General features: G+C 61.3%; 50 protein-coding genes, 1 pseudogene and 1 riboswitch (1 of these 52 running past the window's edge). Of the genes and pseudogenes, 38 read left to right on the forward strand and 13 right to left on the reverse strand.

The window, feature by feature from the left end; genetic code table 11:
* Positions 1–163: 163 nt before the first annotated feature.
* On the reverse strand, positions 164–1,927 hold the full coding sequence (locus tag ATY29_RS25190) for a glucan ABC transporter ATP-binding protein/ permease (protein WP_025417342.1): 1,764 nt from the start codon (positions 1,925–1,927) through the stop codon (positions 164–166).
* 325 nt (positions 1,928–2,252) lie between these two features.
* On the opposite strand from ATY29_RS25190, the gene ATY29_RS25195 reads away from it, so the two are divergent.
* The 3 genes from ATY29_RS25195 to ATY29_RS25205 all read left to right on the forward strand — a co-directional run bounded on the left by ATY29_RS25195 (position 2,253) and on the right by ATY29_RS25205 (position 7,520).
* Positions 2,253–3,008, forward strand: a complete 756-nt coding sequence (locus ATY29_RS25195; protein ID WP_025417341.1) for a LuxR family transcriptional regulator — start codon at positions 2,253–2,255, stop codon at positions 3,006–3,008.
* 288 nt (positions 3,009–3,296) lie between these two features.
* Positions 3,297–6,761: a pyruvate carboxylase gene (gene pyc, locus ATY29_RS25200; protein ID WP_097533218.1), complete on the forward strand. Its 3,465-nt coding sequence runs from the start codon at positions 3,297–3,299 to the stop codon at positions 6,759–6,761.
* Between the two features lie 186 nt (positions 6,762–6,947).
* Positions 6,948–7,520, forward strand: coding sequence for an NADPH-dependent FMN reductase (locus tag ATY29_RS25205; RefSeq protein ID WP_097533219.1), 573 nt, complete (start codon positions 6,948–6,950; stop codon positions 7,518–7,520).
* A 56-nt stretch (positions 7,521–7,576) separates the two neighbouring features.
* Here ATY29_RS25205 and ATY29_RS25210 read toward each other — a convergent pair whose 3' ends face one another.
* The 4 genes and pseudogenes from ATY29_RS25210 to ATY29_RS25225 all read right to left on the reverse strand — a co-directional run bounded on the left by ATY29_RS25210 (position 7,577) and on the right by ATY29_RS25225 (position 10,899).
* Positions 7,577–8,338, reverse strand: coding sequence for an amino acid ABC transporter ATP-binding protein (locus ATY29_RS25210; protein WP_025417339.1), 762 nt, complete (start codon positions 8,336–8,338; stop codon positions 7,577–7,579).
* The gene (locus ATY29_RS25215) at positions 8,335–9,015 is read right to left on the reverse strand and encodes an amino acid ABC transporter permease (protein WP_003567587.1); all 681 of its coding nucleotides are present in this window, start codon (positions 9,013–9,015) and stop codon (positions 8,335–8,337) included. The genes ATY29_RS25210 and ATY29_RS25215 overlap by 4 nt, the downstream gene beginning before the upstream one ends.
* An 87-nt stretch (positions 9,016–9,102) precedes the next feature.
* Positions 9,103–9,876 (reverse strand): amino acid ABC transporter substrate-binding protein, encoded by a 774-nt coding sequence (locus tag ATY29_RS25220; protein ID WP_003567585.1) that lies wholly within the window; start codon positions 9,874–9,876, stop codon positions 9,103–9,105.
* Positions 9,877–10,030: 154 nt separating this feature from the next.
* A pseudogene (locus tag ATY29_RS25225) lies at positions 10,031–10,899 on the reverse strand (DMT family transporter).
* A 213-nt stretch (positions 10,900–11,112) separates the two neighbouring features.
* On the opposite strand from ATY29_RS25225, the gene ATY29_RS25230 reads away from it, so the two are divergent.
* The 4 genes from ATY29_RS25230 to hisC all read left to right on the forward strand — a co-directional run bounded on the left by ATY29_RS25230 (position 11,113) and on the right by hisC (position 15,675).
* Positions 11,113–11,889 carry a DeoR/GlpR family DNA-binding transcription regulator gene (locus ATY29_RS25230; protein WP_037091824.1) on the forward strand — a complete coding sequence of 259 codons (777 nt, stop codon included), beginning with the start codon at positions 11,113–11,115 and terminating at the stop codon, positions 11,887–11,889.
* 63 nt (positions 11,890–11,952) lie between these two features.
* Positions 11,953–13,146 carry an MFS transporter gene (locus ATY29_RS25235; RefSeq protein WP_003567579.1) on the forward strand — a complete coding sequence of 398 codons (1,194 nt, stop codon included), beginning with the start codon at positions 11,953–11,955 and terminating at the stop codon, positions 13,144–13,146.
* 200 nt (positions 13,147–13,346) lie between these two features.
* Positions 13,347–14,597, forward strand: a complete 1,251-nt coding sequence (ispG, locus tag ATY29_RS25240) for a flavodoxin-dependent (E)-4-hydroxy-3-methylbut-2-enyl-diphosphate synthase (RefSeq protein WP_097533220.1) — start codon at positions 13,347–13,349, stop codon at positions 14,595–14,597.
* A gap of 16 nt (positions 14,598–14,613) precedes the next feature.
* Entirely contained in the window at positions 14,614–15,675 is a 1,062-nt protein-coding gene (gene hisC, locus ATY29_RS25245; RefSeq protein ID WP_097533221.1) for a histidinol-phosphate transaminase, read from the forward strand.
* A 9-nt stretch (positions 15,676–15,684) separates the two neighbouring features.
* Here the strand turns inward: hisC and ATY29_RS25250 are convergent, their stop codons facing one another.
* Positions 15,685–16,599, reverse strand: coding sequence for a polyprenyl synthetase family protein (locus ATY29_RS25250; protein WP_097533222.1), 915 nt, complete (start codon positions 16,597–16,599; stop codon positions 15,685–15,687).
* A gap of 134 nt (positions 16,600–16,733) precedes the next feature.
* Between ATY29_RS25250 and mtgA the strand changes: the two genes are divergently transcribed.
* The 5 genes from mtgA to ATY29_RS25275 all read left to right on the forward strand — a co-directional run bounded on the left by mtgA (position 16,734) and on the right by ATY29_RS25275 (position 19,844).
* Entirely contained in the window at positions 16,734–17,471 is a 738-nt protein-coding gene (gene mtgA / locus ATY29_RS25255; protein WP_025417331.1) for a monofunctional biosynthetic peptidoglycan transglycosylase, read from the forward strand.
* A gap of 95 nt (positions 17,472–17,566) precedes the next feature.
* Positions 17,567–18,289, forward strand: a complete 723-nt coding sequence (locus ATY29_RS25260; RefSeq protein WP_025417330.1) for a DUF1868 domain-containing protein — start codon at positions 17,567–17,569, stop codon at positions 18,287–18,289.
* 13 nt (positions 18,290–18,302) lie between these two features.
* Complete coding sequence (locus tag ATY29_RS25265; RefSeq protein WP_025417329.1) at positions 18,303–18,950, forward strand: glutathione S-transferase family protein; 648 nt, start codon at positions 18,303–18,305, stop codon at positions 18,948–18,950.
* Between the two features lie 156 nt (positions 18,951–19,106).
* The gene (rpmF, locus tag ATY29_RS25270) at positions 19,107–19,292 is read left to right on the forward strand and encodes a 50S ribosomal protein L32 (protein WP_003543812.1); all 186 of its coding nucleotides are present in this window, start codon (positions 19,107–19,109) and stop codon (positions 19,290–19,292) included.
* A 144-nt stretch (positions 19,293–19,436) separates the two neighbouring features.
* Positions 19,437–19,844 carry a hypothetical protein gene (locus ATY29_RS25275; RefSeq protein ID WP_003567565.1) on the forward strand — a complete coding sequence of 136 codons (408 nt, stop codon included), beginning with the start codon at positions 19,437–19,439 and terminating at the stop codon, positions 19,842–19,844.
* Here the strand turns inward: ATY29_RS25275 and phaR are convergent.
* Positions 19,839–20,411 (reverse strand): polyhydroxyalkanoate synthesis repressor PhaR, encoded by a 573-nt coding sequence (phaR, locus tag ATY29_RS25280; RefSeq protein WP_003567563.1) that lies wholly within the window; start codon positions 20,409–20,411, stop codon positions 19,839–19,841. The two genes, ATY29_RS25275 and phaR, sit on opposite strands and share 6 nt — an antisense overlap.
* Before the next feature lie 239 nt (positions 20,412–20,650).
* Between phaR and ATY29_RS25285 the strand changes: the two genes are divergently transcribed.
* Positions 20,651–21,832, forward strand: a complete 1,182-nt coding sequence (locus tag ATY29_RS25285; RefSeq protein ID WP_003567561.1) for an acetyl-CoA C-acetyltransferase — start codon at positions 20,651–20,653, stop codon at positions 21,830–21,832.
* A 65-nt stretch (positions 21,833–21,897) separates the two neighbouring features.
* Positions 21,898–22,623, forward strand: coding sequence for a beta-ketoacyl-ACP reductase (locus tag ATY29_RS25290; protein ID WP_003567558.1), 726 nt, complete (start codon positions 21,898–21,900; stop codon positions 22,621–22,623).
* A 147-nt stretch (positions 22,624–22,770) separates the two neighbouring features.
* Here the strand turns inward: ATY29_RS25290 and ATY29_RS25295 are convergent, their stop codons facing one another.
* Positions 22,771–23,031, reverse strand: a complete 261-nt coding sequence (locus tag ATY29_RS25295; RefSeq protein WP_003543792.1) for a YMGG-like glycine zipper-containing protein — start codon at positions 23,029–23,031, stop codon at positions 22,771–22,773.
* A 27-nt stretch (positions 23,032–23,058) separates the two neighbouring features.
* Positions 23,059–23,214 (reverse strand): DUF3309 family protein, encoded by a 156-nt coding sequence (locus ATY29_RS25300; RefSeq protein WP_003543790.1) that lies wholly within the window; start codon positions 23,212–23,214, stop codon positions 23,059–23,061.
* Positions 23,215–24,009: 795 nt separating this feature from the next.
* On the opposite strand from ATY29_RS25300, the gene ATY29_RS25305 reads away from it, so the two are divergent.
* The 5 genes from ATY29_RS25305 to ATY29_RS25325 all read left to right on the forward strand — a co-directional run bounded on the left by ATY29_RS25305 (position 24,010) and on the right by ATY29_RS25325 (position 30,394).
* The gene (locus ATY29_RS25305; protein ID WP_097533385.1) at positions 24,010–27,246 is read left to right on the forward strand and encodes a helicase-related protein; all 3,237 of its coding nucleotides are present in this window, start codon (positions 24,010–24,012) and stop codon (positions 27,244–27,246) included.
* A gap of 2 nt (positions 27,247–27,248) precedes the next feature.
* Positions 27,249–27,653 carry an Hsp15 family ribosome-associated heat shock protein gene (gene hslR, locus ATY29_RS25310; RefSeq protein WP_003567554.1) on the forward strand — a complete coding sequence of 135 codons (405 nt, stop codon included), beginning with the start codon at positions 27,249–27,251 and terminating at the stop codon, positions 27,651–27,653.
* Between the two features lie 193 nt (positions 27,654–27,846).
* Entirely contained in the window at positions 27,847–28,185 is a 339-nt protein-coding gene (gene fdxA / locus ATY29_RS25315) for a ferredoxin FdxA (protein ID WP_003567552.1), read from the forward strand.
* Positions 28,186–28,579: 394 nt separating this feature from the next.
* Positions 28,580–29,152 carry a CarD family transcriptional regulator gene (locus ATY29_RS25320; RefSeq protein WP_003543775.1) on the forward strand — a complete coding sequence of 191 codons (573 nt, stop codon included), beginning with the start codon at positions 28,580–28,582 and terminating at the stop codon, positions 29,150–29,152.
* 378 nt (positions 29,153–29,530) lie between these two features.
* Positions 29,531–30,394, forward strand: a complete 864-nt coding sequence (locus tag ATY29_RS25325) for an RNA polymerase factor sigma-32 (RefSeq protein WP_003567549.1) — start codon at positions 29,531–29,533, stop codon at positions 30,392–30,394.
* Positions 30,395–30,445: 51 nt separating this feature from the next.
* Here the strand turns inward: ATY29_RS25325 and ATY29_RS25330 are convergent, their stop codons facing one another.
* Both ATY29_RS25330 and ATY29_RS25335 read right to left on the reverse strand, forming a co-directional pair.
* Complete coding sequence (locus tag ATY29_RS25330) at positions 30,446–31,990, reverse strand: M48 family metalloprotease (protein ID WP_003567547.1); 1,545 nt, start codon at positions 31,988–31,990, stop codon at positions 30,446–30,448.
* Positions 31,991–32,373: 383 nt separating this feature from the next.
* Complete coding sequence (locus ATY29_RS25335) at positions 32,374–33,912, reverse strand: MDR family MFS transporter (RefSeq protein WP_097533223.1); 1,539 nt, start codon at positions 33,910–33,912, stop codon at positions 32,374–32,376.
* A gap of 115 nt (positions 33,913–34,027) precedes the next feature.
* Between ATY29_RS25335 and ATY29_RS25340 the strand changes: the two genes are divergently transcribed.
* From ATY29_RS25340 to ATY29_RS25355, 4 genes are all read left to right on the forward strand, one after another.
* The gene (locus ATY29_RS25340; protein ID WP_003567543.1) at positions 34,028–34,555 is read left to right on the forward strand and encodes a MarR family winged helix-turn-helix transcriptional regulator; all 528 of its coding nucleotides are present in this window, start codon (positions 34,028–34,030) and stop codon (positions 34,553–34,555) included.
* A 120-nt stretch (positions 34,556–34,675) separates the two neighbouring features.
* On the forward strand, positions 34,676–35,332 hold the full coding sequence (locus tag ATY29_RS25345) for a thiamine diphosphokinase (RefSeq protein ID WP_193550373.1): 657 nt from the start codon (positions 34,676–34,678) through the stop codon (positions 35,330–35,332).
* Positions 35,333–35,335: 3 nt separating this feature from the next.
* Positions 35,336–37,156 carry an ABC-F family ATP-binding cassette domain-containing protein gene (locus tag ATY29_RS25350; RefSeq protein WP_003567539.1) on the forward strand — a complete coding sequence of 607 codons (1,821 nt, stop codon included), beginning with the start codon at positions 35,336–35,338 and terminating at the stop codon, positions 37,154–37,156.
* A gap of 170 nt (positions 37,157–37,326) precedes the next feature.
* The gene (locus ATY29_RS25355) at positions 37,327–37,956 is read left to right on the forward strand and encodes a DUF5666 domain-containing protein (protein ID WP_003567537.1); all 630 of its coding nucleotides are present in this window, start codon (positions 37,327–37,329) and stop codon (positions 37,954–37,956) included.
* A 5-nt stretch (positions 37,957–37,961) separates the two neighbouring features.
* Here the strand turns inward: ATY29_RS25355 and ATY29_RS25360 are convergent, their stop codons facing one another.
* On the reverse strand, positions 37,962–39,824 hold the full coding sequence (locus tag ATY29_RS25360; protein WP_097533225.1) for an ABC transporter ATP-binding protein/permease: 1,863 nt from the start codon (positions 39,822–39,824) through the stop codon (positions 37,962–37,964).
* 155 nt (positions 39,825–39,979) lie between these two features.
* A riboswitch (SAM riboswitch) is annotated at positions 39,980–40,057 on the forward strand.
* A 50-nt stretch (positions 40,058–40,107) separates the two neighbouring features.
* On the opposite strand from ATY29_RS25360, the gene metA reads away from it, so the two are divergent.
* The 6 genes from metA (at position 40,108) to ATY29_RS25390 (ending at position 46,007) form a co-directional block, all read left to right on the forward strand.
* The gene (metA, locus tag ATY29_RS25365; protein WP_097533226.1) at positions 40,108–41,031 is read left to right on the forward strand and encodes a homoserine O-acetyltransferase MetA; all 924 of its coding nucleotides are present in this window, start codon (positions 40,108–40,110) and stop codon (positions 41,029–41,031) included.
* A gap of 126 nt (positions 41,032–41,157) precedes the next feature.
* A complete protein-coding gene (locus ATY29_RS25370; RefSeq protein ID WP_097533227.1) occupies positions 41,158–42,180 on the forward strand; it encodes an aldose epimerase family protein in 1,023 nt (340 codons plus the stop codon).
* A 129-nt stretch (positions 42,181–42,309) separates the two neighbouring features.
* On the forward strand, positions 42,310–43,083 hold the full coding sequence (locus ATY29_RS25375; RefSeq protein WP_003567530.1) for a GntR family transcriptional regulator: 774 nt from the start codon (positions 42,310–42,312) through the stop codon (positions 43,081–43,083).
* Positions 43,080–44,111: an SIS domain-containing protein gene (locus ATY29_RS25380; RefSeq protein ID WP_097533228.1), complete on the forward strand. Its 1,032-nt coding sequence runs from the start codon at positions 43,080–43,082 to the stop codon at positions 44,109–44,111. Before ATY29_RS25375 ends, ATY29_RS25380 begins: the two co-directional genes overlap by 4 nt.
* Positions 44,111–45,262: an N-acetylglucosamine-6-phosphate deacetylase gene (gene nagA / locus ATY29_RS25385; protein WP_097533229.1), complete on the forward strand. Its 1,152-nt coding sequence runs from the start codon at positions 44,111–44,113 to the stop codon at positions 45,260–45,262. Before ATY29_RS25380 ends, nagA begins: the two co-directional genes overlap by 1 nt.
* A 16-nt stretch (positions 45,263–45,278) precedes the next feature.
* Positions 45,279–46,007 (forward strand): SIS domain-containing protein, encoded by a 729-nt coding sequence (locus ATY29_RS25390; RefSeq protein WP_097533230.1) that lies wholly within the window; start codon positions 45,279–45,281, stop codon positions 46,005–46,007.
* A 61-nt stretch (positions 46,008–46,068) separates the two neighbouring features.
* On the opposite strand, the gene efp is transcribed toward ATY29_RS25390, so the two are convergent.
* The gene (efp, locus tag ATY29_RS25395) at positions 46,069–46,638 is read right to left on the reverse strand and encodes an elongation factor P (protein ID WP_003567522.1); all 570 of its coding nucleotides are present in this window, start codon (positions 46,636–46,638) and stop codon (positions 46,069–46,071) included.
* Between the two features lie 144 nt (positions 46,639–46,782).
* Between efp and epmA the strand changes: the two genes are divergently transcribed.
* The 9 genes from epmA to ATY29_RS25445 form a co-directional block, all read left to right on the forward strand.
* Positions 46,783–47,844, forward strand: a complete 1,062-nt coding sequence (gene epmA / locus ATY29_RS25400; protein WP_003567520.1) for an EF-P lysine aminoacylase EpmA — start codon at positions 46,783–46,785, stop codon at positions 47,842–47,844.
* Positions 47,841–48,893, forward strand: a complete 1,053-nt coding sequence (locus ATY29_RS25405; RefSeq protein WP_003567519.1) for a lysine-2,3-aminomutase-like protein — start codon at positions 47,841–47,843, stop codon at positions 48,891–48,893. The genes epmA and ATY29_RS25405 overlap by 4 nt, the downstream gene beginning before the upstream one ends.
* Positions 48,894–49,155: 262 nt before the next feature.
* Positions 49,156–49,407: an acyl carrier protein gene (locus ATY29_RS25410; RefSeq protein ID WP_097533231.1), complete on the forward strand. Its 252-nt coding sequence runs from the start codon at positions 49,156–49,158 to the stop codon at positions 49,405–49,407.
* On the forward strand, positions 49,407–50,588 hold the full coding sequence (locus ATY29_RS25415; protein WP_003567515.1) for an acyl-CoA dehydrogenase family protein: 1,182 nt from the start codon (positions 49,407–49,409) through the stop codon (positions 50,586–50,588). The genes ATY29_RS25410 and ATY29_RS25415 overlap by 1 nt, the downstream gene beginning before the upstream one ends.
* A gap of 4 nt (positions 50,589–50,592) precedes the next feature.
* Positions 50,593–51,501, forward strand: coding sequence for an amino acid--[acyl-carrier-protein] ligase (locus tag ATY29_RS25420; protein ID WP_003567513.1), 909 nt, complete (start codon positions 50,593–50,595; stop codon positions 51,499–51,501).
* Positions 51,492–52,472: a DUF1839 family protein gene (locus ATY29_RS25425; RefSeq protein WP_025417326.1), complete on the forward strand. Its 981-nt coding sequence runs from the start codon at positions 51,492–51,494 to the stop codon at positions 52,470–52,472. Before ATY29_RS25420 ends, ATY29_RS25425 begins: the two co-directional genes overlap by 10 nt.
* 16 nt (positions 52,473–52,488) lie before the next feature.
* Positions 52,489–54,969, forward strand: a complete 2,481-nt coding sequence (locus ATY29_RS25430) for a glycoside hydrolase family 2 protein (protein WP_097533232.1) — start codon at positions 52,489–52,491, stop codon at positions 54,967–54,969.
* A gap of 42 nt (positions 54,970–55,011) precedes the next feature.
* Entirely contained in the window at positions 55,012–56,190 is a 1,179-nt protein-coding gene (locus ATY29_RS25435; protein WP_097533233.1) for a glycosyltransferase family 4 protein, read from the forward strand.
* A 191-nt stretch (positions 56,191–56,381) separates the two neighbouring features.
* Positions 56,382–57,671 carry the 5' portion of an oligosaccharide flippase family protein gene (locus ATY29_RS25445; RefSeq protein ID WP_097533387.1) on the forward strand. It continues 2,022 nt past the right edge of the window, so 1,290 of the gene's 3,312 nt are visible here — the first part of the coding sequence; its start codon is at positions 56,382–56,384; the stop codon falls past the right edge of the window.

A 57,671-nucleotide genomic window follows, 5' to 3' on the forward strand; every position in this document is an offset into this window, starting at 1 on the left:
GCGGGCTCAGCTCCATCACCGCAAGCGCTAGCTAGGCTGCCGGCGGATGGCGTCAAGTTACAAGGGGGTTATCACACGGCACGCCCCTGCTTCCATATTCCAGACAAGCAAAAAGGCCGGAAGGGATCTACCCGTCCGGCCTTTATTTGGAAATCCGAACCGATCAGGCGGCTTCGGTGGTATGGGCCCTGCGGACCTCTTCGTCCGTCAGGATGCCGCTGGCGCGCAGCAGGGCGGCGAAGCGGCCGTTGCTGTGGCTGAGATCGTCGAAGCTGCCCTGTTCGACGACGCGGCCGTCATCCAGGAAGAGCACCATATCGGCTTCGCGGACCGTCGACAGGCGGTGGGCGATGATGAAGGTGGTGCGATTCTCCCGCAGATTGTCGATCGCGGCCTTGACGCGGTTTTCGGTCTCGACGTCGAGCGCCGAGGTCGCCTCGTCGAGCACCAGGATCGGCGCGTCCTTGAGGATGGCGCGGGCAATCGCGATACGCTGGCGCTCGCCGCCGGAGAGCTTGTTGCCGCGCTCGCCGACATGGGTATCGTAGCGATCCTCACGGGTCTCGATAAAGTCTGCGGCGGCGGCGGCCTCGGCCGCACGGCGCATTTCCTCTTCGCTGGCGCCCTCGCGGCCAAGGCGGATGTTTTCGCTGATCGAGCGGTTCAGCAGGCCCGCATCCTGGAAAACGGTGGCGATGTGGCGACGCAGCGACTTGCGGGTCACCTTGGTAATATCGGTGCCGTCGACGAGGATCTGGCCGCCCTGGGGGTCGTAGACACGCTGCAGCAGGTTGACGAGCGTCGTCTTGCCGGCGCCGGTCGGGCCGACGATCGCAACCGTCTGGCCTGCCTTCACCGAGAAGGAGACATTGTGCAGGCCCTGCGAGCTGTTGCCGAAGCCGAAGGAGACGTCGCGGAACTCGATCGCACCCTTGACGTCCTTGATCTCGCCATTGCCGGCCGGTTCTTCGCGTTCGCGCACCGAATCTTCGAGCGCATAGAATTCCTCGAGCTTGGAACGGGCTTCGAAAATCTGCGTGGCGAACTGGCGCATCAGGTCGAGGCGGCCAATCAGCAGGTTGGCAAAGCCGATGAAGGCGATGACGTCGCCGACGCGCAGCTGGCCGGCCTGGACGAGCATGGTGCCGATGATCAGGACCACCATCATGGCAATGGTCGACGCCATACGGTTCAGCGCGCTGGCGATCGCCCACCAGTCGAGCACCGGATACTGGGCTTCGAGCAGGCGGTCGGCGAATGATTTCAGCGCCCGGGTTTCAGCCTCGATGCGGTTGTAGCTGTGCAGGACCGAAACGTTGCTGATCGAGTCGCTGACATGCGAGAAGACGGTGTGATAATGGTTTTCGACCGAAGCCTGGCCGTCTTTGGTGCGGCTCATGACGACGCGGCCGATCAGCCAGTAAGCGACGGCGAGCACCATGAGGACAGCGGAAAGGCGCATGTCCATCGACATTGCGGTCGGGATCAGAAGAGCAAGCGCGATGACCGTCGACAGGTGGTTACGCATGAATTCCAGCCAGAGGCCGAACAGCGTTTCGCAGGCGCGCAGCAATGTATGCAGCGCGTTGGAGGTGCCGCGCTGGTGGTGCCAGCCAAGCGGCATGGAAATGATCCGGCCAAAGGCTTCCGTCAGCAGCGTCGCCCGCCGGCCATGGGCCAGCCGGTCAGCCTCGCGGGCGACTAGGACAAAGGCAATCGTGTTGAAAACGGCGAACGTCGCCCACATGAAAAGGATAGGTTTGACCTCGCCCTTGCCGGAAATCGCATCGATAATGCGACCGAACAGGATCGGCTCCGCGATGGTGATCGTCGCCAGAACGATGTTTGCCACCACGACCAGGGATACGCGCAGCTTGTAGGCGCTGAGATAGCGCAGAGCTCTTGCATAGACCTTGAATAGTGTCACGTCGAACCTCTTGTGCATCTGCGAAAACGGGATGATGCGATGCTACAAAAGGCTACCTGAACCGGCGATTAACGGCGTATGCAGGGGTTCAATTTCAATCGACGATTAACCCAATCGTACTATCGCAGGATGCGACGGATTGGCCATGGCAACCGAATTGCTGCGCGGTTATATCCCGCAACAATTTGCGCTTGCATTTTAATAAAAATTTAGCGCAGCATTGAAATTAGAGACTGCATTTTTTGAAGAAGACCGTTTCGCGACCTATCTGACAAGCCGCCGACGGCCTCGATGCGGGCATCACGTCCGGGCAAGGGGCATTTTTGTGAATATTAATGTGCTGATTCAGTTGCTTATCATTCTGGAAGAAACACCACATGCTCGGGCCGTGGTCAGCGAGTTGGAGCAGGTAATCGAGAATTGCGGCTTCGAATATTACGACCTGCTTCGTCATCTGCCGCGAAATCCGGCGCAGCGGAATCCGGAGCCCCGGGCGGCGGCGCTAGCCGGCCGCTGGCCGGAACAATGGCCGCAAATCTATACTGCGAAAAAATATGCTCTGATCGATCCGATGGTGCGTTACCTCGCTCATGCGCAGCGGCCTTTCCGCTGGCGGGAAAGTCTCGCAGCCTTCGGCAAGGATGCGCAGCAGCGCCGCATGGAGCAGATGATGGTCGACGCCTTCGGTCATGGGCTGGAAGACGGCTATATCTTTCCCATCCACGGACGGAACGGCATTCTTGGCAGCCTCAGTCTCGCCGGCAAACCTGTCGAGCTGTCGCCGGTGGAGATTGCCCTGTTTGAGGCGGTGGCGCGCAAGAGCTTCTGGCGATTGCTCGAGCTGAAAGACGAGGCGCAGGCGCTGGAAACCGTGCTGCCGGCCGACACACCGCTGACGCGGCGCGAAATGGAGATCCTGCATTATCTCGCCGAAGGCATGACTTCGATGGAAATCAGCAAGATGCTGAAGATCTCGAACCACACCGTCGACTGGTATATGAACGGCTTGCAGAACAAACTGAAGGCGAAAAACCGGCAGCAGGCGGTGGCGCTTGCCTTCCGTCACCGCCTAATTAGCTAAAGCATGCGAATATACCCGATTTTCATGCCGTTTCTTTGATTTCGAAAGGGATTTAGATTTAACACGCTTTGGCGCGTCGCATCGAATTTCAACGATGCGACGCGCTTAAGCCTCTGTTTTTGCATGTCGTTCTGTCGGGACCACGGCACACTGCGGGGCGACATGCAGGAGAATGGCGAGAAATTGCATTTCGCAGTCGCAAGAGAAATTGAACTTCCTGTGACAAGAAGTTAAGAATTTCCTTCGCGGGTGCAGCATGCCCGCGTCTGAACGTCTGAGGAGACCGTTTTGCCCATTTCCAAGATTCTCGTTGCCAATCGCTCCGAAATTGCCATTCGCGTGTTCCGCGCGGCCAACGAGCTTGGAATAAAAACCGTGGCGATCTGGGCCGAAGAGGACAAGCTGGCGCTGCACCGCTTCAAGGCGGACGAAAGCTATCAGGTCGGCCGCGGCCCGCATCTTGCGCGCGATCTCGGGCCGATCGAAAGCTATCTGTCGATCGAGGAGGTGATCCGCGTCGCCAAGCTTTCGGGCGCCGACGCCATTCACCCGGGTTATGGCCTGCTGTCGGAAAGCCCCGAATTCGTCGATGCCTGCAACGAGGCCGGCATCATCTTCATCGGCCCGAAGGGCGACACGATGCGCCAGCTCGGCAACAAGGTCGCGGCCCGCAATCTGGCGATCTCGGTCGGCGTGCCAGTCGTGCCGGCGACCGAGCCGCTGCCTGACGATATGGCCGTGGTGGCGAAGATGGCGAATGATATCGGTTACCCCGTCATGCTGAAGGCCTCCTGGGGCGGCGGCGGCCGCGGCATGCGCGCCATCCGTGATCCGAAGGATCTCGCCCGCGAGGTGACCGAGGCCAAGCGCGAGGCGATGGCCGCCTTCGGCAAGGACGAGGTCTATCTGGAAAAGCTCGTCGAGCGCGCCCGCCACGTCGAAAGCCAGGTTCTCGGCGATACGCATGGAAATGTCGTGCATCTGTTCGAGCGTGACTGCTCGATCCAGCGCCGCAACCAGAAGGTCGTCGAGCGCGCGCCAGCCCCCTATCTCTCGGAAGCGCAGCGCCAGGAACTCGCCGCCTATTCGCTAAAGATCGCGGCGGCGACCAACTATATCGGCGCCGGCACCGTCGAATATCTGATGGATGCCGATACCGGCAAATTCTACTTCATCGAGGTCAATCCGCGCATCCAGGTCGAGCATACGGTGACCGAAGTCGTCACCGGCATCGACATCGTCAAGGCGCAGATCCATATCCTCGACGGCTTTGCGATCGGTACGCCGGAATCCGGCGTCCCCGCTCAGGCCGACATCCGCCTCAACGGCCATGCGCTGCAGTGCCGTATCACCACCGAAGATCCGGAGCACAACTTCATTCCGGATTACGGCCGCATCACCGCCTATCGCTCGGCTTCCGGTTTCGGCATCCGGCTTGACGGCGGCACCTCCTATTCGGGCGCGATCATCACCCGCTACTACGATCCGCTGCTCGTCAAGGTCACGGCGTGGGCGCCGAACCCCTCCGAAGCCATCAGCCGCATGGACCGGGCGCTGCGCGAATTCCGCATCCGTGGTGTCGCCACCAACCTGACCTTCCTCGAAGCGATCATCGGCCATCCGAAATTCCGTGATAACAGCTACACCACGCGCTTCATCGACACGACGCCGGAACTGTTCCAGCAGGTCAAGCGCCAGGACCGCGCGACGAAGCTGCTCACCTATCTCGCCGACGTCACCGTCAATGGCCATCCCGAGGCCAAGGACCGGCCGCGGCCATTGGAAAACGCCGCGCAGCCGGTAGTGCCCTATGCCAACGGCAATGGCGTCAAGGACGGCACCAAGCAGCTTCTCGACACGCTCGGCCCGAAGAAATTCGGCGAATGGATGCGCAACGAGAAGCGCGTGCTTCTGACCGACACGACGATGCGCGACGGCCATCAGTCGCTGCTCGCCACCCGCATGCGCACCTATGACATTGCCCGCATCGCTGGCACCTATGCGCATGCGCTGCCGAACCTCTTGTCGCTGGAATGCTGGGGCGGCGCCACCTTCGACGTGTCGATGCGCTTCCTGACGGAAGATCCATGGGAACGTCTGGCGCTGATCCGCGAGGGCGCGCCAAACCTGCTGCTGCAGATGCTGCTGCGCGGCGCCAACGGTGTCGGCTACACCAACTATCCCGACAATGTGGTCAAATATTTCGTCCGCCAGGCGGCCCGCGGCGGCATCGATCTCTTCCGCGTCTTCGACTGCCTGAACTGGGTCGAGAACATGCGGGTGTCGATGGATGCGATTGCCGAGGAAAACAAGCTCTGCGAGGCGGCGATCTGCTATACAGGCGATATTCTGAACTCGGCCCGCCCGAAATACGATCTGAAATATTATACCGACCTTGCCGTCGAGCTGGAAAAAGCCGGCGCCCATATCATTGCGCTCAAGGATATGGCCGGCCTGCTCAAGCCTGCGGCGGCGAAGGTGCTGTTCAAGGCGTTGCGCGAAGCGACCAGCCTGCCGATCCATTTCCACACGCATGACACGTCGGGGATCGCGGCGGCGACCGTGCTTGCCGCGGTCGACGCGGGCGTAGATGCCGTCGATGCGGCGATGGATGCGCTGTCCGGTAATACTTCGCAGCCCTGTCTCGGCTCGATCGTCGAGGCGCTGCGCGGTACCGAGCGCGATCCTGGCCTCGATCCGGAATGGATCCGCCGCGTCTCCTTCTATTGGGAAGCGGTGCGCAACCAGTATGCCGCCTTCGAAAGCGATCTGAAGGGTCCGGCATCGGAAGTCTATCTGCATGAAATGCCGGGCGGTCAGTTCACCAATCTCAAGGAACAGGCCCGCTCACTGGGTCTGGAGACCCGCTGGCATCGGGTGGCGCAGGCCTATGCCGACGCCAACCAGATGTTCGGCGATATCGTCAAGGTAACGCCGTCCTCCAAGGTGGTCGGCGACATGGCGCTGATGATGGTCTCCCAGGACCTGACGGTTGCCGATGTCGTCAGCCCCGACCGCGAAGTCTCCTTCCCGGAATCGGTGGTGTCGATGCTGAAGGGCGATCTCGGTCAGCCGCCATCGGGATGGCCGGAAGCGCTGCAGAAGAAGGCGCTGAAGGGCGACAAGCCCTATACCGTGCGTCCCGGTTCGCTGCTGAAGGAAGCCGATCTCGATGCCGAGCGTAAGGTCATCGAGACCAAGCTGGAACGTGAGATCAGCGATTTCGAATTCGCCTCCTATCTGATGTACCCGAAGGTCTTCACCGACTTCGCGCTGGCCTCCGATACCTACGGCCCGGTTTCGGTGCTGCCGACGCCTGCCTATTTCTACGGGCTTGGGGATGGCGAGGAGCTGTTTGCCGATATCGAACGCGGCAAGACGCTGGTTATCGTCAACCAGGCGATGAGTGCGACCGACAGCCAGGGCATGGTCACCATCTTCTTCGAGCTCAACGGCCAGCCGCGCCGCATCAAGGTGCCGGACCGCGCCCATGGGGCAACGGGCGCCGCCGTCCGCCGCAAAGCCGAACCCGGCAACGCCGTCCATGTCGGTGCGCCGATGCCGGGCGTCATCTCCCGCGTCTTCGTCTCTCCAGGCCAGGCCGTCAGTGCCGGCGACGTGCTCGTTTCGATCGAGGCGATGAAGATGGAAACGGCGCTGCACGCGGAAAAGGACGGCACCATCGCCGAAGTGTTGGTCAAGGCGGGCGATCAGATCGACGCCAAGGACCTGCTCGTCGTCTATGGCGGTTGAGCAATCGGCGGCTGTTCTGCTGCCGCCGATCTGCCAGCCAATCACCCGATTGTGTATGATCGGGCTGCCAAAAAGCTGATTTTTTCGGAGCTTTTGCCGCCTCCTCGCCTTGCCCAGCGAGGAGGCTTTCTCATAGACTTGTGATCCCACCACCCGCCCCCCAAGACCAATCAGGATATCATCTCCATGACCAAGCTGAAGATTGCCGTCATTGTCGGCAGCACGCGTATTGGCCGTTTTGCCGAACATCCGGCCAAGTGGATCGCCGAACTGGTCGGCCAGCGCCCCGATCTGGACGTCGAGATTCTCGATCTTCTCGACTATCCCATGCATTTCTTCGGCGAAGCGCGCGCCACGACGGCGGAAAGCGACTCCGCTGAGCGCTGGAAAAAGAAGCTGCGCGAATTCGACGGCTTCATATTCACTGTCGCCGAGTACAACCATGCGCCGACGGCTGTTTTGAAGAACGCCATCGATCTCGGCGAATTCATCCAGAAGCCGGTCGGTTTCGTCGGTTACGGCGGCGTCGGCGGCGCCCGTGCAGTCGAGCAGCTGCGCCTGATCTTCGTGGAAATGAATGCTGCTTCCGTCAAGACCGGCGTCCACATCGCATTCAGCGAATATCTTGCCGTTCTCAAGGAGGGCAAGAGCCTTGGCGACTACGCCCATCTCAACGAGGCTGCGAAGAACCTGCTCGATCAGATCACCTGGTGGGGCAATGCGCTGAAGGCTGCGCGCTCCGTCGTCACCTCGGCCTGAGGAAGGGCGCTTAGACGCAAAAGGGTCTCACGTGAATCACGATTCACGTGAGACATTCAGATGTCGTAGGTATGGGCGGCGTTGATCGTCGAGATGAAGCGCTTGGTGCGTTCGCGCTCCGGCGCAGTGAAGATCGCCCTGGCGCTGCCCGTTTCCACCACGCTTCCGGCTTCCAGGAAGACGACGTCATTGGCGATCTTCGACGCAAGCCTGAGATCGTGGGTCGCCATCACCATCGTCGTCCCTTCACGGGCAAGCTGGCCGAGCACATCGACCACTTCGGCCGAAAGTTCCGGATCGAGCGCCGAAGTCGGCTCGTCGCAGAGCAACACGCGCGGCGACGGCGCCAAGGCGCGAGCGATCGCCACACGCTGCTGCTGACCGCCTGAGAGCGTCGACGGCCAAGCGTCGGCCTTATGGGTCATGCCGACCTTGGTCAAGAGCTCCATGGCGCGTGCACGCGCCTTTTCCCGCGGCCATCTCAGCACCGTCACCAGGCCTTCCATGACATTCTCGATCGCGGTTTGATGCGGGAAAAGCTGAAAATTCTGGAAGACCATGCCGGTCTGGCGGCGGATCTTCTGGATCGCCTGCCAGCTCGTTCGTTGACCCGGTGCAAAGGACAGCGTTTCCTCTCCGAGGCGGATTGCCCCGGCGGTGGGGATTTCGAGCAGGTTGATGCAGCGTAGCAGCGTGCTCTTGCCGCCGCCGGACGGTCCGACCAGCGCGGTGACGCTGCCTTCGGGAATCCGGATGCTGATATCCTTGAGGATGACGGCGTCGCCGAAGCGCTTTTCGATGTTGGAAAGCTCGATCATGCATTGGCCTCCAGCATGCCGCCGTAGCGCGCGAAGCGGCGCTCCAGCCGCACTTGCAGCTGCGAGAGAACGGAGCTCAGCACAAGATAGAGCAGCGCCGCCTCGATATAGAGGATCAGCGGTTCATAGGTGGTGGCGACGATGCGCTGCGCTGCCTGAAAGAGCTCCGGCACGGTGATGGCGGCAGCAAGCGAAGTATCCTTGACCAGCGAGATGAAGGTGTTTGACAGCGGCGGTACGGCGACGCGGGCGGCCTGCGGCAGGATGGTGCGGCTCATCGCCTGGCGCCAGCTCATGCCGATCGAATAGGCGGCCTCCCACTGGCCCTTCGGCACCGAGGAGATGACGGCGCGGATGATCTCGGAGCTGTAGGCGCCGATATTCAGGGTAAAGCCGATGAGGGCGGCGGGAAAGGCATCGAGCAGGATGCCGATGCTTGGCAGGCCGTAGAAAATCACGAAGAGCTGGACGAGCAGCGGTGTGCCGCGGATCACCCAGACATAAAAGCGGGCAATAGCCGCGACCGGCGCGGGGCCGAACAGTCGGGCAATCGCGGTAATCAGCCCGAGGAGCAATCCGAATACGAAGGAAAGCAGCGTGAGGGGGATGGTGAAGATCAGTCCCGCCCAGAGGAGTGAGGGGAGCGATTCCGCCATCAGTTGGAGCCAGTGCGGCAAGGGGTATTCCCTCTCGGTTGGATCGTCGTATCTCGGAATACCCCTCCCCAACCCCTGGGTTGGGGAGGGGACTTCTTTGACAGGAACTTACTTCGAAACGTCCTGGCCGAAATACTTGTCGGCGATCTTCTTGTAAGTACCGTCGGCCTTGATGTCGGCAAGCGCCTTATTGATTTCGGCAAGAAGCTCCGGCTCGTTCTTGCGGATGATGATGCCGGAATAATCGGCATTTTCCTGCTCGGCGGCGATCTTCACCGGCGCGTCCGGCTTGTGCTTCTTGAAATCGAGGAAGGAGAGACTGTCGTTGATCGTCGCGTCGGCGCGCTTGGTCAGCACCAGCTGGATCGACTGGTCGAAACCGTCGGTGCCGACGAGCTCGGCGCCGGCTTCGGTTGCGATCTTGCCGAAGTTGCTGGTCAGCGACTGGGCGGATTTCTTGCCCTTGAGGTCGGCGAAAGTCTTGATGCTGTCGTCGCCGTCGCGGACGATCAGTACGGCCTTGGAAGCGATATAGGGCTCGGAGAAATCGTATTTCTGCTTGCGGGCTTCGGTGATGCCAACCTGGTTGATGACGGTGTCGTAGCGCTTGGCGTCGAGGCCGGCGATCAGGCCATCCCACTTGCCCTCGACGAACTCGGCCTTGACGCCGAGTTTGGCGGCGATCGCTTCGCCGATCTCGACGTCGAATCCGACGAGCTTGCCGCTTTCGTCATGATAGGTGAAGGGCGCGTAGGTGCCTTCGGTGCCGATCTTGAAGACGCCGGCCGATTTGATGGTGGCGAGGTTTTCGCCGGCATGGGCCGGCAGGAGGGCTGCAGCCTGAATGAGGGCGGCGGCGGCGACGGTTTTCAACCAGTTCATAGTTTTATCCATCCTTGGGAGGTTGTGATCGGATGAGAGATAGTTCGCAGAAACCTAGGGCGCCGGAAGCGTAAAAAACTGCGAATAAAAGCGGCAACTGCAAATATTTTTCTCAAGCGGCCGGTTGAACCGGTAATGCCTTGGAAAATACGCATCACACGGCGATAGGGCGACGCAACCTTTCGCTGACGATGATGATCAGCCCGGCGCCGAGGATCATGCATGCGCCGGCGATGACGTTTAGCGTCGGGATATCGGCCCAGATCAGATAGCCGAGGAGGAAGGCCCAGACGAGCGAGGTATATTCGAATGGCGCAAGCACGGAGACGGGTGCACGGCGCATGCCTTCGAAGAGGGCGAACTGCGCCGAGCCGGCAACGACGCCGGTGGCGATGAGAAGTGCCAGCTGCGTCATGTCAGGGGTGCGCCAGGTATAGAGGACGGAACACCTGTCATAATAAGGAAGAAGACGTTGGAAACGGCGAGCTGGACGGTGGTCTTCTCATGCAGCGAGGTCTTGCGCAGCAGCACCATGGCGGAGGCCCAGAGGACGGCTGCCTGCAGCGCCAGATAGACCGGCCAGGAAATGGCAAGACCGATTGGGTTGCAAGCAATGAGCACCCCGACGAACCCGACGCCGACGGCGAGCCAGCGCGCAGGCGTGACCTCCTCCTTGAGGATGAGCCATGCAAGCAGGGTGCCGACGACGGGGGCGGCGTAATAAAGCGTGGTCACCTCGGCCAGCTGCAGGTGGCTTGCGGCGGAATAATAGGAAAGCCATGCTGAGAGAAGAAGGATGCTGCGGGCGATCATCGGCTTGATGATCGGCGATGCCATCGTCTGGCGGACGAGCTTGCCGCGGCCAAAGGCGAGACAACCGAGCAGGATCGTCAGACTGCGGAAAAACAGGATCTGCCAGACCGGGATGCTTGAAGTCAGGATCTTGATCATCGCGTCATGGAAGGTGAACGCCATATAGGCGGCGCTCGTGAGCAGAATGCCCAGGCTGACGGAGTTTTTCACGGGAGATGCACCAGATGGCGGGTTGCCGGCGGGGAATCGAGAATATCCGATCGATATTCTCAGGCCACGAACCGGTCAATAGGCCATATTTCGATCTGGTGGCGGAGCTTTGTTTCATAACGTCAGAAAACGTGTGAACATGCATATTGCCTGCACGATCATCAGCGTTTATGCACGTTTTCCAATTATCTGAGGTGTCGAACCGGTAAGAACATGCAGGATTTTTTGTTGCGGGAGCGCCAGGGTGTGATTTCGGAAAGGCTGCGGTTGAACGGCCGCGTGCTGGCGGCGGAACTCGCGCTCGAATTCGGCGTCTCCGAGGATACAGTGCGGCGCGACCTGCGTGAAATGGCAAAAGCGGGCCTTTGCGAGCGAGTTTATGGCGGCGCTTTGCCGGTTTCGCCGGCGCATGAAAGCTTGGCGCAGCGCATCGGTTTTGCCGCTGATCGCAAGCAGGCCTTAGCGCAGGCTGCGGCGAAGCAGATCGCTGCCGGTTCGTGCGTGTTTTTCGATGCCGGCAGCACCAACCTGGCAATTGCAAATGCATTGCCGGCCGAACTCGAACTGACGGCTGCAACGAATGCGCCGGCGATCGCCGTAGCGCTGATCGACAAGCCCGCCGTCAACGTCATCCTGATCGGTGGAATGGTGGATCGGCAGACCGGCGGCGCGCTCGGTGCCAAGGCATTGCGGGATATGGAGCAGATTTCGCCCGATCTCTGCATCCTCGGCGCTTGCGGCATCGATCTCGAGGCCGGCATTACGGTGTTCGGCTTCGAGGATGCGGAGTTCAAACGGTTTGCGGCATCGAGAAGCAAGAAGGTACTCGCGGCGGTAACCTCGGAGAAATTCAGCACCGCTGCTCCCCACAGCATCCTCCCGGTTGCGCATTGCGAGTGCCTCGTCGTCGAGCACAATGCCGATCCCGCAATTCTTGCGGGTTACCGCGAGCGTGGGTGCAGGACCGTCATCGCTGAAAAAACGAACTGAGCCGCCACTTTAGAGTTAAGAAAAAACGGGCGCTCCCAAGCCCGAGAACGAGGAAAGACCGAAATGGATAGCCATGTGAATGCGCCGCCGGCAGCTCGAAGCGGCTTCGTTACCAGAAGCCGGGCGGCGGTTTCGCTGCTCTTTCTCATGAACGGTTTCGTCGTCGGCTGCTGGGCTCCGAAGATCCCGGATTTTGCTGAACGTCTGGCGCTCTCCAAGTTCGAGCTTGGGCTGATGATCCTCGTCTTCGGCGTCGGCTCGCTGGTGATGATGCCGATCGCGGGCGCCCAGATCGCCAAACACGGCTCGCGTATCGTCGTTCAGGTGTTGGCTGTCTGTGTGTTGCCCCTGCTCCTGGCCTTGACGCTGGCGCCGAACGTGATCACCGGGGCAATCTCGCTCTTCCTGTTCGGCGGTTTCATCGGCGCCATGGATGTGGCGATGAATGCCAATGCGGTGTCGGTCGAAAAATCCATGCGCCGCTCCATCATGTCGTCCTGCCACGCTTTCTGGAGCCTCGGCGGGTTGATCGGCTCGGGTCTCGGCGGCATCGTGATTTCCAAGCTCGGCATTCTCGGCCATGCCGAGCTGGCGACGGTGCTGGCGGCGATCTTCCTTGCTCTGGCATGGCCGATGATCCTGGCCGATCCGCCGCATCCCGACACCAAGAAAGAAAAGACCAGGCTGCCGATGGTGCCGCTGCCGTGGCTGCTCGGATTGATGGCCTTGTTTTCCATGGTGCCGGAAGGCGCGGTGCTCGACTGGGGCGCGCTCTATCTTCGCCAGGAAATGGATGCGTCCGTGGCGCTGTCCGGTCTCGGTTTTGCAGCCTTTTCGGCGACGATGGCAATCATGCGTTTTGCCGGCGATCTGGTGCGCGATCGTCTGGGTGGCGTCAAGACGCTGCGGATCTGCACGCTTTTTGCCATTGTCGGCATGCTGCTTGCAGGCTTGGCCCCCAATGCCGAGCTCGCCATTCTGGGCTTTGCTTTTTGCGGTATCGGCATTTCCAACATGGTGCCGATCGCTTTCTCGGCGGCGGGCAATATTCCCGGACTTAAGCCCGGCATCGGCATCTCGGTGGTCACCACCATGGGCTATTCCGGCATGCTGGTTGCGCCGTCCCTGATCGGCTTCGTCGCCGAGCATGTCGGCTTCGCGGCGGTCTTCATGGCGCTGCCGGTGCTGCTGTTGGTCGTTCTGCTGTTCTCCAAACTGGCCCATTATGCCGACGGAGTTTCCGGGGGCGGCCACTGAGGCGCCTCCCGACAAAAGTGATATCAGGAGCGGTTGACAAGGAAGCAGTCATGATCCACCTGAAAGACACTGTTTCTAAAGCGCGTCGCAATCTTTCAGATTGGGTCCTCGCGCTTTAGGTCTTTGTTTGACGCATGTCGTTATCGCAAAACCGCTCACACACTTTTGCGCGACATGCTTTAGGGGTGCAAGAACTCTTCATGTCTTCAGCCGCCGATTTTGATCCGAAACCGCGCCGCGCTTCCGTTGCCGTCGATGTCGGCGGCGTCATCGTCGGCGGCGGGGCGCCGGTCGTCGTGCAATCGATGACGAATACCGATACGGCCGATATCGATTCGACCGTCGCCCAGGTCGCGGCCCTCCACCGGGCGGGCTCGGAGCTAGTGCGCATCACCGTCGACCGCGATGAGAGTGCGGCCGCCGTGCCGAAGATCCGCGAGCGGCTGCTACGGCTCGGAATGGACGTGCCGCTAATCGGCGACTTTCATTATATCGGACACAAGCTGCTTGCCGATCATCCCGATTGTGCCGCAGCGCTGGCGAAATATCGCATCAACCCCGGCAATGTCGGCTTCAAGGACAAGAAGGACAAGCAGTTCGCCGAGATCATCGAGATGGCGATCCGCTATGACAAGCCGGTGCGCATCGGCGTCAACTGGGGTTCGCTCGATCAGGATCTGCTGACGGCGCTGATGGACCAGAATGCCGCGGCCGGCTCGCCGCTTTCCGCCCGGCAGGTGACGCGCGAGGCGATCGTGCAGTCGGCTCTGCTTTCGGCAGCCCTTGCTGAAGAGATCGGCCTGCCGCGCAACCGCATCATCCTGTCGGCCAAAGTCAGCCAAGTGCAGGACCTGATCGCCGTCAATTCGATGCTCGCCGAGCGCTCCAATCATGCCTTGCACCTCGGTCTGACAGAGGCCGGCATGGGCACTAAGGGCATCGTCGCCTCGTCGGCGGCGATGGGCTTCGTGCTTCAGCACGGCATCGGCGATACGATCCGCGTGTCGCTGACACCGGAGCCGAACGGCGACCGCACGCGCGAAGTCCAGGTGGCGCAGGAAATCCTGCAGGTCATGGGCTTCCGCCAGTTCATCCCTGTCGTTGCCGCCTGTCCCGGCTGTGGGCGCACGACGTCGACAGTCTTCCAGGAACTGGCCCAGAACATCCAGAACGACATCCGCAAGAATATGCCGATCTGGCGCGAGAAATATCCCGGCGTCGAGGCGCTGAACGTCGCCGTGATGGGCTGCATCGTCAACGGACCAGGCGAAAGCAAACATGCCGATATCGGCATTTCGCTTCCCGGCACCGGCGAGACACCGGCAGCCCCTGTGTTCATCGACGGCAAGAAGGCGCTGACGCTGCGCGGCCCCAATATCGCCGCCGACTTCGAGGTGCTTGTCGTCGATTATATCGAGAAGCGTTTCAGCCAGCGGACGGCGGCGGAATGAAGGTCAGCGAATTCGAATGAGCCGGTACTGGTCTGATATCGTCAGCAGGCTCCAGCCCTATGTCGCCGGGGAGCAACCGCGTATTCCCGGCCTGGTCAAGCTCAACACCAACGAGAACCCCTACGGGCCTTCGCCGAAGGCGCTGGAGGCGATCAGGCAAGCAGCGGACGATCGTCTGCGGCTCTATCCCGACCCGGCGGCGACGGAATTGCGCGAGACGATCGCGGCTCGTCACGGTCTGACGGCGGGCGAAGTTTTTGTCGGCAACGGCTCGGACGAGGTCCTTGCCCATACTTTTCAGGCACTGTTGAAACACGAGCGGCCGCTTCTCTATCCCGATGTCACCTATAGCTTCTATCCGACTTATAGCCTGCTATACGACATCGAGGCGATCGAGATTCCTGTCGATGACGGGTTCCAGATCCGGCTGGCGGATTACGACAGGCCATGCGGCGCCATCATCATCCCCAATCCGAACGCACCGACCGGCATCGGCCTGCCGCTCGCCGACATAGAGGCGCTTGTCGCCGCCCATCCGGGTGCGGTCGTGGTGATCGACGAGGCCTATGTCGATTTCGGCGGTGACAGCGCTGTCCCGCTTATTCCCAAATATCCCAATCTGCTTGTCATTCAGACCCTGTCGAAATCCCGCTCCTTTGCGGGCCTACGCGTCGGTTTTGCGCTGGGCCAGCGGGACCTGATCGAGGCGCTGGTGCGCGTCAAGGACAGCTTCAATTCCTATCCGCTCGATCGCCTGGCGCAGGTCGCCGCGACGGCGGCGATCGAGGACGAAGCATGGTTCGAGACATGCCGGAAGAAGCTCATCGCCAGCCGGGACGGCCTGGTGCGAGAGCTCGAAGCGCTGGCTTTTCAAGTGCTGCCGTCCCAGGCGAATTTCGTGTTTGCAAGGCATGACAGCCGGTCGAGCGCAACACTTTTAGCGGCTCTCAGGAAGCGTGGCGTTCTCGTCCGCCAATTTGCCAAGCCGCGTATTTCGGATTTCCTGCGCATCAGCATCGGCACCGACGAGGAATGCGCCCGTCTGATTGCCGCTCTCAAAGAGATATTGGCAGCCTGAGCTGCCGGTTCAGCTCTTCCGGTCGGCGATGAACTGCGCTGCGGCGATGAGGGTTGAGGCGCGGGCGCGGTAGGGGGCAAGCAGAGCCTCGGCGTCGCGGACATGCCGGCGAAGCTCGCTCTCGGCCCATTCGATGCCGTGCAGGGCAACAAGCGTTCCCTTGCCGCGGGCCGCATCCTTGCCGGTTGCCTTGCCCATGGTCGCAGCATCCGAGGTCAGGTCCAGAATGTCGTCGGCGAGCTGGAAGGCAAGGCCGATTTTTTCGCCGAATGCGCGCAAGCGGCGGCGATCCTCCGGCGAGCCTGCCGAGATGATGGCGCCGGCTTCGCAGGCGAAGCGGATCAGTGCGCCGGTTTTCATCGCCTGCAGGCGGATGATGCCGGCCTCGTCGGGGGCCTGTCTTTCCGCCGCGAGATCGAGCGCCTGGCCGCCGGCCATGCCGCCGAGACCGGCAGCGCGGGCAAGAGCCAGCACCAGTGCCGCCTTGCTGGTGTCGGGAAGGGTGGTTTCCGGCGCGGCGACGATGTCGAAGGCGTAGGTCAGCAGGCTGTCGCCTGCGAGGATCGCAGTGGCTTCATCGAATTTGATGTGGACCGTCGGTTTGCCGCGGCGCAGATCATCGTCGTCCATGGCCGGCAGATCGTCATGCACGAGCGAATAACAATGGACGCATTCGAGTGCTGCGCCGACGCGAAGGGCCGCCTCGGCGTCGCCGCCGAGAAGGGCAGCGCTTTCGACGACCAGGAACGGGCGCAGCCGCTTGCCGCCGTTCAGCACGGCATAGTGCATGGCGCTGCGCAAGGTTTCTGGCCTGCCAATTTCGTCGGAGAGGGGGTTCGGTAAAAGCAATGCGTCGAGCAGCGCCTCGATCTCGCGGGCGTTGTTCTTCAGCCTCGTCTCGAAAGTGTCCAGGTTCGCTTCCATGGGCGCTGTTTGGCATGAGCGCCCCCGGGCTTGCAACGGAATTGTCGATGGCGCAGCAAGATTTGCCGCGCACTCTGGCATAAGCGGCCCACAGGCGTTATGAGAACGACAGGAGCGAAATCGGGCTGGGGACATTGGATATAGCGCCAGAGATAGAGGACAGCGTCGACGCGCCGGCCCAGCGGCGATGGTTTGGAGACCAGCGCGTGTTGAAACGCATTGTCCTTGCCGTGCTGGCCCTGCTGATCCTTCCCTATGGTCTGATCTTCTTCTACCTGCTGCCCTTTATCCACCCGGTCTCGACGCTGATGCTGCGCGATCTCGTGCTGTTGCGCGGCTATGACCGCCGATGGGTGTCGCTCGATGACATTGCCCCGGTTCTGGTGCAATCGGTGATGATGTCCGAAGACGGGCAATATTGCTTCCACGGCGGCGTCGACTGGGCCGAGATGCGCATGCTGGTCGAGGATACGCTGAAAGGCCAGGCGACCCGCGGCGGCAGCACCATACCGATGCAGACGGCAAAGAACCTGTTTCTCTGGAACGGCCGCTCCTTCGTGCGCAAGGCGATGGAGCTTCCGCTTGCTGTTTCCACGGATTTCGTTCTGTCGAAGCGGCGGCTGATGGAAATCTATCTCAACATCGCCGAATGGGGTCCGGGCATCTACGGCATCGAGGCGGCGGCCCAGCATCATTTCAAGGTGCCGGCCTCGAGGCTGACGCGGCGCCAGGCATCGCTGCTCGCGGTCTCGCTGCCGAACCCGATCGATCGCAATGCCGGCAAACCGGGCCGCGGCCTTCGCCGGCTTGCCGGCGTCATCGAGCGGCGGGCACAGGGTTCCGGCGATTACATCAAATGCATCTATGACTGAGATCAGAACTTGTCGTTGGTAGCCGCAAGCGTCATCTGACATTCTTGATTCTGCCATATGGGCGGTGCAGTCCAATCGGAGCCCCTCAGTCGCCCATGACCGCTACGACGTTTTCTCCCGAGCTTCTTTTCTATTCGAAGACGCACAATCCGACCCCGCCCGCCCATCTCGGCAGCCGCTATCGCAAGGTCGGCGGCTTCCTGCCGGAAGCAGGCAATACCATCGTCTGCCATGTCGAGAAGGGATCGCGGACGCAGGCGGTGCTGATCGAGGCGCGGGAGACATATCTGGCAATGCCCGAAGCTCCGCAGTTCGTCTTCACGCCGATAACAAGTCTTCACATGACGCTCTTCGAAGGTCTCATCGACACCCGACGCCGGTGGGATTGCTGGCCGGGCGATCTTCCGCTCGAGACGCCGATCGACGACATCACCGAGCTGATGGCGGCGCGGCTCGAAGGGTTCTCGATGGCCGCCCCCTTCAAGGTCGCCGTCGTCGAAGCTCGCCCGTCGGGTCTGCTGCTCGATGGGGCGACGCAGAATGACCGGAGGGTCATGCGCGCCTGGCGCAACGCCTTTGCCGATCTCCTCGGCTATCGCCAGCCGAACCACGAGGATTACAGGTTCCACATGACCTTCGCCTATCCGGTCGAATGGCTTGAGGACGAAGCCCTGCCGCGCTGGCAGGCGATGCTCGATGACGTTGCCGAGGATATCCGCCGCAAGGCCCCTGTTTTCGAGCTGACGCCGCCGGCATTCTGCGTCTTCGAGGATATGAATCATTTCCACGAATTGCTGATTTTCGATTTCGACGCCTGAAGGGGAGAGACCGATGGACAGACCGACGCTCTATATCGCCAACAAGAACTATTCCTCCTGGTCGTTCCGGCCCTGGATGGCGCTGACGGGCCTGGGCATCGATTTCGAAGAGGTGTTGATCCCCTTCGACGACGCAGCCGGCAATCCGAATATCAAGGCCGTATCTCCGACCGGGCGAGTGCCGCTCCTGCAGCATGGCACATTGAAGATCTGGGAATCGCTGGCGATCATCGAATATGCCGCCGAGCTGTATCCCGACGCCGGCCTTCTGCCTGCTGATCGTGCCCAGCGGTCGCTTGCCCGCTCGGTTTCGATGGAAATGCTGTCGAGCTTCCGGGCTCTGCGCAGCGCCTGCCCGATGAATATGCGCCGGCCGAAGGCCAGGATCGCATTGCCGGATGGCGTCGATACCGATGTCGGCCGCATCGAGACGATCTGGCGGGATCTGCTGCAGCAATCCGGCGGGCCGTTTCTCTTCGGCGCGTTCAGCGGGGCGGATGCGATGTTTGCGCCCGTCGTCAACCGGTTCGAGATCTATGACCTCGTCAATCGACGTGATACGCTCACCTACATGCAGACCATGAAGGCGCATCCGGCCTGGCGGAAATGGGAAGAGGCGGCGCGCGCCGAGCCCTGGATCGTGCCGGAAGACGAAGTCTGAACGGGAAATCATCGGCTTCTCAAAAAATATGCATGGGGACTGGTCAAGGCCGCCCCTTGCATGTATAAGCGCGCAAAATTTCCGAAATCGCGACATGTCCGTTTCGGCCGCCAGTCTGGCCGTGGGAATGTTTTGCCCGCAAGTGGAGTAAGAGAAATGGCTGTACCGAAGAGAAAAACAAGCCCGTCCAAGCGCGGTATGCGCCGTTCGGCTGACGCGCTGAAGGCTCCGACCTATGTCGAAGACAAGAACTCCGGCGAACTGCGCCGCCCGCATCATATCGACCTGAAGACCGGCATGTATCGCGGCCGCCAGGTTCTGACGCCGAAGGAAAGCGCATAATTTCCGATTTCGGCTGGTCCGATCGAAGGTTTCAAGGCCGGCGTCACGCCGGCCTTTTCATATTCAGCGATATAATATTTGCAACGACTTGCAGTGGGGCAATGCTTTGCGGCAGTATTCTTGCAGCCGCCAAGGAGATTGCCGATGATAGCCGCAATGCCGCTGATGATTATTCCCTTCGTTCTCTACAATCTGGCGATGCTCGGCCTGATGGGCGATGGCGGTATTCCGGCGCTGCAGCATGATGTCATCGTATTGTCGATGATCTCAGGCGCGATCTGGAGCATGGCGCTCGGCGATCTTTTCATCGTCATAGCGCTTGTCGTGCTGTTCTTCGAAATCCTGAAAGCGACCAGAACGGGTCCCGGCAACCTCATCAACCACATCTTGTCGATGCTGGTTTTCATCGCCTTCCTGGTCGAGTTTCTGCTCGTCCGGGATGCTGCGACGCAGGTCTTCTTCATTTTGATGACGATCGCTCTGATCGATGTGATCGGCGGCTTTGCCGTCTCGATCCGGAGCGCCGGGCGGGATGTCTCGATCGGATTATAGGTTGTCGAGTTTATTCTGAAGGGCGCGAAGCTGTTCCTTCAGCTCATCGATATCCTTGGCCTCGGCCTTGCGGCTTTCCTTTGCAGGCGGCGTCATGAAGGGCGAGAACATCTGCATCGCCTGCTGAAACAGCTCGGTATTGCGGCGAACCTGGTCCTCGACCATCTGCATCGGCAGCTGCAGGTTCTTGCCGAGCGGTGTTTCGCCGAAGGCGCGGTTCACCTGCTCGCGCATCTGGGACTGCTGTTCGGTAAAGGCGCGCATCGAATGTTCGAGAAAGCTCGGCACGACCATCTGCATCTGGTCGCCGTAATAGGTGATGAGCTGACGCAGGAAGGAGATCGGGAGCAAAGTGTTGCCGGTCTTCGATTCCTGCTCGAAGATGATCTGGGTCAGCACCGAATGCGTGATGTCATCTCCGCTTTTTGCATCCTGGACGGTAAATTCTTCGCCCTTCTTCACCATCTCCGCCAGGTCTTCCAGCGTGACGTAGGTGCTGGTGCCTGTATTGTATAGCCGGCGATTGGCGTATTTCTTGATGACAATCTGACCCTCATGCTTCGCCATATCAGTCTCCTGGACCCCCGTCTGAATTATGGATATTCCTCCACTTCAGACTGTAAACGCAAAAGAAGGCCGGTGACAATCTCTTTGTGCGATGCGGCAAACCTTTCACAGAGCAGATGAATCGGGCTTTCGCGGGCTCGTGCCGAAAAATGACGGCGGCCGGTCTTCGCGTTTGACTTGCGCTCCAAGCTTTGCCAGTTTCCTCTTATGTAAGTGAGACGAAAACGAGGAGCGTCCCCATGAGCAATTCATCCATCGTCATCGCCAGCGCAGGTCGAACAGCCGTAGGCTCGTTCAACGGCGCATTCGCAACGGTCCCCGCCCATGAACTCGGCGCGGCCGTCATCAAGGGGGCGCTCGCTCGCGCCGGCGTCGATGCCGGCGAAGTGGATGAGGTGATCCTCGGCCAGGTGCTTGCTGCCGGCGAGGGCCAGAACCCGGCCCGCCAGGCGGCGATCAAGGCCGGTATTCCGAAGGAGGCGACCGCCTGGGGCGTCAACCAGCTCTGCGGTTCGGGTCTGCGTGCCGTCGCGCTCGGCATGCAGCAGATCGCGACTGGCGACGCCAAGATCATCGTTGCCGGCGGCCAGGAATCCATGTCGATGGCGCCGCATGCCGCGCATTTGCGCGGCGGCACCAAGATGGGCGATATGAAGATGGTCGACACGATGATCAAGGATGGCCTGACCGACGCCTTCCACGGTTATCACATGGGCGTCACCGCCGAGAACATCGCGCGCCAGTGGCAGCTTTCGCGCGACGACCAGGACCAGTTCGCCGTCGCCTCGCAGAACAAGGCTGAAGCGGCGCAGAAGGCCGGCCGGTTTGCCGACGAGATCATCCCTTACGTCATCCAGACGCGTAAGGGCGACGTTACCGTCGATGCCGACGAATATATCCGCCACGGCGCCACGCTGGAGGCGATGGGCAAACTGCGCCCGGCCTTCGACAAGGAGGGCACGGTCACGGCCGCGAATGCATCCGGCCTCAATGACGGTGCGGCCGCAGCCGTGCTGATGAGTGAAGCCGAAGCCGTCCGCCGTGGCATCCAGCCGCTCGCCCGCATCGTCTCCTGGGCAACGGCGGGCGTCGATCCTTCGATCATGGGCACCGGCCCGATCCCGGCGTCGCGCAAGGCGCTGGAGAAGGCCGGCTGGACGGTCGGCGATCTTGATCTCGTCGAAGCCAATGAAGCCTTTGCGGCGCAGGCCTGCGCCGTCACCAAGGATCTCGGCTGGGATCCATCGATCGTCAACGTCAACGGCGGGGCGATCGCCATCGGCCATCCGATCGGCGCTTCCGGCGCGCGCGTTCTCAACACGCTGCTGTTCGAAATGAAGCGCCGCGGCGCCAAGAAGGGCCTGGCCACGCTGTGCATCGGCGGCGGCATGGGTGTCGCCATGTGCTTCGAAGCACTTTAAACAGCATGCGATCCGTCATTGATTGAAATCCTGCCACGGCGGGCGAAAACAAAAGGGAGCGGAACATGAGCAGAGTGGCTTTGGTCACCGGGGGTACACGCGGCATCGGCGCGGCAATATCTGTGGCGTTGAAAAACGCCGGATATAGGGTTGCCGCCAATTATGCCGGCAACGACGAGAAGGCCAATGCCTTCCACGACGCCACCGGCATCGCGGTGTTCAAATGGGATGTTTCGGATTACGCTGCCTGCGGCGAGGGGATCGCCAAGATCGAAAGCGAGATCGGGCCGGTCGAAGTGCTGGTCAACAATGCCGGCATCACCCGCGACGCGATGTTCCACAAGATGACGCCGCAGCAGTGGCACGAGGTGATCAATACCAACCTCACCGGCCTGTTCAACATGACGCATCAGGTCTGGACCGGCATGCGCGACCGCAGTTTCGGCCGCATTGTCAATATCTCGTCGATCAATGGCCAGAAGGGCCAGATGGGTCAGGCGAACTATTCGGCGGCCAAAGCGGGTGATCTCGGTTTCACCAAGGCGCTGGCCCAGGAAGGGGCAGCCAAGAACATCACCGTCAACGCCATCTGCCCCGGTTACATCGGAACCGAGATGGTGCTTGCCGTGCCGGAGAAGGTGCTGAACGAACGCATCATTCCGCAGATTCCCGTCGGCCGTCTCGGCGAGCCTGAGGAAATCGCGCGCTGCGTCACCTTCCTCGCCTCCGACGATGCCGGCTTCATCACCGGTTCGACGCTGACGGCCAATGGCGGGCAGTTCTTCGTCTAGTCCCGCAAGGCTCATGAATGAATTGCAGCAAGGGCGCGTCCGTTTGGACGCGTCCTTGCTTATTCATGCGTCGGTCCATGACGGAGTAGGCAGCAAGAAAAACGGGCGCCGAAGCGCCCGTTGGGAAGTCCGATATGCTTTTGCCGATCAGTAGCGGCAACGGGCCTCGTAGCGGCGGCCGTAGCGGTCGCGATAGACGCAGTAGCCGCGGCGTTCGACCGACTGGCCGATGAGAGCGCCGGTCAGACCGCCGGCAACGGCGCCGACGGCGGCACCACCCCAGCTGTTGGTGACGGCACCACCGATAACAGCACCGGTGCCGGCGCCGATCGCCGTGCCTTGCTCGGTCGCTGTGCAGGATGCCAGGGCGCCCACGAGCGCACCAATAAGAACAATCTTCTTCATCATGTCGTAACTCCCCAGGTTTGTTGGCCTTTAGATGCGGCCCATGAGTACAAGGATAATGATAATCACGAGAACTAGCCCCAAACCGCCAGAAGGTCCATAGCCCCAGCCACGGCTATAACCCCAATTCGGCAAGGCTCCGATCAAGAGCAGAATGAGGATAACAAGAAGTATTGTGCCAAGCATGGTGTGTTTCCTTCATTTCATCGGCAATTTGAATGGACGAGAAACACGCATTGGCGATTTTTGTTCCCGGTTAAGCGTGGAAATGTGACGCGTCCGAACCCTGGCCCAATCCGAAACATGCTCGTATGGTAAAAAAATCGTTCAAATACAATATGTTGCGGTGAACAAAGCGAGAAGATCCCGATGTCGCCGATTCGTCAGCGATTCGTTCCGTTTTTGATCGGTGCGCCGCCAGCGACCATCCCGGCTTAACGGCATATGAATCCGGCTTCCGAAAGATTAATGCCGATGGGACAGGGCCGAACGGGGAGCCGGATCGGCGATCCGCATCTAGCACATGGACTGAATTTCGCCACCAGATATGGCCGTGAACGAAAGGCGAAAACAATAGGGTCAGTGATTCGTCGCCGATTCGTTCCGGCTTTGGTCGAGAGGTTAATTTCGGGCGCAATTTTTGATTGTTCGCAGGCGGACGGAATCGCTGATGGCGGCGACGAAAATGCCAAGCGGAGGGATTCCGGCGATTCAGCATCTAGTGGGGAAAAGTGATTCAAAATCAATACTTAGCCGTGAACAAAAACTGAATCATCGGGAGTCAGCGATTCGTCTCTGATTCGTTCTCACGCTGTTCCGAATCGGTGACGCCGGCATTCCGAATGACTCGCAAAGGTCGTAATCCCGGAAGCATTTTGAAATCTGCCCTTGCGTTTGCGGCGGCGGCTGTCCATGTGTTCTCTGGCTTCCATTAGCGAAGCATTCTTTTCCTTGGGGCTGCCTGCCTCATTTGCATGGACCATGACTCTGACTTCGCAGCCGATGATACTGAGCGGGCGCGGTGTGACCGCGGTGCTTGGGCCAACCAATACCGGTAAGACCCATTATGCGATCGAGCGCATGGTCGCGCACGGGACCGGCGTGATCGGCCTGCCGCTCAGGCTGCTGGCGCGCGAGGTCTATACGCGGGTGGTGGAGAAGGTCGGCGCGCAGAATGTGGCGCTGGTCACCGGCGAGGAAAAGATTTCGCCGCCCAATGCGCGTTTTTCGGTCTGCACCGTCGAGGCGATGCCGCGTGAGACCAAGGCCGCTTTCGTCGCAATTGACGAGGTGCAGCTCGCCGGCGATCTCGAGCGCGGCCATATCTTCACCGACCGAATCCTGCATCTTCGCGGCCGCGAGGAAACGCTGCTGCTCGGTGCAGGGACGATGCAGCCGATCCTGCAGCAGCTCCTGCCCGGCATCACTGTCGTCGAGCGGCCGCGGCTTTCGCATCTTTTCTATGCCGGGCAGAAGAAGATCACCCGGCTGCCGCAGCGCTCGGCTATCGTCGCTTTCTCGGCCGATGAGGTTTATGCCATCGCCGAGCTCATCCGCCGGCAGCGCGGCGGCGCGGCTGTGGTGCTCGGCGCGCTCAGCCCGCGCACCCGCAATGCGCAGGTGGCGCTTTATCAGGCTGGCGACGTCGAATATCTGGTGGCGACCGATGCGATCGGCATGGGCCTCAACCTCGATGTCGACCACGTCGCCTTCGCCCAGGATCGGAAATTCGACGGCTACCAGTTCCGCAATCTCAATCCGGGCGAACTCGGCCAGATCGCCGGGCGCGCCGGGCGGCACGTGCGTGACGGTACCTTCGGCGTCACCGGACAGGTTTCCCCCTTCGACGAGGAGCTGGTGCAGCGCATCGAGGGGCACGAATTCGACAACGTCAAGGTTTTGCAGTGGCGCACCACCGAGATGGACTTCTCATCGATCCCATCGCTGCGCGCCAGCCTCGAGGCGGGACCGCGCGTGCCGGGGCTGACGCGGGCGCTGCCTGCGGTCGACCAGCAGGCGCTGGAACAGCTTTCGCGTTATCCCGAGGTCATCCACCTTGCCGACAGGCCGGCCCGCGTCGAAAAACTCTGGGAGGCTTGCGCGCTTCCCGACTATCGGCGTATCACCCCGGCACAACATGCCGATCTTATCTCGACCCTCTTTTCCGATCTCGTCCGCTATGGCACGGTGAACGAGCAGTTTCTCGCGGAACAGGTTCACCGCTCCGATCGGACAGATGGGGAAATTGACACGCTTTCGGCGCGAATCGCGCAGATAAGAACCTGGACCTACGTTTCGAATCGTCCCGGCTGGCTGGCCGATCCGACACATTGGCAGGAAAAGACGCGGGAAATCGAAGATCGATTGTCCGATGCGTTACATGAGAGGTTGACGAAACGCTTTGTTGATCGCAGGACATCTGTGCTCATGAAGCGCCTGAGAGAGAATGCGATGCTGGAAGCTGAAATCAGTGTGAATGGCGATGTCTTCGTTGAAGGACATCATGTAGGGCAATTGAGCGGATTCCGCTTCACGCCGGTGGCGGGAACGGACGGACCGGATGCCAAGGCGGTTCAGGCTGCGTCGCAGAAAGCGCTCGCGCTCGAATTCGAGGCCCGCGCGGCTCGCATCCATGCCGCCGGCAACAGCGACCTGGCGATCGGTTCGGATGGGTTGATCCGTTGGATCGGCGACCCGGTGGCGCGGCTTTCGGGCAGCGATCACATCATGCGTCCGCGCGTGATTCTGCTGGCCGACGAGCAGTTGACGGGCAATGCCCGCGATCATGTCGCCGCCCGTGTCGAACGCTTCGTCAATCATCATATCAGCACGGTGCTGAAGCCACTCGATGATCTTTCGCGCGCCGAGGACCTGCAGGGTCTCGCCAAGGGGCTGGCCTTCCAGCTCGTCGAGAATCTCGGTGTGCTGTTCCGCCGCGACGTGACCGAGGAAGTCAAGTCGCTCGACCAGGAGGCTCGCGCCTCGATGCGCCGCTACGGCGTGCGTTTCGGCGCTTATCATATTTTCGTTCCGGCCCTTCTGAAGCCGGCGCCGGCCGAGCTCATCACGCTGCTCTGGGCGCTGAAGAACGACGGTTTGGATAAGCCGGGCTACGGCGATCTGATTCCGGTGCTCGCCGCCGGCCGCACCTCCGTCGTCACCGATCCGAGCTATGAGCGGATGTTCTACAAGCTCGCCGGCTTCCGTTTCCTCGGCAAGCGTGCCGTGCGCATCGACATCCTCGAACGGCTTGCCGATATCATCCGGCCGCTGCTGCAGTGGAAGCCCGGCCAGAACAATCGTCCGGAGGGCGCCTATGACGGCCGCCGCTTCACGACGACGACGGCGATGCTGTCGATCCTCGGAGCGACGCTCGAAGACATGGAAGAGATCCTCAAGGGTCTCGGCTATCGCGCCGATGCCGTGAAGGCGGAAGAGGCATCGGCACATCTTGCGACGCAGGATGCGGTTTCGGCGCCGGCTGCCGCTACGGAAACGCCTGCGGACGAGACAACCGAAAAGGCCGATCACGACGACGCCGACGGTGCAGCGGAAGAGACCGTCGAGCCAGCCACGACCGAGGCGGCTTCTGATGCCGTCGACACGGCTGTGACGGAAGCGGTGGAAACCCCCGCTTCGGCCGAAGCATCGGCTGTCCCGGAGGCTGCAACCGCTTCTGAGGAAACCGTGTCGGCATCTAGGGAAGCAGAGCCTGCTTCTGGGGAAGCCGGCGAGCCGGTGGAACCGAAGCCGGTTCTTCTGTGGCGCCTTGGCGGCCGCAACGACAATCAGCGCCAGGCGCGCGGCGGCCATGGCGAACGCCGTGGCGGCCAGGGCCAGGAGCGCGGTCAGAACCAGGAACGCGGCGACCGCAATCGCCGGCCGGGCGGCGGTGAAGGCGGCGAAGGCAATCGTGGCGGCGAAGGCCGCGACAATAATCGTCACAACCGCGGCAAGGACGGCGGCAATCGCGATGGCGGCCGGCCGCAGCAGGCAAGAGGCGACCGCAACAACCAGCCACGGGGCGATCAGCCGCGCGGTGACCGGCAGGACCGCGGCGATCGCAAGGATCGGGGTGAGCGCAACGATCGCAACAACAACCGTGGCGCTTCGCAGCCGCTGCGCTTCGAGGCCAAGCCACCGCGTAAGGAGAAGCCGATCGATCCGGATTCACCTTTCGCCAAGCTCGCGGCTCTCAAGGAGCAGATGAAGAAGTAATCATGGGCGGGGAGACACAGCCGACAAGCGGTTCGCGCCAGCGCATCGACAAATGGCTGTTCTTCGCGCGCATGGTGAAGTCGCGCTCGTTGGCGCAGAGCCATGTCCAATCGGGCCATGTGCGCATCAACGGCGAGCGCTGCAATCATCCGAGCCAGATGGTCAAGCCGGGCGACCGTATCGAGCTGACGCTGGAGCGGCGCGATGTCGTTCTCGTCATGCGCCTCGCCGGCGAGCGGCGGGGGCCTTATGAGGAGGCCCGCCTGCTCTACGAGGACCTGTCGCCGCCGCCCGATGAGGCAAAACGCCTCACCCCCTACGAGCAGGCGATCCGGGCGACCGGCACCGGCCGTCCGACGAAAAAGGAACGGCGCGCAATCGACAGGCTGATGTCGGACGAGGATTAGAAAACTCTGCCCGCGCCGGCGGCTTTTGCAGATCGTTTATCCTTGAAATCCGGCGTTAAAGCCGATACGTCACTGACAACCTGCCGGAAGCGTGCTTGCCTCCCAAGCCTGCCCACGCTTTTCCTCCGGCACGGGGATAGGCGCGACGTTCCAGGTTGCCCGGCCCCATCTGCATGGAATCCTGGAGTTCTTCATGACCTATGTCGTGACCGACAATTGCATCAAGTGCAAATACACCGATTGCGTGGAAGTCTGCCCCGTCGACTGTTTCTACGAAGGCGAGAATTTCCTCGTCATCCATCCCGACGAATGCATCGATTGCGGCGTCTGCGAGCCTGAATGTCCCGCCGAGGCGATCAAGCCCGATACCGAGCCGGGCCTCGACAAATGGCTGAAGATCAACACCGAATACGCCACCATCTGGCCGAACATCACGGTCAAGAAGGACCCGTTGCCCGAGGCCAAGGAAATGGATGGCGAGACCGGAAAGTTCGAGAAATATTTCTCCGAGAAACCCGGTTCCGGCGATTGAGACGGCGGCCATATTCGGTCGCCGGATTCGGGAGGCCGCGGGGCGAAACGTTTTAAAAGCTGCGTGAGAAATATGGGTGACATGTGTTGCCCGCATGACTCAAGCGAAGCAAATTATTGATTTCCTCATATTTTTATGATAGGTTTCGCGTACTGTTCCATTTGTGGCATGACGCATGCCCAAAACCATCACGAAAGCAAAACCAATCCGTACGCGGTTTCCGTGACATATCAACGCTTTGAGCGCCGGGTCCCAAGATCGTGCGCGAGAAGTTCTTTGCTTTTGCCCGATGGGACCAGAGTGAAGTCACCCGACGGATACTACCGTCTCACCCGGGCCTGACTGACCCGGCTCCGGCCGCCGCCGGAAGCGTAACAGGGAGTTTTTGAATAGAATGACGACTCAGCAGAAAAAGCCTTCCACAGCACGCCATGGCTTCAAGACCGGTGAATCGATCGTCTACCCCGCTCACGGCGTCGGTACCATCACCGCTATCGAAGAGCAAGAAGTTGCCGGCATGAAGCTCGAACTTTTCGTTATCGATTTCGAAAAGGACAAGATGCGGCTGAAGGTTCCGGTCGCGAAGGCGATGAGCATCGGCATGCGCAAACTTTCGGAAACGGATTTCGTCGAGCGTGCATTGAAGGTCGTGCAGGGCAAGGCCCGCGTCAAGCGCACCATGTGGTCGCGCCGCGCCCAGGAATATGATGCCAAGATCAATTCCGGCGACCTGATTTCCATCGCTGAAGTCGTGCGCGATCTCTATCGTGCCGAGAACCAGCCGGAACAGTCCTATTCCGAGCGTCAGCTTTATGAAGCTGCGCTCGACCGCATGGCGCGCGAAATTGCCGCCGTCAACAAGATGTCGGAAACCGAAGCGGTCCGCCTCGTCGAGACCAATCTCAACAAGGGGCCGAAGCGCGGCAAGGCGATTGAAGAAGACGATTCGCAGGACGAAGCCGCCTAAGGCGACCCTGTTTTTCCCGATCAAAAAAACCCGGCGCAAGCCGGGTTTTTTATTGGAACTTTTTCCCGACTGCCGCGTTTAACACACGTAATTGCGGACTGCTCGCCGGCAATATGCCTCGACGGGCGAACTGCTATTCCGTCAATGTTCGATGAGGAGCGGATCATGCCTTTTCAATATTGCCCATCCGGCAACGTGAAGAAACAGGTCCAGCCCGGCCGTCTTAACGGCCCATGATGAGAATTAGGGCCTCCCCCTGAAAAGTCCAGGGGCGAGGCTTTTATGCATTCAGAACCCTCATTCAGTCCGGACAGCGATGTTCCGGAAGGTGCGTTTTATTGTTCATTTAGGGCGAGAGGCCTGTTTCAGGAGATCGAAATGAAGAACATGTCTGCAGACCGGCGCATGATCAAGATCGCGATGGCCGCCCCCTATCTCGCCCGTCAGGAAGAGCACGATCTCGCCATCCGCTGGAAGGATCATGATGATCGCGGTGCGCGCAACCAGATTGCCATGGCCCATATGCGGCTCGTCATCTCCATGGCGGGCAAGTTCCGCAATTTCGGCCTGCCGATGAGCGATCTCGTGCAGGAGGGCTATGTCGGCCTGCTGGAGGCCGCCGCCCGCTTCGAGCCGGAACGCGACGTGCGTTTTTCCACTTACGCCAGCTGGTGGATCAGGGCTTCGATTCAGGACTATATCCTGCGCAACTGGTCTATCGTGCGCGGCGGCACGAGTTCGGCGCAGAAGGCGCTGTTCTTCAATCTGCGCCGTCTGCGCGCCAAGCTCGCCAAGGGTGATACGCAGTTGACGCTGCAATCCATTCACCAGGAAATCGCCGCCGCACTCGGCGTCAGCCTCGCCGACGTGCAGACCATGGATGCCAGGCTTTCCGGCAACGACGCCTCGCTGCAGGCGCCTTCGGTCTCCGGCGATGCCGAGAGTGCGGAGAAGATGGACTTCCTCGTCAGCGACGATCCGCTGCCCGACGAGCAGGTTTCCAACATGATCGACGGCGAGCGCCGCCGAATCTGGCTTGCGTCGGCGCTGAAACATCTCAACGAACGCGAGATGAAAATCATCAGCGCCCGGCGCCTGGCCGAAGACGGCGCCACGCTTGAAGAACTCGGCGCCGATCTCGGCATTTCCAAGGAACGTGTGCGACAGATCGAAAGCCGGGCGATGGAGAAGCTGCGCAGCGCGTTGGTAAGCGCCGATCCGCATATGGCGGCCTACGCCTGAATATTATTTCCCTCCAGCAGCACAGCTGCCCGGCGCGAGCCGGGCCTTTTTTTACTCGGCGATGATCTTGACGCGATCGCCGGGTGAGACGGCTGCACCCGTGGGCAGGGCATTGATCAATTTGAAGAGATCGAGCTTACGGTCGGTGCCCATCATGCGGGCGGCAAGCGTCGAGATGTTTTCACCCGGCCGGACGGTGACGACACGGATACGCAGCGGCTTCAGCGAGGCAGCTTCGGCCGGCGTCATGCGCCGGAAACTCGCGCGCAGGACATTGGCCGTCGGCTCGAGCGCGTCGCTGCCCTTCGGCACGGCGGTCAGGAAACGGAAGATCTGCGAATTGTTGCGGATCACCGTGACATCGAAATCCCAGCGGTCGGCGCTGGCGCGCGCTGTTGCTGCTTCCATGCCGTTGATGGTGACCGGCTGGATAGTCGAGGGGTCGAGGCCGGTCACCCAGCCGCTGGAAATATAGTTGGTGAGGCTCTGGTTCTGATTGTCGGCGACGCCGTCGAAGCGGACGGCGATGTCGTTCGGGCCGGTGGCCATCACCGCTTCGACCTTGTTGTCGATATGGAAATCCGGCGGGACGTCGAAGCGGATGCCGAGGCCGCCATGCAGGAAGGTCTGCCCGCGCACATAGCCTTCTTCCGGGCTGTCGCCGTAGAGCAGGCCGTCTATGCCGTCGAGATAATAATCGCGGCCCTTGTCGCCGACCGAACCTTCCTGACCGAAGGCGCGGGCATGGGTGCGGGCAAGCTCGATGCGCTGGGCGGAATTCGGATGACTCGACAGGAAGTCGAGGCTTTGGTCGGCCTCAGGATCGACCGACATGAAGCGGCTGTATGCCGCCATCGAATCGAGGAAACGGGCAGCAGCATAGGGATCGTAACCAGCTTCGCCGAGCATGCGCACGCCGATGACGTCGGCCTGCAGTTCCTGCTGGCGCGAGAAGGCGGCCAACCGCAGCTTGCCGCGGGCCAGCGCCTGCTTGCCGGCGATATCGCTGGAAAGCACCTCGGCGACGACGCGGCTGGCGATGACTTCCGCCTCTTCACGCTTCTGCCGCTCGATGCCGTGATTGGCCGTCACATGGCCCATTTCGTGCGACAGCACGGCTGCGACCTCCGAGGCGTCATTAGCGAGCGCCAGCAAGCCGCGGGTGACGTAGAGATAACCGCCCGGCAGCGCAAAGGCGTTGATCGCCGGTGAATTCAAGATGGTGATGCGGTAGGACTGGCTCGGATTTTCCGACACCGCCGTCAGCGCGCCGGCAATGCGGGCGACGAGGCGCTCGGTCCTGGCGTCCTTGTATTCGCCGCCGTAACTTGCGACGATGCGCGGATGTTCGCGGGCACCCATCGCCGCGCGCGGATCGTTCTTCTGCACCTCGTCGACGATCTGCGGATTGGAAGAGGGCGAGACGCTCGGCTGATAGGATTGCTCCATCAGCGTTTGACAGCCATTCAGCGCCATTGCCACGGCCGAAAGCAGCATCAGGCGACGCGCGAGGCGCCACGGCGCGAACAAGGCATCACTGGAAAGCGCGGGCGATTTCCACGTCGTCAAGCTGTCCAGTCTGGTTCTCCGCATCATGTCGCTGTTTTGCCGGTTTGCCGCAGATAGGCACCGACCGTGGCAAGGAAAATTCAACAGGTGCGCACCCCTGTTGTCGCACTGCACAATCGGCCGATACAAGTCCTTGCTGTAGCTGATTTACGCATCGGTTGCATAGCGAGACTCTGTTTAAATGTGGCGCCGTTGCATTTTGGCAAGCCTTGGGCGTTGAGGCCTCCCTTCGCTCGGATGAAATTATGGCGAAAGTTCCGTCAGAAAGCGGAGATTCGTCGGCGACGCAGAAAAAGAACGGCCCGATTGAAGCAACCGAGCCAATAGCCGCAGTCAGCCGAAAAAATTGCAATCCATGATAGGCTTCCATCAGAAGAAACGCCTTCTGCTGAGGTATCCGCCGCGATCCGTTATTTCGCGGCTTCCGCCGCGGGCAGTTGCTGCATCTTCGCCTCACCGGCTCGGGGTAGTTGTACCGGCTTCAGCAGGATAGCAGCCACAAGGCCGATCAGCGCGATGGCAGAGGCGGTCATGAATAGCGGCGAGAAGGCGGCGGCATAGATATCGGCGACGGCCTGGCGGCTTGCTTCGGGAAGGGAAGCCATCATTTTCGGCGTCAGCTGCTCGATATCGGCGACACCGGGAATGGAGACGCCGACCTTGTTAAGCTCGGAGGCGATGATCGCGCCGTAGATGGAAATGGCGATCGACGCGCCTCCCATGCGCGACAACGTCACCGAGCCGGTGGCGGCGCCGACGTCGCGGGCGGGCGCTGCATTCTGGACGCCAATGACGGGAACCTGCTGGGCAAGACCGATGCCGATGCCATGCAGCATCATGATCGCGCCAATGAAAGCGATCGGCGTTCCCGCATGGATCTGTGACATCAGTGCGAAGGCAATGGCGCTGCAGGTCAGACTTGCAATGGCGAAGGGCTTGTAGCGGCCCGTCTTGGAGATGATGCGGCCAGCGGAAAGCGATCCGCAGACGAGGCCGCCCGTCAGAAGGATGAAAAGGAGGCCGGCGGCAGAAGGCGAAAGGCCGGTGGTGGTTTGCAGGAAGAGGGCGAGGTAATTGACCATGCCGATGGCGATGGCGCCGCCCATGATCGAGATCACCAGCAGCAGGCTGAAGGTCGAATTGCGAAAGAGCTCCAGAGGCACGATCGGCTCCGGCGCGCGGCGCTCGACGAATACCCAGGTGACGGCGCAGACGACGCCGAAGGCGACGATGCCGATACTCTGCGGCGAGATCAATGCGCCGAACAGTTCGCTGCTGTCGGTGGCGAGCACGATACTGGTCGTCGTCAGCGCGAGCAGCAGCGCACCGGCATAATCGATCCTCGGGCGGCGATGCGGCTTGCGATAGGGCAGCATGAAGGCGAGACCGGTGAGCACGATGAAGCCGATCGGCACGTTGACGAGGAAGATCGAGCGCCAGCCGAAAAGATCGCTCATCGTGCCGCCGAGCACCGGACCGATCGCGCCCGACGCCATCAGCACCAGGCTGGAATAGCTCTGGTAGCGCGCCCGCTCGCGCGGCTCGAACAAATCGGCGTTGACGGCGAAGATCGACACCATGATGCCGCCGCCGCCAAGACCCTGCAGCACGCGGGCGGCGATCAGCGTATTCATCGAGACTGCAAGGCCGCAGACCGCCGAGCCGACGGTGAAGATCATGATCGCCGTCATCATCACGTATTTGCGGCCGAAGAGATCGCCGAGCTTGCCATAGAGCGGCATGACGGCACTGAGCGAAAGGAGATAGGCCGAGCCGATCCAGCCGAAACGCTCGAGATGGCCGAATTCGCCGACGATGGTCGGCAGCGCCGTGGATACGATCTGATTATCCAGCGTCGCCATGAACATGGCCGTCATCAGGAAGAAAAACAGAATGAGCCGGCGACGAGGATCCGTCACGAGCGGCGCAGGCGCGAGTTGCATGTCCATGGGGGCGTCATTCCGGTTGGATGGCTTTTTATGTGCTGTTGGCATATAATTGTCAATGACACATGATTGACATCGGCATATTCAATTTGCGATTCCGCTCTGTTATGGTGCTGTCATGAATGAAGCCCTGAACAGGATCCTCTCCAAGAACCCGGCCGAGCCGGACGACGAAAGCGTGCCTCGCATCGGCCGCAGCATGGGGCGCATGCGACTGATGACCGGGCGGCGGTTGATCGGCCGGCTGGCGATCCAGAGTGCTGCACCGGGCCTTGAACTTTCGCATCTCGATGTGCTCGATGCCGTGCGCAGGGCACAGCCTGACAGCGAAGTCACGGTCGGCATGATCGCCGAGATGCTGCGCATCGATCCGTCACGGGCAAGCCGGGTGGTGGCCGACATGGTCGGGCGTAACGTGCTGCGCCGCGAGGCTTCGCAGGCCGATGCGCGGCGGATTGTCGTCGTCATCACCGAGGTCGGCCAGGGTCTGCTTGCCGAGATCGTCGCGCAGAAACTCGCGATCATCTCCGAGATCGTCTCCGACTGGCCTGAGGAGGATGTCGATCGCTTCGCTATATTGTTCGAGCGTTTCATCGGCGGGTACGAGGCGGTCTTCCAATCGCGTGACAAGGACACGCCGGGCTAGCCCCGTTTTCACCTGAGCGAGCGCTCTGGGCGCATCCTGTTGGATGCGCTGCGCTCGATGGCAAATGGGGCCGATCCAGCCGCGCCCCTTCCCCTCGACCCCTCGTTTGCGCTAAGGGCAATGCCCATGAGCCAATCCACCTGCACCATTCTCCTTGGCGGCGAACTCAGCCTGACCGAGCGCCTGCGCCAAGCCGTCGACGGCAGCCGTTTCATCGCGGCCGATGGCGGCATGCGGCATGCGCCGGCACTCGGTATTACGCCGGAGCTCTGGGTCGGCGATTTCGATTCGACCCCGGCCGATCTCGAAGGCGCCTTTCCCGATGTGCCGAAACAGCCCTACCCGGCAGCAAAGGCGGCGACGGACGGCGAAATCGCCGTGTCGGAAGCGATCGCGCGGGGTGCGCGGCGGCTGATCCTCGCCGGTGCGCTTGGCGGCGAGCGCTCGGACCACGCGCTTCAGCATCTGCTGTCGGCCGTCGGTCTGGCGGAAGAGGGTTTCGATCTGCTGCTGACCTCGGGCAAGGAGGAAGCAGTGCCACTGCTTGCCGGTACGATCGAGCTGGATCTTCCCAAGGGCAGCCTGTTTTCCGTGCTCGGGTTCAGCGATCTCATCGGGCTTTGCATCGACAATGCGCGTTATCCGCTGGCCGATTTCCATCTGCCTTTCGGCTCGTCGCGCACCATTTCCAATGTCGCGGAAGGCAAGGTTCGCTTTTCGCTGGCCAGCGGCCGAGCGATCGTGCTCGCCCGGCCCTATGATCTTTCCGGAGTCTGATTTTTGGCCCCTCCCATCCTGAAACTCGACGATATCTTTCTGAGCTTCGGCGGCGCACCGCTTCTGGCGGGCGCCAGCCTGCAGATCGAGCCCGGTGACAAAATCTGTCTCGTCGGGCGCAACGGCTCGGGAAAATCGACGCTCTTGAAGATCGCTGCCGGCCTGGTCGAGGCGCAGTCCGGCGAGGTCTTCCGTCATCCGTCCTCGACGGTGCGTTATCTCGAACAGGCGCCGGATTTTGCCGGCTTCAACACCGTCCAGGCCTATGCCGAGGCCGGTCTCGGGCCGGGCGACGATCCCTATCGCGTCAGCTATCTGCTCTCCCATCTCGGACTGACCGGCGAGGAGGATCCGAGGATGCTGTCCGGCGGCGAATCGCGCCGGGCCGCGCTTGCCCGCGTGCTGGCGCCGGAGCCCGACATTCTCCTTCTCGACGAGCCGACCAACCATCTCGACCTTCCCACCATCGAATGGCTGGAAGGCGAGTTGCAGAAGACGCGCAGCGCCCTGGTGCTGATCTCGCACGACCGGCGCTTCCTCGAAAAGGTCTCGACGGCAACAGTCTGGCTCGACCGCGGCACCTCGCGCCGGCTCGACAGGGGCTTTTCGCATTTCGAGGCCTGGCGCGACCAAGTGCTGGAGGCCGAAGAACTGGAACAGCACAAACTCGGCAAGGCGATCGAGCGCGAGGAGCACTGGCTGCGCTACGGCGTCACGGCGCGGCGCAAGCGCAACATGCGCCGCCTCGGCGAGCTGCAGACGATGCGCTCGCAATATCGCGGTCACAAGGGACCGCAAGGCACGGTGCAGGCGACGGCTGCGGACGCGCAGGAATCCGGCAAGCTGGTGATCGAAGCCGACAAGATCACCAAGAGCTTCGGCGAGAGGGCCATCGTCACACCGTTTTCGATCCGTGTGCATCGCGGCGACTGCATCGGTCTGGTCGGACCGAACGGCGCCGGCAAGACGACGCTGTTGAAAATGTTGACCGGGCAGCTTTCGCCGGATAGCGGCACGATCAAGCTCGGCACCAATCTGGAGATCGCAACACTCGACCAGAAGCGCGAGGATCTCGATCCCGAGGATACGCTCGCCAATTATCTGACGGATGGGCGCGGCGAAAACCTGCTCGTCAACGGTGAACAGCGCCATGTCACCGGCTACATGAAGGAGTTCCTGTTTCAGCCGGAACAGGCGCGCACGCCGATCAGAAGCCTCTCCGGCGGCGAGCGCGCCCGGCTGATGCTGGCGCGTATTCTTTCCCGTCCGACCAACCTGTTGATCCTCGATGAACCCACAAACGATCTCGATATCGAGACGCTCGACCTGCTGCAGGAAATCGTCGCCGGTTTTCCCGGCACCGTCATTCTCGTCAGCCACGACCGCGATTTCCTCGACCGCACCGTGACCTCGACGATCGCGCCCGCCACGCCGGATGCACCTGACGGACGCTGGATCGAATATGCCGGCGGCTACTCCGATATGTTGGCGCAGCGCAAGGGCGCGCTCGAGGAGCGCAAGAGAGCCGAGAAAGCGGCGGAGAAGCCGAAGGCCCAAGAGGCAGCACCTTCCGGGACAAGCTCGAAGAGCAAGCTCTCCTTCAAGCAGAAATTCGCGTTGGATAATCTGCCGAAGGAAATGGCAAAAGCCGAAGCCGAGATCGCCAAACGGGAACAGCTGATGGCGGATCCCAATCTTTTTACGCGCGATCCCGCCGCCTTTAACCGGCTTGCCAGCGAGATGGAGAAGCTGCGCGCCAGCCTGACCAAGATGGAAGAGGAGTGGCTGGAGCTCGAAATGCTGCGGGAAGCGTTGGAAGGCTGAGGCTTCCCAACTTGTCGCCTCACCTTTCCTTGATTCGCCAGTGTATCGCCGCGCGGCATAGGGTGTCGTCCGGCAGCAAATCCAAGTGTTACAGCGTCCTTTGCGCGTCTGAAAAGACGCGCGGCGCTGTAGGGATATTGCCGACCGCAATGGCGACAAGGAAAAGTCATATGTCTCGCAAGTCTCATTCCAGAATTCTCACGGCAATTGCCGCCGGCGGCCTTGTTGCGCTTGCCCTATCGCAGACCGCAGAGGCGCAGGATGGGAACCGCATTCGGGTTCGCGGCGCCATCGAGAGCCTCAGCGGCGATCAACTCGTCGTCAAAACACGCGAAGGCAGCGATGCGACGATCACGTTAAAAGCCGGCTGGAAGGTCGGCGGCATCAAGAAAGCCTTGGTCGAGGATATCAAGCCGGGCGATTTCGTCGGCGTCGCTTCGCTCCCGAAAGGCACCGGTCCGGATGGCGCGATCGAGGTGCTGATCTTTCCGGCGTCGATGAAGGGGACCGGCGAGGGCAACCGCCCCTGGGATGCGCAGCCGAATAGCCAGATGACCAACGCCACCGTCAGCAATGCCGTCAAATCCGTCAACGGCCACACGATCACTTTGACCTATCAGGGCAAGGAAAAGACCATCACCATCGCCGATGCGACCCCGATTGTGACCTTGGCGCCGGCGACCAAGGATGATCTGAAGTCCGGCGCCGGCGTCATCGTCACCGGCGAGAAGGCGGCGGACGGCAGCATCACGGCCAGCCAGGTGGCCGTCGGCCTCGACGGCATTGTGCCGCCTATGTAATTGGCTTAGAGCGCCGGCGTGGGCACGGCGGCAGTGCCCGTACCGGCACTGACGCCGGTCTGGGCGACTTGTTGCTGCTGCTGCGGCTCCTCGGATTTTGACGGCAGCGCCTGCAGATGCAGCACACGTGGATGCAGCGCCTCAAGATAGGCCTCGGAGCGGCCGATATAGATCATGCCGGCTTCGGGCATGGTGGTCAGAAGTTTGGCCATCGTTTCCTGCCATTCCGGCTCCATGCCTTCCAGCACTTCGTCGAAGACGATCCAGCGCGGACGCACGAGGAGCAGGCGGGCAAAGCCGATCGCCTTCTGTTCATCACTGTCGAGCAGCTTGTCCCAGCGGGCGCGGGTATCGAGCCGTGCGATCAGTGAATGCAGGCCGGCCTTCTCGAGGGCTGCCTCGACGGCCGCCTTCCCATAGGCGTCGGGGCTTTCGGGAAAGGCCAGGGCCTCGCGCAGCGAGCCGCCGGGGACATAGGCTACCTGTGGAACGAACAGCATGTCGTCGATCGGCGGCAGGCCCATCGTGCCGCTGCCGCACGGCCAGAGGCCGGCCATCGCCTGGAACAGCAGCTTGCGGTTGACGCTATGATCGCCGTTGATCATGATCTTTTCGCCGGCCTTGATCACGACATCGGTTTCGCGCAGGCGGAATCCGCCGCATTCGTCGATCTCTTCACCGATCTTGGCGACGATGACGATATCTTTCAGCGTCAGCGTGTCCGGCGCGGTGGCTTCGTAGGCAATACTGTCCTTGAGGTCGTAATCCTCCTCCATGTCGACCAGCGCCTGGCGGAAATCGGTGACGCGCATCAGCGTGGCGCGCCATTCGGCGATCGGGCCGAAATTGGCAACGTACCAGCGCAGCGCCGTATTGACCTGGTTGAAGGCGCCGACCGACATCATCAGCTGACCGAGGGTGAGGCCGCCGGAGAAATAGGCCGGCGCGGCGACGATGATCGGAATGACGATCACTAGCCAGCCGTAGCCGGCCGAAACCCAGGTGAGGTTGGTGTTGGCCATGGCGAGCCGCTTGACGACCCTCAGCACCGAGCTGATGTCGGTGTTGATGCGCCGGCGCTCGTTTTCCTCGCCGCGGGCAACGGTGATCGCCGGCATGTTCTCGTTGGCGTGCATCAGGGTGAAGCGAAGCTCGGCCTCCTTCGAAAAGCGGTCGGCGTTGAGCTTCACCAGTTTGCGGCCGACGACCTGGCTCAGCACCGAGGCGGAGGCGGCGTAGAACATCGCCGCCCAGACCATATAGCCTGGAATGGAGAAGCTGTGGCCGCTGATGTGGAAGATGAAGCCGCTGGAAAGCTCCCAGAGCACGCCGATGAAGCTTACGAGAAGAATGGTCGCCTGCAACAGGCCGAGAACGAGCCCTGTCGTGCTTTCGGCAAGGTTGCGGGAATCCTCGTGCAGGCGCTGGTCCGGATTGACGCCGATCAGGCCGCTGGAGGCGAGCCGTAGCGCCCGTTTGCGCTTCAGCCACTGATCGACGAGATCGCGCGACAGGCCTTCACGCATATAAAGCGCCGTCATCTGGTTCAGCCAAGCCTGCAGCACGTTGAGCAGCAGCAGCGTACCGGCGATCATCGCGAAGATTTCAAGCTGATGGAAGAATTCACCGAGGTCGCGGCGCTCCAGCGAATCGTAGAAGGGGGCGTTCCACTCGTTGAGGATGACCTGGCCATAAGCCGTCGCCAGGATGACTACGATCAGCACGGTCGCCAGAAACAGCACCTTGCCACGCACGTCCGAATTCCAGAATGCTGAGAACATCACTCCGAGGCGATAAGTCAGGCTGAGATCATACCCTACTCCATCCTGCCTTCGGATGCCCGGCCTCCCCTCGGTCTTATCTGCCATCACGCTTTTCCAACATCGCCCATGCTTACCATTATTAACATGGTGGCGTTACCGGTCTATCAACAGATTCTATCAGTCATTAAACTGTGATGATGCTTGCATGGGACGCTACCGCATGCATTCGGCAGTTGATTCGCGGCTCGACTGGGTCTAATGAAGCGTTTCGTGGTGATTTGGCCGGCCGGCTTGCAGCCACGTTAAAAAAGTTGCTAAAGGGCCGCGTGCGGACCGGTAGCGATTTTTTTCGCCGCCGGTTTTTTGCTTTTTTGATCGAGTGACCGCAATGCCCATCAAGATCCCCGATACGCTGCCCGCCTTTGAAACTCTCGTTCAAGAGGGTGTGCGGGTAATGACCGAGACGCTGGCGATCCGTCAGGATATCCGTCCGCTGCAGATCGGGCTGCTCAACTTGATGCCGAACAAGATCAAGACCGAATTGCAGATGGCCCGCCTCGTCGGCGCCTCGCCGCTGCAGGTCGAGCTGTCGCTGATCCGCATCGGCGGCCACAAGGCGAAGAACACCTCCGAGGATCACCTTCTTGCCTTCTACCAGACCTGGGAGGAGGTGAAGCATCGCAAATTCGACGGCTTCATCATCACCGGGGCGCCGATCGAGCTTTTGCCCTATGAGGACGTTACCTATTGGCCGGAGATGCGGGAGATTCTCGACTGGACGGAAACGAATGTGCATTCGACGATGAACGTCTGCTGGGGCGCGATGGCGGCGATCTATCATTTCCACGGCGTTCCGAAATACGAGCTGAAAGAGAAGGCCTTCGGCGTTTACCGCCACCGCAACCTGAAACCTTCCTCCATCTATCTCAACGGCTTTTCCGACAATTTCGAGGTGCCGGTGTCGCGCTGGACCGAGGTGCGCCGCGCCGATATCGAGAAATCCGGCAGCCTGGAAATCCTGATGGAATCCAGCGAGATGGGCGTCTGCCTCGTGCACGAGAAGCGGGGCCGGCGGCTCTATATGTTCAACCACGTCGAATATGATTCCACCTCGCTGTCCGACGAATATTTCCGCGACGTCAATACCGGCGTGCCGATCAAGATGCCGCACAACTATTTCCCGCATAATGATCCGGCGCTTGCGCCGCAGAACCGCTGGCGCAGCCACGCGCATCTTTTGTTCGGCAACTGGATCAACGAAATCTATCAGACGACGCCCTTTGATGTGGAGGAGATCGGCACGGATCTCTGAACGTGACCGAGCGAATGCCGCGGCATCGCCGCTGCGGCATTTCTTTCTCCTCCGACCGGTTGCGGTTTGGAACAAATGCGGGCAGGTTCCCGGTCGGAATCCTAGATATCAAACGGACGGTCGATCATGTCGGATAAGTTGGAGCGGGAAGTTTTCGGGCAGACGAAGGCGGGCGAGACCGTCTATCGTGTCGTCATCAAGGGCGGCGGGCTGACAACCAAGATCATCACCTGGGGCGCGGTCATCCAGGATTTGCGCCTGGAAGGGCATGAGGCGCCGCTGCAGCTCGGCTTTGAGGATTTCGACAGCTACCCGCTCTATTCGGCCTATTTCGGCGCGACGCCCGGCCGCTGCGCCAACCGCGTCGGTGGCGGCAAATTCACGCTCGACGGCAAGGACTACCAGCTGGAGCCGAACGAAAATGGCGTCACGCATCTCCATGGCGGCAGCGATAATATCGCCAAACGCAACTGGACGGTCGTCGAGCATGATGTCGACCGCGTGGTGCTGAAGATCGTCGATCCCGATGGCCGCGCCGGCTATCCCGGCAATTGCACCATCCAGGCAACGTTTTGGGTGCACGGCAACGGCGAACTGTCGGTGACCTATGAATCGACCAGTGACCAGCCGACCCTCGCCAATGTCTGCCAGCACGCCTATTTCAATCTCGACGGCCGCGAAGATGCGCTTGGCCACGACATCATGATTGCTGCCGACCACTATCTGCCGACCGATGAAAGGCAGGTGCCGACCGGCGAGATCCGTTCCGTCGCCGGCACGGAATTCGATTTCCGCGAAATGGCGCCGATGAAGCGTTTCGTCGGCAGCGAACAAGCCTTGTACGACCATAATTTCTGCCTGTCGCCCGAGCGCACTGCCAAGCGCAGCGTGGCGCTCGCCCGCAGCCTCTATTCCGGTGTGTCGCTGGAGGTGCGCAGCACCGAGCCGGGCGTGCAGTTCTATGCCGGCTTCAAACTCAATACCGGCGCACCCGGCCTCGGCGGGCGCAAATACGGCCCCTTCGCCGGCTTCTGCCTGGAGACGCAGGTCTGGCCGGATGCCATCAATCACGAAGGTTTCCCGAATGCTGTGCTGCGGCCCGGCGAGGTGCTGCGCCAGGAGACGGACTATATCTTCACAAAGAGCTGACGTCTTTTCAGACGCACGCCTGTCAAATTTAGTCGCTATTGAACCTCTCCGGTCCGCGGGGAGGTTTTTTCTTACCAGTGCGCGATTTCGCCTTGCCGATTGGTTCTAGATAGGTTCTATTGTGTGCCGATGGATAGAACCAGTCTGATAGCGGAGCTGAGCAGCCGCGGCCTGCGTGACGAGGCGTTGACCGGCCCGCTTTACAAGCGGCTGGCGCAGGCGTTGACCGGCCTCATCCAGGAAGGCCTGCTGAAGCCCGGCACGGCGCTGCCGGGAGAACGCGACCTCGCCGAGGCTCTGAAGCTCGGCCGTGTTACCGTGCGCACCGCCTACCGCGATCTGATGGCGTCGGGTGCGCTGGAATCGCGCCATGGAAGCGGTACTTTCGTATCGAGCAGGGTGGAGCGCATGGAGCAGTCGCTCTGGCGGCTCTCCTCCTTCTCCGCCGACATGCGCTCGCGCGGGCGCCTGCCGGCTGCACGGATATTGTCGCGGGCGGTCAATACCCCGTCACCGGAGGAATCCTTCCTGCTCGGCCTCGGGGGCGACGAACCGGTGCTCAGGCTCGACCGGTTGCGCCTCGCCGATGGCCTGCCGCTGGCGATCGAACGCGCCGTGGTGCCGATCAAGTTCTTGGGCGATGATGCCGGTGGCGAGGGATCGCTCTATGATGCGCTGACGGCCAGCGGCCACCGGCCGGTGCGCGCGCTACAGCGGCTTACGGCGGTCACGCTGGACCCGTCCTCGGCGGCGATCCTAAACGTTACATCGGGTGCGCCGGCGCTGCTGATCGAGCGCGTCTCGCGCCTGGAAGACCAGCGCGTCGTCGAATACACCCGCTCGCACTATCGAGGCGATGCCTATGATTTCGTTGCAGAATTGAGAATCGGAGATGACCTATGAGTGAGAACCAGTCGCTGATGCTGCAGGAAGCCGGCCAATCGGCGGAGGTGGTGGCCACCCTTCTCGAAAAGGAAGAACCGGTCTTCGCCGAGATCGCTCGGCTGTTTTCATCCTCCCGCCCGAACGTGGTGACGACGGCGGCGCGCGGCTCCTCAGACCATGCCGCCACCTTCTTCAAATATCTCTTCGAGATCACCTGCGGCGTTCCGGTCGCATCGGTCGGTCCGTCGATTGCTTCCGTCTACGGTGCCACGCTGCATCTGAAGGGCGGCGTGCATTTCACCGTCTCTCAATCGGGCGCCAGCCCAGATATCGTCGCACTGCAGGATGCCGCGAAGAAGGGCGGGGCGACGACGATCGCCGTCGTCAACGTCACCGACAGCCCGCTGGCAAAACAGGCCGATATCGTTCTCGGTCTGAATGCCGGCGCGGAAAAAAGCGTGGCGGCGACGAAATCCTTCATTGCCTCGGTCGCCGCCCTTTCCGGGGTCACGGCTGCGATCGGCGGCGCATCCGACCTGCAGGCGGCACTCGGCAATCTGCCGGAGGCACTGTCGGCAACCGCGGGGATCGATACGGCGGCGGCCGAAGAGGTGCTCTTCAACGCGACCTCGCTCTATACGGGCGGCCGCGGCCCGGCTTTTGCAATCGCGCTCGAAGCGGCGCTGAAGGCCAAGGAAACCTCCGGCCTGCATGCCGAAGCCTTCTCGTTGGCGGAATTGATGCATGGTCCGATGCGCCTGGTGCAGCCGGGCTTTCCGATCGTCGCCTTTGCGCCCGACGATGCAGCCTTCGCCAACAACCGCCAGGCGCTGGAGCGTCTGCAGAAGCTCGGCGCCACTACCGTCGGCTTCTCGGCACAGCCGCTTTCCGGCGTCAATCTGCGCGTGCCGACGACGGGCAACGGCCTTATCGATCCGCTGGTATCGCTGCTCGTCTATTACCGGCTGATCGAGTCGGTGACGCGCCGCAAGGGCTTCGATCCGGACAAGCCGGCCAACCTGCTCAAGGTGACGGAGACGGTCTGATGGCCCGCAAGATCTTCGTCGGCGCCCGCATCTTCGACGGCGGGCGCTTCCATGACGACAAGGCGCTTCTCGTTGCCGATGGCCGTGTCGAAGCGATCGTTGGGAGAAACGATCTGCCGGATGGCGAGACGGTGACGTTTGCCGGCGGCGTTCTGTCGGCCGGATTCATCGATGCGCAGGTCAATGGCGGCGGCGGGCGGATGCTGAACGACGAACCATCAGCCGCTTCGATGGAGATCATTGCCGACGGGCACCGGCCCTATGGCACGACGTCGCTGCTGCCGACGCTGATTACCGATACGTCAGAGGCATCCATGGCCGCGATCGAAGCGGCGAAGGAGGCCGTCACGGCAAACCGCGGCGTCGCCGGCCTGCATCTCGAAGGCCCGCACCTGGCGCCCGCCCGCAAGGGCGCGCATCTGGCCGAATTGATGAGACCGGTTGAGGATAGCGACGTCAAAGCCTTCATCCGGGCGCGTGAAGCAATCGGCACACTGCTTGTCACCATGGCCGCCGAGCAGGTGACGGTTGCCCAGGTGCGTGAGCTTGCAGAGGCTGGTGTCACGATCAGCATCGGCCATTCCGATTGTTCGAGCGAGGCGGCGGAAGAACGTTTCGATGCCGGCGCACGGGGCGTCACGCATCTCTTCAACGCCATGAGCCAGCTTGGACACCGGGCGCCCGGTCTCGTCGGCGCGGCGATCGACCATCCCTCGGTCTGGTGCGGAATCATTGCCGACGGTCATCACGTCGATCCGAAAGCCTTGCGCACGGCGCTGCGCGCCAAGCGCGGCGAAGGCAAGCTGTTCTTCGTTACCGATGCAATGTCGCTCGTCGGGTCTGAGAAGGACTCGTTCACGCTGAACGGGCGCACCGTCCGGCGCGAAAAGGGCGGGTTCTGCTCGAAGCTGGTGCTGTCCGACGGGACGCTCGCCGGTTCCGACGTCGATATGATCTCGACGATCCGATACGGCGTGACCTATCTGGAGCTGACGCTCGCCGAAGCCTTGCGCATGGCGACGCTTTATCCCGCCCGGTTCCTCGGGCTTGGCGACCGCGGCCATCTCTCGCCGGGCGCGCGCGCCGATCTGGTGCATCTCACCGATGCCCTCACAGTTACCGCCGCCTGGCTCGGCGGCGAGGCGGCCTGACATCAAGGAGAGTGGGATGACTGATATCACGGATGCCTACTTCGCCAATCTGATCGGCCGGCTGGAGACGCTGAAGAGCGCGCTTGCCGAGCCGATGGCGCAAGCAGCTGATGTCATTCTCGATGCTGCCCGCGGCGACAAGCGCGTTTATGTCTTCGGCACCGGCCATTCGCATATGCTGGCGGAAGAGGTTCACTATCGCGCCGGCGGGCTCGCCTTCACCGTGCCGGTGCTGGTCGGCTCGGCGATGCTGCATGAGGGGGCGGTCATCAGCTCGGTCTATGAGCGCACACAGGGTCTGGTGCGGCCGATGCTGGAGCGTTACGGCATGCAGCCGGGCGATGTCATTATCATTGCCTCCAATTCGGGCGTGAACGCCGCGCCGATCGAGGCCGCCGACTATGCGCGCGAGATCGGCGCAAAGGTGATCGCCATCACTTCAATTGCCTATTCCTCGGCGATCGCCAACGGGCGCCGACGGCTCGCCGACGTCGCCGACGTGGTGCTCGATAACGGACTGCCGCCGGGGGATGCCGTTCTCGATCTCGAAGGTACGGGATTTCGGGTCGGGCCGGTCTCGACGGCGGTCGGGGTGACGGTCATCAATGCGATCTTTGCCGAAGTCGCCTCGGAACTTGCGAAGGCCGGCGATCCGCCGATCTATCTCAGCGCCAACATGCCGGGCGCCGCCGAGATCAACCAGAAGCTCGTGCGGAAATATCGGCCGCGCAATCCGCATTTGTGAGATTTGCGGACACAAAAAAGGCCGGCGTGGGCCGGCCTCTTCGATAGGCCGAAACCAGGGATCAATCCTTGGCGCGCTCGACGTAGGAATTGTCTTCCGTCGCGATGACGACGCGGGTGCCGGCATTGATGTGCGGCGGCACCATGGTGCGCACGCCATTCGACAGCATGGCCGGCTTGTAGGAAGACGATGCCGTCTGCCCCTTGACGACCGGTTCGGTCTCGGTGATCTCAAGCGTGACGTGGCGCGGCAGTTGGAGCGCCAGCGCAATACCTTCATGCATCGAAAGGATGCAGGACATTCCTTCCTGCAGATAAGCCTTGTCGTCACCCATCGTGTCGACATCGACGACGACCTGATCGTAGCTCGCCGGGTTCATGAAGTGGAAGCCTTCGCCGTCTTCATAGAGAAACTGGAAGGAGACGTCTTCGACGAAGGCGCGCTCGACCTGTTCGGTGGTGCGCCAGCGCTCGGAAACCTTCACGCCGTCGACGATGCGGCGCATGTCGACCTGGGTGACCGGCGTGCCCTTGCCCGGGTGAAAGTTCTGGGCGGTGAGAACGACGTAGAGCTTGCCGTCCACGTCGAGAACGTTGCCCTTGCGGACCGAAGAGGCGATAACCTTGACCATAAGACTTCCTTGTAACTCGGCTTTCACCGTCGTAGAGGACTGTCGAACCTCCAAGACGGAAATATTTTTCTTTGGGGCGCAACTAACCTAAAATCCGGGAAATAGCCATCCCCATACCGACTTCTCCGGCGAAGAAAGCTTGGAATGAACTCTTCGGCCAAAGCGTCCCCCTGGTGGACCCCGTCCGTGCATGCCGATCGCCGTCCGTTCTTGATTGGGCGCAATGCGATCCAGGCGGCGTTGCGCGGGTTTTTCGCGGGCGAGGATTTCATCGAGGTCGATACGGCGGCGCTGCAGATCTCCCCCGGCAACGAGGCGCATCTGCATGCCTTCGCCACGGAAGCGCTGACGACGGATGGGCAAAGGGCGCCGTTCTACCTGCACACCTCGCCGGAATTCGCCTGCAAGAAGCTGCTTGCGGCCGGCGAGGAACGCATCTCTTGTTTTGCCCATGTCTATCGCAATCGCGAACGCGGGCCGCTGCACCATCCCGAATTCACCATGCTCGAATGGTATCGCGCCGACGAAAGCTACGAGAGCCTGATGATGGATTGCGTGCGGATCCTGGCGCTGGCGGCGGAAACAGCAAAGACCGAGAAGCTTGCCTATCGCGGCGGCGAGAGCGATCCCTTCGCCGGGCCGGAGCGGATCAGCGTTGCCGTAGCCTTCGAACGTCATGCCGGCATCGACCTTCTTGCTTCCGTTGCCGCCGACGGTTCGACCGATCGCGATCATCTGGCCGCCGAGCTCCGGCGCGTCGGCATGCGTGTCGCCGAGGACGATGGCTGGGCCGATCTGTTCAGCCGGGTGCTGGTCGAAATGATCGAGCCGCATCTCGGCTTCGGCCGTATCACCATTCTCGACGAATATCCGGTCTCGGAGGCCGCCCTTGCGCGTCCTTCGGCACGCGACCCCCGGGTTGCCGAACGTTTCGAGCTCTATGCCTGCGGCGTCGAGCTTGCCAATGGCTTCGGCGAGCTGACCAATGCTGGCGAACAGCGGCGGCGCTTCGAGATCGAGATGGCCGAGAAGGCGCGGGTCTACGGTGAGACCTATCCACTCGACGAGGATTTCCTCGCCGCACTGTCGCTGATGCCCGAGGCCAGCGGCATCGCGCTCGGCTTCGACCGGCTGGTGATGCTGGCGACGGGGGCATCGCGTATCGACCAAGTGCTGTGGGCGCCGGTCGCGGAGTATGGAAGATGAATGCCGTCAAGCCGATCAAGAGTATCGACGATCTGGTCATGGCAGGGCTGGTGGCGCCGGCCGATCGCATAGCGCTGGAGGCGGTTGCCGCGCGTTACGCGATTGCCCTGACGCCAGTTATGACCGGGCTGATCGACCGCGCCGATCCCGATGATCCGATCGCACGGCAATTCGTGCCGGATGCCGCCGAACTGACGGTCGCCCTAGAAGAACGCGCCGATCCGATCGGCGATCAAGCCCACAGCCCGGTCGAAGGCATCGTTCATCGTTATCCCGATCGTGTGCTGCTGAAGGCTGTGCATGTCTGCCCGGTCTATTGCCGCTTCTGCTTCCGGCGCGAAATGGTCGGGCCGCAGGGTCTCGGCACGCTCGATGCGGTGGCGATGCAGGCGGCCTTCGACTATATCAAAGGTCATGGAGAGATCTGGGAGGTGATCCTCACCGGCGGCGATCCGCTGGTGCTCTCTCCGCGCCGGCTCCGCGACATCATGGAGGCGCTGGCGGAATTCGCCCATGTGAAGATCGTGCGGTTCCACACGCGTGTTCCCGTCGTCGAGCCTGAGAGGATCGATGCGGCGTTGATCGCCGCGCTGAAGGCGAGCGGCAAGACGGTCTATGTGGCGCTGCACGCCAACCATGTCAGGGAATTGACGGCGGAAGCGCGCGCGGCCTGTGCCCGTCTCGTCGATGCCGGCATCGCCATGGTCAGTCAGTCGGTGCTGCTCAAAGGCGTCAACGACGATCCCGACGTGCTTGCGGAACTGATGAAGGCTTTCGTCGAGATCCGCGTCAAACCCTATTACCTGCATCACCCGGATCTGGCGCCCGGCACCGGCCATTTCAGATTGACGATTGAGGAGGGACAGAGGATCGTCGCGGCGTTGCACGGGCGGATCTCCGGACTGTGTCAGCCGACCTACATCCTTGATATTCCGGGTGGTCACGGCAAGGCCGTTGTCAGCGGCAGCACCGTTCGGGCTAGGGGTGAGGGATGTTATTCCGTCTCGGATTACCGCGGCAACGAGCATTCCTATCCGCCCGTTGATTGACGCAAAGCGGTGCGTTTCGTGTCATTTCTGTACTCGCCGCGGCGAAAATTGGGTCGAATTCCATCGTCGAGACAGGCGTAAGTCGTTGATTAATAGCCGATATTATAGCTCAAGCCGCGGCAATCGCTAAAATCCTAACTGTGAGCCTCAATCATATTTAACGCTATAAATTAGCGGAATATTCTGTTTTCCGCACTAAAAGAACGCTCATGACAAGGCGATGAACGCCGGATCGGGATCATGAGAATCTTGGAGTGATGGGATGAATAAGACAATCCGCGACCTCGTAGCCAAATTCGGCAAACTTCCTGTCGCAATCGACCAGGTCGCCGACGATGCCGATCTTTATGCGGCGGGTCTGACCTCCTTTGCTTCGGTGCAGCTGATGCTTGGCATCGAAGAAGCGTTCGACATCGAATTTCCCGATAATCTCCTGAATCGCAAATCCTTCGCGAGCATCTCGGCGATCGCCAAAACGGTCGATAGTATCCAGGACAGCCGGAAGGTCGCCTGATGAACTTCCCCGTCAAGATCACGCAGGACGGTCTTGCCGCAAGGGTCGCTCGTGTCGCCGAAATCGCGGCGAAACACGCCGATACCGTCGATGCCGAGGGCCGCTTTCCCCGGGAAGCCGTGGATGCGATGAAGGCCGAAAGGCTGCTCGGCATCCAGGTGCCGCGCCATTTCGGCGGTGAATCCGCCTCGATCACCGAGATTGCCGAATTGTGCTCGATGCTTGGCCAGGCCTGCGCGGCCAGCGCCATGGTTTTCGCCATGCACCATATCAAGCTGTCGAGTCTCGTCGAACACGGCGCCGACAGCGAATGGCATTGCGACTTCATGCGCTGCATTGCTGCCGACCAGCTGCTGATCGCTTCGGCCACCACCGAGGGCGGTATCGGCGGAAACCTGCGCAACAGCATTTGCGCGGTCGAAGTCGATGGCGATCTCTGCCGCCTCGAAAAGGATGCGACCGTCATTTCCTACGGTTCGCATGCCGATGCCATTCTCATCACCTCGCGTGCCCATGCGCAGGCGGCTTCCTCCGATCAGGTGCTGACGGCCTTCCTCAAGGACCAGTATACGCTCGAGAAGACCCATGCCTGGAACACGCTCGGCATGCGTGGCACCTGCTCCGACGGCTTCCTGTTCAAGGGACAGGCGCCGGCGCGTCAGATCCTGCCGAAGCCTTTCGCGGAGATCGCGGCGCAATCGATGCTCGCCTCCTCGCACCTGCTCTGGAGCGGCGTCTGGTACGGTATCGCGGTCGACGCCGTAGCGCGCGCCCAGGCTTTCGTGCGCGCCGCCGCCCGCAAGGCACCCGATACTCAGCCGCCGGGCGCGCTGCGCCTCGCCGAGGTTTCGAACCTGTTGCAGATGGTCAAATCCAACGTGGTTGCCGGCCTCAAGGCCTATGAGGATGCCAAATCTAATCATGACAGGCTGTCCTCGATGGGCTTTGCCGTGGCGATGAACAACGTCAAGATCGCCTCGTCCGAGACGATCCTGGAGATCGTCAACCATGCCATGCTGATCTGCGGCATCATGGGCTACAAGAACGGCACGCCTTTCAGCCTCGGACGCCATCTGCGCGATGCGCATTCCGCGCAGCTGATGATTTCGAACGACCGAATCCTCGGCAATACGTCGAGCATGCTTCTCGTCCACAAGCAGGACACTAGCCTTCTGGGGTAAAGCCATGGATATGCAGACCTCGTTTCTCGACCGGCTCTTCGAGTCCGGCCTGCTGATCGATACCGGCGTTGATGGTCTCTATGGCCGCAGCGGCCAGTTCGAAGACGTCATTACTGCTTTCGAACGGCTGATCGACACGTTCGGCGGCGCCGACGGCGCCGAGGCGATGCGTTTCCCGCCCGGCATGAACCGAGCGCTCTTCGAAAAAAGCGGTTACATGAAGAGCTTCCCGCAGCTGGCCGGTACGGTGCACAGTTTCTGCGGCAGCGATCTCGACCATATGAGCCTGCTGCAGTGCATGGAAGTCGGCGACGACTGGACCAAGGACCAGAAGGCAACCGATATCGTGCTGACGCCGGCTGCCTGCTACCCGCTCTATCCGACGGTCGCCAAACGCGGCAACCTGCCGGCCAAGGGCGGTCTCTTCGATCTTCAGTCCTATTGCTTCCGCCATGAGCCTTCGAAGGATCCTGCCCGCCAGCAGTTGTTTCGCATGCGTGAATATGTGTGCATGGGCACGGAGCAGCACGTCACCGATTTTCGTCAGACATGGATGGATCGCGGTGTCGAGATGATGAAGCACCTCGGCCTCGATGTGACCATCGACGTTGCCAACGACCCGTTCTTCGGGCGTGCCGGCAAGATGATGGTCAACAACCAGCGCGACCAGAACCTGAAGTTCGAATTGCTGATCCCGATCACGTCGACGGCAAATCCGACTGCCTGCATGAGCTTCAACTACCACCAGGATTCCTTCGGCCTGAAGTGGGGTCTGAACCTCGAAGACGGCAGCGTCGCACACACGGCCTGCGTCGGTTTCGGGTTAGAACGCATCGCGCTTGCCCTCTTCCACCATCACGGGCTCGACGTAAAGCAATGGCCGGCCAGCGTGCGGAAAACGCTGTGGGGCTGAGCCGGTCGATGACATCGGTATTTTCGGGGATCGACCCGGAAACTTATCGTCAGCACGCGCTGCATTCCGGCGAGCGCGCCTGGCCGGAAACCAATTGCTACGTCGATCTCTGGATCGAGGTGCTGGCGACCTCGGGCGTTGCGCCTGAGGCGATGCTGGGTTTCACCCTGGCGCAGGATTTCGAAGGCGACCAGTTCACCTTCTTCAAGGTGCCGCTCGAAGATCTCGAAGCGCTCTACGACATTCGCGCCACCGAGCTTGCCATCTATGACCGTGTCGAACGGCATGTGGAAGTGCAGATTGCGCGGGGCCGTCTCTGCCTGATCGAGATGGATTCCTTCTACATGCCGGACACGCGCGGCACCGCCTACCGGCAGGAGCACGGCAAGACGACAGTTGCCATCAACCGGCTTGATGTTGTGGCCAAACGCGTCGAGTATTTTCACAATGCCGGCTATTTCAAGCTTGACGGCGAGGATTTCGACGGGTTGTTCCAGCTGAAGTTGACGGAAAACGACCCGCCGTTCCTGCCCTATACGGAATTTGCGCGGTTCCCGGAAAAGCCCGCGGATGAAGCGCATCTGCGCGCTACCGCGCGGCGCCTTGCCGGGTTTCATTTCACCAGGCGTCCTCGCGAAAATCCGATCCGCGCATTCGCGGAGGTCTTCCCGCAGCAGGTCGAAGCGGTGGCGGAACGGCCCTTCGGCTTCTTCCACAAATATGCCTTCAATACGCTTCGCCAGGTCGGCGCCAATTTCGAGCTGGCGGCCGATCATCTGGCCTGGCTTTCCCCCGATGAATTCGCGGCGGCCGCCGAGCATGCGCGGCGCATTTCGGATGCGGCGAAATCGGTGCAGTTCCAGCTTGCCCGCGCCATCGCCCGCCGGAAGTTCGAGCCGCTGCAGACAGCCCTTGATCCGGCCGCCGATGCATGGGATTCCATGATGGCATCGCTTGTGGAGCGAATCTGAGGCCGGAGATCTGACCATGCGGGGGCGTTTGGCAAGCATCGGTGCCGAGGAAAGTCTGCTTTCCGAAGGCTGGAATCTGATCCTGACGGAGCCGGGCGCCTGCGCCGTACCGCACGACATTCATCTCTCCGCGCAGTTCATTCCGGCGCCCGTTCCCGGCACCGTTGCGTCAGCCCTCGAAAAAGCCGGGCTCTTCGACCGGGAAAATCCCGAGCCGCTGAACATCAAAGACGCCTGGTATCTCTGTCGGCTCTTCGATGCCGAGCCCGGAGAAGCGATCCTGCGGTTTGCAGGACTTGCGACGCTTTGCCATGTCTTCCTGAATGGCCAGGAAATCCTCTTTTCCGAAAGCATGTTCACGGCGCACGAAATCCCGGTAACACTTACGGGCGGCGACGAGCTGGCGCTGTGTTTTCGGGCGCTCGGCCCCCGCCTGTCGGAGCCTGGTCCGCGCGCACGCTGGCGGCCGCAGATGATCACGCCGGCGGGGCTGAAGAATTTCCGCACGACGCTGCTCGGCCATATGCCGGGCTGGTGCCCCGATATCCATGCGATCGGGCCGTGGCGGCCTATTTCACTGGTGCGGCGCAATCCGGTCTCAATCGACAATGTCTACATCCGCGCCGTGCTGGAGGAGAACGGCGTCGGCCGTCTCAGCGTTTCCCTGCACAGCAATGCCGAGAAGCCGGCAATGCTGCTGCGTTGCGGTGGCATGGAACAGCCCTTCGAGAAGGTCGCCGACAGCCATTATTCGGCGATCCTCAAGCTTTCCGACATCGAGCCTTGGTGGCCACATACGCATGGCGAGCCCCGTCTCTACGATTTAGCGCTGGTTTCCGACGGCGTGGAATATCTGCTCGGCACGACCGGCTTCCGGCGGATCGACGTCGACCGTGGCGCCGACGGCAACGACTTCGCCCTCACCGTCAACGGTGAACGCATCTTCTGCCGCGGCGCGGTGTGGACGACGGCCGATATTGTACGGCTGCCGGGCGGGCGGGGCGATTATGAACCGTTCCTGCGGCTTGCGGCGCAGGCCGGCATGAACATGATCCGCATCGGCGGCACCATGGCCTATGAGACGCCCGATTTATTCGCGCTTTGCGACGAACTCGGCCTGCTGGTCTGGCAGGATTTCATGTTTGCCAATTTCGACTATCCCCGTAACGACAAGGCGTTTCTCGGCCACGTGCATGCCGAGGTCGAGGAATTCCTGCACGGCGTCCAGGCGTCGCCATCCCTTGCGGTGCTCTGCGGCGGCAGCGAAATCCATCAACAGGCGGCGATGCTCGGCCTGCCGATGGAATTCTGGAGCGGGCCTGTCACGGATGAAATCATCCCGGCCATTGCCGCGCGCAAGCGTCCCGACGTGCCCTATGTCCCGAACTCGCCCTATGGCGGGGCGATGCCATTTTCGCCGAATGCCGGTATCGCCCATTATTACGGCGTCGGCGCCTATATGCGGCCGATGGCGGATGCGCGCCGCGCCGATGTGCGTTTTGCCTCCGAAAGCCTCGCCTTCGCGCATGTGCCGCAGCAACGGACGCTGCAGCGCCATCTCGACGTGCCGGCCGTTCATAGTCCGCTCTGGAAGGCCCGCGTGCCGCGCGACCGCAGCGCATCGTGGGACTTCGAGGACGTTCGCGACTTCTATCTGCAGCTTCTCTATGGCCTCGATCCGGCCCAGCTTCGCCGCGAGGATCCGGAACATTATCTCGATTTCTCCCGCGCGGTCACCTGCGAGGTGATCGAGGAGACCTTTGCCGAATGGCGGCACAAGGGCTCCGCCTGCAACGGCGCGCTCGTCTGGACGCTGCAGGACTTGCTGCCCGGCCCCGGTTGGGGCGTGATCGATTCCACCGGAGAGCCGAAGCCGGTCTGGTACGCGATGCGCCGCGCATTCCGGCCGGTTCAGATGGTTTTCACCGACGAGGGAACCAACGGTCTCGATGTGCACATCATCAACGAAACGGATGCCGCACTCGACGTGGAACTCGAAGTCGTCTGCCTGCGCGACGGAAGACAGCAGGTTGTCAGCGGCAGCAGGGCCTTCAAGCTGGCGGCAAGAGACACGGAGCGGCTTGCCGCTACCGCGCTGTTCGGCGCCTTCTTCGATACCACCTATGCCTTTCGTTTCGGCCCGCCGTCGCATAATGCGAGCGTCGCGCGCCTGCGCTCGCTGGCGGACGGCGCCGTTCTCGCGGAAAGCTTTCACTTCCCCTGCGGACGGGCAAAGGCGCTGCATGATGCGGGCATCGAGGCCTCGCTCGGCAGAGACGGCGACGACTGGTTCGTCGATCTCAGGACCGACCGGCTGGCGCAATCGGTGCATATCGACATCGAAGGCTATCGGGCCGACGACGACTGGTTCCATCTCGCTCCCGGCGCATTGCGGCGTGTGAAGCTTCACGCGCTGTCTGGCGCGGAGGGCGATATTCCGCCTGCGGGCGAAATCAGAAGTCTCGGCAGTTCACATCGCGTCGGGCTCGCGGGCTGAGGCTCGCTGGGAATAATGCAAATCCACCGGAAAGATCGTGACTTGAGAAAGACATACCGGCTTCTACGCGCCCACGTTCTGCAACGGCTGATCCCGCGGTCGCGTGTCGCTTTCAATCCGCGCAAGCCGGTGGAAGTGGTCGGCTATCTGTCGATGGCGGTCGGCGTCGGTGAATCGGCGCGGCTCTGCGCCGGAGCGCTTTCGGAGGCGGGACGGACGATATCGCTCTCCGACGTCAGCACGCATCCCGACGCGAATTCCTTTCCCGGATGGGCGCCGCCGCGCGCCCCCAGCGAGCCGCCGGGAAGCCGGATCTGGCACCTCAATCCGCCGATGCTGCCGCGTGCCATCCTCAAGAAGGGTGTCACGAATTTCACCCGCGCCTTCAATATCGGCTATTTCGCCTGGGAACTGGAAGTCGTGCCGGCCGAATGGCGCAATGCCATGCATTATATGAACGCCGTCTTCGTGCCGTCGGAATTCACCCGGCGGACGATTGCGCCGCTCACCAAAGCGCCGGTCATCGTCGTTCCGCATCCGGTGACCGAGGCGGCGGCGACGGAAGGCATGCGGGAGAAGTTCGGCATCGAGAGGGATGCCTTTCTTGTCAGCTTTATCTTTAGCGCCGGCTCCTCGATCAACCGGAAAAATCCGCGGGCGGTCATCGAGGCTTTCAGGATATTTGCCGCCGAAGCCCCAAGCGCCTTCCTGCTGATGAAGGCAAGTGGCGATGTGAACAAGGATGAAGCCTTGCGTGCGCTGGTCGCCTCGGTCGCGGGCGACGCCCGGATCAGGATCGTCACCGACAGGCTGTCGAACGCCGATGTCAACGGCCTCATTCGCTCCTCCCAAGCCTATCTTTCGCTGCATCGTTCCGAGGGTTTTGGGCTGACGGTTGCCGAGGCGATCATGCAGCGCACGCCGGTTATTTCCACTTCCTGGTCGGGCACGGCGGATTTCTGCGACCCCGACAATTCATGGCTGGTCGCCTCTCCTCTCATTCCCGTCGTCGATACTCATCCGGAATTTGCCGGGCTCGACGGTGCGGTCTGGGCGGATCCCTCTCCTCAAGCCGCAGCCGCGCATCTCAGCGAGATTTATCGCGCGCCCGAGCTGGCGCGGGAGAAGGCCGAGAAGGCGCGGGCGTTCCTGCTGCGCTACCTCGCCGAGAATAGCTATGAGAAGGCGCTTCAGACGCTGGCGGCGATGCAATCCAGCTAAGGTGAGGTCGTCACTCCGCTTTATTTTAATATTTTCGCATTAGAGATGACGGCTATGCGGCTTTAGAGCATGTCGCGCAAAAGTGTGCAGCAGTTTTGCGATAACGGCATGCGTAAAAACAAAACCTGAATCGCGAGGAGCGAATCTGAAAGATCGCGACGCGCTTTAGGCCGATGCTGGCGGATGGACAGATGTCGAAAGGTATTATCGCTAACTCGGTGATGAATGCGGCAGCAGGCATGCTGCTGCTGCTGACGGGCTTCGTCTCGTCGATCATCACCGCACGGCTGCTCGGGCCGGAGGCCAATGGTATCGTCGCCTTCTCGCTCTGGCTGGTGGTCACGGGCGCCTCGATTGCCGAGCTCGGCTCCAGCATCACGCTCCTGAAGACTCTGCCGCAGTTGTCGGTCGAAGGTTACGATGCGCGCCGCCGGCGGGGATTTGCCGCCATCCTCGTCAGCTTCATGATGTTTTCGACCGTCGTGCTGCTGGCGCTCTACGCGCTGTTCTTCCTGACCTCCGAAAAGATGCACTGGGCGGAGACCGCGCCATCCGTCGCACTGGTCACGGCTGCGCTGTTCTTCGTCCAGGCGATCGGATCCTTCGTCAAATTCTACCTGATCGGCGAAAAGAAGCTCGGCGCCTTCTTCAAGCTGACGGTCGCTGTCTCGATCGTGCAGCTTGCCGGCGTTGCCGCCGGCGCCGTTTTCTACGGTGTCGAGGGTGTTCTCGTCGGTTACGCGTTCGGCCAACTCGTCTTGTTTTTCGCCACGCTGCCGATCCTGCTTGCGCGGCGCGATTGGTGTGGGGTCTCGCTGAAATATCTCGCCTCCTCCTCCGTCATCCTGTCGATCCAGTTCATCATCGATTCGATTTTCCTCAACCGGCTCGAGCTGCTCTTTTTGCAGCAGTTCTGGTCTGTGGAGATGGTCGGCTATTATGCCGTCGGCCTGTCGATCGCCAATATCGCGCTGCAACTGCCGATCCAGATGACCGGCAGCCTGCTGCCCTATTATTCCGAGCGGCGCCATAATAGCGACGATTCCACCTTGCCGGTCGAGGTCTTCGCCGCCGTCACCCGCAGCATGGCCTATATCGTACTGCCGATGAGCCTCGGGCTTGCCGCGATCTCCAGCGAGTTGGTGCTGGTGGTGTTCGGCGAAGCGTTCCGCCGCAGCGGAACGGTGGTGGCGCTGCTTGCGCTCGTCGCGCCGGCCTATACCTTCATGCAGATCCTCAGCCTCTATCTGTTGTCGATGGACAGGGCCCGCTCCCGCCTCAAGATCAGTGTGATAGGTGGCCTTCTGATGGTAGTCGGTTGTTTACTGATCATACCTAGGCTTGCGGCCGAGGGTGCTGCACTCGTGCGCATCCTCGTCTTCGTTGCAATGTCGGTGATGATGATCAGACAGACAGGATTCGGATCCCAGCTTTCAAGCCTCTACACAAGCCTGACAAAGGTGACGCTCGCCTCCGTGCTC

The sequence above is a fragment of the Rhizobium hidalgonense genome, assembly GCF_002914525.1.
GTDB classification, from domain to species: domain Bacteria; phylum Pseudomonadota; class Alphaproteobacteria; order Rhizobiales; family Rhizobiaceae; genus Rhizobium; species Rhizobium hidalgonense.

Excerpts from the sequence above, each read along its gene's own strand:
- ATY29_RS25340 (WP_003567543.1), top strand. The coding sequence starts at position 34,028 with ATGAATGAAGCCCTGAACAGGATCCTCTCCAAGAACCCGGCCGAGCCG.
- ATY29_RS25305 (WP_097533385.1), top strand. The coding sequence starts at position 24,010 with ATGACTCTGACTTCGCAGCCGATGATACTGAGCGGGCGCGGTGTGACC.
- metA (WP_097533226.1), top strand. The coding sequence starts at position 40,108 with ATGCCCATCAAGATCCCCGATACGCTGCCCGCCTTTGAAACTCTCGTT.
- ATY29_RS25205 (WP_097533219.1), top strand. The coding sequence starts at position 6,948 with ATGACCAAGCTGAAGATTGCCGTCATTGTCGGCAGCACGCGTATTGGC.
- ATY29_RS25210 (WP_025417339.1), bottom strand. The coding sequence starts at position 8,338 with ATGATCGAGCTTTCCAACATCGAAAAGCGCTTCGGCGACGCCGTCATC.
- ATY29_RS25390 (WP_097533230.1), top strand. The coding sequence starts at position 45,279 with ATGACTGATATCACGGATGCCTACTTCGCCAATCTGATCGGCCGGCTG.
- ATY29_RS25230 (WP_037091824.1), top strand. The coding sequence starts at position 11,113 with ATGCAGGATTTTTTGTTGCGGGAGCGCCAGGGTGTGATTTCGGAAAGG.
- ispG (WP_097533220.1), top strand. The coding sequence starts at position 13,347 with ATGTCTTCAGCCGCCGATTTTGATCCGAAACCGCGCCGCGCTTCCGTT.
- ATY29_RS25285 (WP_003567561.1), top strand. The coding sequence starts at position 20,651 with ATGAGCAATTCATCCATCGTCATCGCCAGCGCAGGTCGAACAGCCGTA.
- rpmF (WP_003543812.1), top strand. The coding sequence starts at position 19,107 with ATGGCTGTACCGAAGAGAAAAACAAGCCCGTCCAAGCGCGGTATGCGC.
- fdxA (WP_003567552.1), top strand. The coding sequence starts at position 27,847 with ATGACCTATGTCGTGACCGACAATTGCATCAAGTGCAAATACACCGAT.
- ATY29_RS25380 (WP_097533228.1), top strand. The coding sequence starts at position 43,080 with ATGAGTGAGAACCAGTCGCTGATGCTGCAGGAAGCCGGCCAATCGGCG.
- phaR (WP_003567563.1), bottom strand. The coding sequence starts at position 20,411 with ATGGCGAAGCATGAGGGTCAGATTGTCATCAAGAAATACGCCAATCGC.
- ATY29_RS25405 (WP_003567519.1), top strand. The coding sequence starts at position 47,841 with ATGAATGCCGTCAAGCCGATCAAGAGTATCGACGATCTGGTCATGGCA.
- ATY29_RS25265 (WP_025417329.1), top strand. The coding sequence starts at position 18,303 with ATGGACAGACCGACGCTCTATATCGCCAACAAGAACTATTCCTCCTGG.
- ATY29_RS25415 (WP_003567515.1), top strand. The coding sequence starts at position 49,407 with ATGAACTTCCCCGTCAAGATCACGCAGGACGGTCTTGCCGCAAGGGTC.
- ATY29_RS25370 (WP_097533227.1), top strand. The coding sequence starts at position 41,158 with ATGTCGGATAAGTTGGAGCGGGAAGTTTTCGGGCAGACGAAGGCGGGC.
- ATY29_RS25290 (WP_003567558.1), top strand. The coding sequence starts at position 21,898 with ATGAGCAGAGTGGCTTTGGTCACCGGGGGTACACGCGGCATCGGCGCG.
- ATY29_RS25330 (WP_003567547.1), bottom strand. The coding sequence starts at position 31,990 with ATGATGCGGAGAACCAGACTGGACAGCTTGACGACGTGGAAATCGCCC.
- ATY29_RS25410 (WP_097533231.1), top strand. The coding sequence starts at position 49,156 with ATGAATAAGACAATCCGCGACCTCGTAGCCAAATTCGGCAAACTTCCT.
- ATY29_RS25355 (WP_003567537.1), top strand. The coding sequence starts at position 37,327 with ATGTCTCGCAAGTCTCATTCCAGAATTCTCACGGCAATTGCCGCCGGC.
- hslR (WP_003567554.1), top strand. The coding sequence starts at position 27,249 with ATGGGCGGGGAGACACAGCCGACAAGCGGTTCGCGCCAGCGCATCGAC.
- efp (WP_003567522.1), bottom strand. The coding sequence starts at position 46,638 with ATGGTCAAGGTTATCGCCTCTTCGGTCCGCAAGGGCAACGTTCTCGAC.
- ATY29_RS25360 (WP_097533225.1), bottom strand. The coding sequence starts at position 39,824 with ATGGCAGATAAGACCGAGGGGAGGCCGGGCATCCGAAGGCAGGATGGA.
- ATY29_RS25335 (WP_097533223.1), bottom strand. The coding sequence starts at position 33,912 with ATGGACATGCAACTCGCGCCTGCGCCGCTCGTGACGGATCCTCGTCGC.
- ATY29_RS25320 (WP_003543775.1), top strand. The coding sequence starts at position 28,580 with ATGACGACTCAGCAGAAAAAGCCTTCCACAGCACGCCATGGCTTCAAG.
- ATY29_RS25295 (WP_003543792.1), bottom strand. The coding sequence starts at position 23,031 with ATGATGAAGAAGATTGTTCTTATTGGTGCGCTCGTGGGCGCCCTGGCA.
- ATY29_RS25420 (WP_003567513.1), top strand. The coding sequence starts at position 50,593 with ATGGATATGCAGACCTCGTTTCTCGACCGGCTCTTCGAGTCCGGCCTG.
- nagA (WP_097533229.1), top strand. The coding sequence starts at position 44,111 with ATGGCCCGCAAGATCTTCGTCGGCGCCCGCATCTTCGACGGCGGGCGC.
- ATY29_RS25430 (WP_097533232.1), top strand. The coding sequence starts at position 52,489 with ATGCGGGGGCGTTTGGCAAGCATCGGTGCCGAGGAAAGTCTGCTTTCC.
- ATY29_RS25220 (WP_003567585.1), bottom strand. The coding sequence starts at position 9,876 with ATGAACTGGTTGAAAACCGTCGCCGCCGCCGCCCTCATTCAGGCTGCA.
- ATY29_RS25375 (WP_003567530.1), top strand. The coding sequence starts at position 42,310 with ATGGATAGAACCAGTCTGATAGCGGAGCTGAGCAGCCGCGGCCTGCGT.
- ATY29_RS25300 (WP_003543790.1), bottom strand. The coding sequence starts at position 23,214 with ATGCTTGGCACAATACTTCTTGTTATCCTCATTCTGCTCTTGATCGGA.
- ATY29_RS25250 (WP_097533222.1), bottom strand. The coding sequence starts at position 16,599 with ATGGAAGCGAACCTGGACACTTTCGAGACGAGGCTGAAGAACAACGCC.
- epmA (WP_003567520.1), top strand. The coding sequence starts at position 46,783 with ATGAACTCTTCGGCCAAAGCGTCCCCCTGGTGGACCCCGTCCGTGCAT.
- ATY29_RS25260 (WP_025417330.1), top strand. The coding sequence starts at position 17,567 with ATGACCGCTACGACGTTTTCTCCCGAGCTTCTTTTCTATTCGAAGACG.
- ATY29_RS25235 (WP_003567579.1), top strand. The coding sequence starts at position 11,953 with ATGGATAGCCATGTGAATGCGCCGCCGGCAGCTCGAAGCGGCTTCGTT.
- ATY29_RS25325 (WP_003567549.1), top strand. The coding sequence starts at position 29,531 with ATGAAGAACATGTCTGCAGACCGGCGCATGATCAAGATCGCGATGGCC.
- ATY29_RS25345 (WP_193550373.1), top strand. The coding sequence starts at position 34,676 with ATGCCCATGAGCCAATCCACCTGCACCATTCTCCTTGGCGGCGAACTC.
- ATY29_RS25275 (WP_003567565.1), top strand. The coding sequence starts at position 19,437 with ATGATAGCCGCAATGCCGCTGATGATTATTCCCTTCGTTCTCTACAAT.
- hisC (WP_097533221.1), top strand. The coding sequence starts at position 14,614 with ATGAGCCGGTACTGGTCTGATATCGTCAGCAGGCTCCAGCCCTATGTC.